This window comes from Bacillus sp. FSL R5-0422 (assembly GCF_038610765.1).
Classification (GTDB): Bacteria; Bacillota; Bacilli; order Bacillales; family Bacillaceae; genus Bacillus; species Bacillus pumilus_O.
This window is the reverse complement of the sequence record NZ_CP152014.1, coordinates 1,094,149-1,150,623: the sequence shown is the minus strand read 5'-3', so window position 1 is coordinate 1,150,623 and position 56,475 is coordinate 1,094,149. Positions and strand designations below refer to the sequence as shown.

The following is a 56,475-nucleotide window of genomic DNA, read 5'->3' as shown; positions in this document are numbered from 1 at the left end:
ATAGTGCCTGCTTTAGGTCTGCCTTCAGGTCATCTACGTGCTCAATACCAACGGAGAAACGGAGCAGTTTGTTACACACACCGTTTGCAATGCGAATTTCCTCAGGAATATCCATGTGCGTTTGCGTCGCAGGATACGTGATAAAACTTTCAATTCCGCCAAGACTTTCAGCAAAACAAATCGTTTTCAGCTGCTTTAAAAATGGATTGACCCAGTCTTCTTCGGCTACACGGAATGACAGCATTCCTCCCTTGCCTGGGTAAAGGACATCTTGAATTTCTGGCTGTTTCTTTAAAAACTCGGCTAGCTCCTGCGCATTTGCCTCGTGCTGGCGCATTCTAAGAGCCAGTGTTTTCATCCCTCTCATTAATAGCCATGAGTCAAATGGTGATAGAACCGCTCCAATCGCGTTTTGATGCTGGAACATGTCTTCAGACAACTGCTCTCCTTTTGTGACGACAAGCCCTGCAAGAACGTCATTATGTCCGCCTAAATATTTGGTTGCGCTATGAATCACAATGTCCGCTCCAAGCGTAATCGGCTTTTGCAAAACAGGTGTGTAAAAGGTGTTATCGACAATGACCAAAGCGCCATGTTCTTTTGCAATCTTCGCTATTTTTTGAATATCCGCTTCTTGCATAAGTGGATTTGTCGGCGTCTCAATAAAGACTGCTTTTGTGTTTGTTGTGATTTTAGAGCGTAAACAGTCTTCATCTGAAAAATCATCGTAAAGAAAACGTAAGCCGTACTTTTTCCATTCGTTTTCAAACAAACGGTATGTACCGCCATATAGGTCTGATGAGACGATGAGTTCATCACCACTTTCAAATAGCGCCATGATCGTTTGGATCGCAGCCATTCCCGAACTGAAGGCAAATCCGGCCGTCCCTTCTTCGAGTGAAGCAATCGCATCCTCTACAAGCTGCCTTGTTGGGTTTTTCGTTCGAATGTAATCAAATCCGGTTGATTCCCCTATGCCTCTATGTCTGTATGCTGTTGAAAGATAAACGGGGGGACTGACCGTACCAGTCGCCTCTTCGCTACGGTTTCCAATTTGCGCTAATGTCGTTTCCACATGTTCTGTCATTTGACACCATCCTAAGTAAAAATCTGATTTCAAAACAGAAAACCCCTTCTTCATAAGAAGAAGGGGTTTTAATCGCTTCCTCTTATCTTCCAAGCAAAAAAGCTGCTTGCTGGATTTAGCACCTTGGTACATCACATGAAGTGATGCATACCGGTTGCTGAGGTTTCAAAGGGCCAGTCCCTCCACCTCTCACGATAAGAATGTGTTGTCTGTCTGTTCTAATTCTTAATACTGTAACGCATTAAATCTCATTTTTCAAGAGGAATCTGAACAATTAATTGAAATTTTCTGTATTTTATAACAGATTCGGTGTTAACTGAATTGAATGCATGTTAGCATATAGGAACAACGCTATTTTTCATGTTACAATGAATGGAAACGTTTCACTTTGTGATGAAATCGGTTAGCTGGAGGAATGGATTATGGTGAAGAAAACAGGCATTATTCAAGAAGAAACCTTACATTCAAAAGAACTTGGGGCGGATATGACCCTTTTGATCTATTTGCCAGTCAATTACTCCCCCCTTTATACATATCATGTCATCATTGCCCAAGATGGTCATGATTATTTCCGTTTAGGCAAAATAGGCAGACAGGCAGAAGAATTGATGCAAAACAAAGAAATGGAACGCTCTATTATCATTGGTGTCCCTTATGAAAATGTCACCGAAAGAAGGAATACGTATCATCCAGATGGCACAAAATTTGAGGCGTATAAACGCTTTTTAGCAAATGAACTTGTCCCTTATATTGATATGCACTATCCAACCTATCAAATTGGCTCAGGACGCACGTTTATTGGTGATTCTCTGGGTGCTACGATTTCTCTTATGACAGCGATTGATTATCCTTCTTTATTTGGCGGGCTCATTTTGCAGTCACCTTACGTTGATGATTCAGTCTTAGAAGCTGTTAAACAGTCGACAGCCCTTTCTCATTATGCGATTATCCATCAAATTGGACTGGAAGAAACGGCTGTGAAAACGACAGATGGTCAAGTGCTCGATTTTATTCAGCCGAACGACGATTTAAAGGCACTTCTTGAACAGTCAGGTGCAGATTATTTATTTGAGACATTCGAAGGGGATCATAAATGGACGTTTTGGCAACCGCTCATTGCGTCTTCGTTAAAAAGAATGCTCCCATATTCGTTAATCAACTGAATTTTGTTATAATAAACAATAATAAATACTTTCTTAATCAGGAGGGAACAAGATGAAATACGGAGTTGTTTTATTTCCATCAAAAAAATTGCAAGATATTGCGAACTCTTACCGGAAGCGTTATGATCCGAACTATGCACTCATACCGCCTCATTTAACACTTAGAACACCTTTTGAATTAACGGATCTAGAAGCGGCTGATGTCGTCTCAACGCTAAGAGAGTATGCAAAAAATGCTTCTCCTATTACATTACGTATTAAAAAATTCAGTTCATTCGCTCCTGTAAACAACGTTATTTATATGAAAGTAGAACCGAACGAAGAAATCATGGCGCTCAATGAAAGGTTGTATGCAGATCCACTTGAAGGTACACCTGAATATGCCTTTGTTCCTCATGTGACAGTGGCTCAAAAACTCTCAGATGATGAGCATTCAGACGTTCTTGGTACATTAAAGCTGAGAAAGATTGACCATGAAGAAACAGTGGATCGCTTCCACCTTTTATATCAACTAGAGAACGGATCTTGGACCGTCTATGAAACATTTATTTTAGGAGAAGAGGGTTAAGGAGATTTGAAAACAGTCATCGCAACAGCACAAACACAACGAGAAGATGCATATTACGTTCGAAAAGAAGTATTCGTCAAAGAACAAGAAGTCCCATTAGAGATTGAAATAGATGAATTAGAAGACGAGGCCATTCATTTTGTCATTTATAATGATGAAATGAAGCCTCAAGCAGCCGCTAGATTGCGCATCATTGAAGGACCAAAGGCAAAGCTAGAACGAATTTGTGTGTTAAAAGAGGCACGCGCTTTCGGCCTTGGCCACAAACTATTAGAAGCGCTAGAAACAGAAGCCATTGCGAATGGAGCGAAGGAAGCGGTTATGCACGCACAAGTCCAAGCCCTTCCTTTCTACGAAAAGAAAGGTTACAAAGCCATTTCTGAACCGTTTGAAGAAGCAGGAATCACACATGTCAAAATGACAAAAACTCTGTCTGTTTGACCATTAGAAAAAGCCAGCGCATCCATGATGCCCTGGCTTTTTCTTTATCATCGTTCGTCAATGGAAGAAAGCGCAATCATTTATATATACGTATTAATATGAACGCCTTTGCCTTCCTCCATAAACATATCTCGTACAAAGCGTTCCCGCTTTTTTTGCTGTACTTTCGTTTCTGCTTCTGCCACTAAGTCCTCTTTTTTCTCCAGCTCTCTGTATATCTTGTCATGAAAGGTGCGCGTAACCTTAGTTACTTTCGCGTAGTCTTCTTTATCCTGAGGAGCAGGACGATTGATATATTGAAAATACAGATCCGGCTGAATCGGGGCTATATATCCCATCAAGAACGCCTCCTTTGCTTCTCTTCTACTCTACTATTCCCTAATTATGACTGTTTGAAACACGTCTCATTTGATATGATTAGATGTGTTTCTTTTTAAGATTGATTAACTATTGGAGGACTAGCTTTGAAATGCGCACGACGACATGATCGAACGATCTCATTACATACGTATTCGAGAGAACATTATCAATTCCTCCATGACGAGGGAAAAAAAGGGCACTTATTCTGCCCATATTGCGGACAACCCATCTTTTTCAGATTAAATATACATGAAGAACCTGCCTTTATTCATAAACATATGTCTCAGCAAGAGATGTGTGAACAAGCAGAAGAACAAGAAGTTCAGAAAAAACACGCAGAACAAAAGGAAAGTGCTTCTTATAAAGAACGTGGGGGCTTCCGTTTTCCAACAGGCAAACAAATCATCTCGCAAACGAATGATTCATATGAGTGGCAGGAACCAAGGTCGATTCAATTTAGCGATGCGTTACATTTAGAAGAGAATGAACAAGCACATACCATCGATCTCTTTCCACATATCACCTTTAGCACACCGCAGCTTCAAGCTGTCACACATAAAGACGGTCCAATGCTTGTACTGGCTGGCGCTGGTAGCGGGAAAACAAGAGTCCTGACAGCAAGAGCGGCTTATCTCATGTCACATCATCACATTCCTGCTCACCACATCTTACTCGTGACGTTCACCACAAAAGCCAGCAGTGAAATGAAAGAAAGACTGCGCAAGCAATATCAGCTGCACCCATCACAAGCAAGCCAAGTGGTGACAGGTACCTTCCATAGTCTTTTTTATAAAATGCTGCTTCACGATGACGCAAACAAATGGAACGGCCAGCACCTGATCAAGTTTGATTGGCAGAAAGAGCAGTACATTCGGAAAGCCATCATGAATGAAGGACTTAATGAAAAAGACTACCCTACCGATCAAGTCCTGCAATCAATCGGCTATTGGAAAAATGCTTTTTTACCAGGTGATCTTCCTGATTTGAAGGATGAAAAAGAAAAACACATGTGGACGATCTATCAATCTTATGAACAGCAAAAACGAGACAATCAGCAATTTGACTTTGATGACATGGCGATTGCCTGCTTGCACATGCTGACAGAACAGCCTAAACTGCTGAAACGGTATCAAGACCGGTTTCACTATATATTGGTGGATGAATTTCAAGATATAAATCCAGTTCAATATCAATTGATTCAGCTATTAGCTGGAGAATCTGAGCAGCTATTTTGTGTTGGTGATGATGATCAAGCCATTTATGCCTTTAGGGGCAGTAATCCTGCTTTCATTCTTGAATTCAAACGGGACTACCCTTCGGCTCAGATTGTCCATTTACATGCCAATTACCGCTCGCATCATACGATTGTCGCAAGTGCCGATGCCATTATTAAGAAAAATCAGCATCGTTATGAGAAAACATTAAAAGCCGTCCGATCGGAGACAATCCCTCCTACGCTCTTTTATCCATATGACGAGGAAGAGGAAGCGACCATGATCGTGGCAGATATTCAGGAGAAAATTAAAAACGGCGCAAAGCCGAATGATATCTGCGTGCTCTTTCGCACCAATACGGGAGGCCGTGCGATTTATGAGCGTCTGCATCAATCTGCGATTCCGTATGAGACGGAGGCTGGTGTCAAAGCCTTCTACAGCAGACGAATTGTTCGAGTTCTTCTCGCCTTTCTCTCTTTAAGTCAGGATGCTGATGATGTGGCCGCTATGAAACAGCTGCTTCCGGTATTCTTTTTAAAGCAGCAGACCTTAAACACAATGAAGGCACTGACCATTACGGAAGATTGTTCAATGGTCGACGCACTCGGAAAACTAACAGATATTCAGCCGTTTCAACAGAAAAAGTTACAATCCATTGTCCCTCTGTTCCGCACGTTACGAAATTTAAAGCCGTCTGACGCTGTGGCATTTATTGAACAAAAGATGGGACTAGGTGATTACTTAAAAAAACGAGTGAATGATACGAATGTGCTTGAAAAAGGGACGGATGACGTACGAGATGTGAAAACTGCTGCCAAACGCTTTGAAACGATAGAAGCCTTTCTCGCACATGCCGAACATATGAAGTCTGCCGAAAAGGAAAAAACAGACGAACCTGGTGTTCAGCTCATGACGATCCACCGTGCAAAAGGACTGGAATTCCAAACGGTGTACATCACTTGTGTGGTCGACGGAGCACTTCCACATGATTTCTCACTCGATGAACTCAGAAACGGTTCTGAAGAAGCCTTGGAAGAAGAGCGACGTTTATTATACGTGGCTATGACAAGAGCTGAACAATCTCTTTATCTATCGGTTCCATCGTTTAGACGTGGGAAAACCGCTCATCGCTCGCGTTTTTTATATCCCCTTCTAAAGAAAAACCGAGCATTATTCACAGAAAAACAACAGGCCCCCCTTTAAGCGGAGAGCCTGTTGTTTATTTTTTGTTGTTCATCATTTTAGCGATGGTATTGAAATCAAGCTTTTCTTTTCCACTTGTAATCGATTGAACGATTTTGTCTTCCATTTCTTTCGGTACACGTTTATTTGCAAGCTGTGCTACTTTTTTAATGACGCCTCGAACCGTTGCTTCATCTTTAAAGTTCGCATTTTGCAAAGAACCTGCCAGTTTAAAGACATCGTTCATATTCACACCCGTTTTATTTTCAACGCTTTTAAAGAATTTATTATCCATTCATATGCCTCCTCTTTGTGGAGTAATCACCTTACTATATGAAAATAGGCGAGATATGTGCCTATCCTAAAGCCTTGTTTGCCCAAAGAGAAAGGAAAGCAAAAGGCTCCCCCATTGCTTCCCTCACCTTCTTACTGTTTAGTTAAAGAAAGAAGCACCAACGATGATTAGAAGGATGAAAAGCACAACGACAAGAACAAATGTTGATCCATATCCGCCGCCGTAACCTCCGCCGTAGCCGCCGCAAGAACCGCCACCGTAACCGTAACAACTCATATATAAGCACCTCCTCTTCTCCCTTACAAAATATGAAAAATACAACAAATGGTTTGGACGATCACATAAAAAAGTGCGGAATTTTTATTTCTGCTGTTTAAAGACGTAATCTGCCTCTCCATGACGCACCATGAATGCTTCTGTTTCTTTTGCAAAAGCATCCATCTTCACGCCAAATGCTTTTAAATGCTCTTCAAGATCCTGCGCTTTATCCGCTAGATCCATTTCAACCTTTTCGTGCGCTTGCTCTTTCCCATCATGGGGTTTAGTGAACAAGGAACCGATTAATTGTTCGAATGCATCCATTCTGGTCACCCCTTCTCTCTTACATATGCATCACTCAAAAAAAGGGCAACAAAAAAACCGGATAAATCCGGCTTTTGTTTTCTCTTCTATTGAGGTTTCTTTTTCTTTCCACAGCCGCAGCCTGCTTTTTTGATTTTCTTCGTATAAACAGATTGTTGATTTGACTGCGCTGGATAACCTTGAAGCATATGTGACGGCGTTTCAGTTGGTTTCATCGCAACCCTTCCTTTCCTATTCCATGATAGTATATGCATGTTTTGAAAGCGTGTCTGATGAGAATGCCTGTTTATTTCACCAGTTTTGAGACAATTGCTTCAATAATGCCTGCTGCTGCGGCAATGGCTAATAGTAAATTAAGCCACATGCTGATGACAGGAAATAGTATGTATATCAGAAGTAATGCAGCAGTGCACCACATACCAGTACACCAATAACAGCTTAACAGCTCTCCTATCCAAGACCGCAGCCCTTTCCCTTTAATGATGATATATGTCTCTACTTCACCTTGTTCATTGACCTCTTCTTGTTCTTCATGAAATAAACGGCGGAAAGGCGCAGTAATGGTATCAAACACAATGAGCCTCGTCAGTCTAAAGGATGCGAGGGCAAACACGAGAAATGACAAAGTACCGCTCAGGAGCCTCCACCTCCTTCTTTCTTCTTTTTTGCGTCCTTTCTTTATATATGCAAAAAGAAAGACCGCCATGATGAATCGAGCGGAAATAAAATTGGGTTGTACTTTTTCACACTTTCCGATTCCACCTTGAGCCTCTGCTGCATTAAATAATGTATAGATAAGAAAGGAGTGAAAGTATTGTCTATTGAAGAAAGTGCTGATTTATTATACACACAACTGTTAAACGAATTAATCAGCAATTATGATGATTTCATTGAGATCAAAGATTCCGAAAATGTCACGATTCATAAAACAGATGTAACAGCCGCACTCTCCCTTCAAGCGACCGTAACGACAATCATTACTCTTTTAATCCAACTTCTTGTACCAGACGATGAATTGGCTACAGAAATCACAGATCAGCTTTTAGCCACACAACAAGTGACAGTCCAAAAGAAGACTGTGATCCAAATCATCAATTGCTATAACGTCACGATTACATTATCAGACGCATCTATTATGAACTCTGTCCAAATCCTCACTCAAACATTGAATGTGCTATTAGTTGAAGCCGGCATTCTTTGACCCTTTCTTTTTCTAACATTATGTATGAAAGAGGTGAAATAATCGTGGCTGAAGAGAACGAAAAAAAGGAATTTCAAATCAATACCGAGGTTGATCCATTAACGAGTCTTCTTGTGAGTGATATTTTAAACAAAAACAATATCACAGATGATCAGAAAGCAAACATTTCAGATGATCAAAGAAGAATGATTTTGAAATTAGTTGAGGACTTACAAAAGAAAGCAGATGACTTCGTACAGCAGCAGCAGGAGAAAAAAAGGCAGGCTGAGGCAGCAAAACATGTCGAAGAAGTAGCGCCTGAACCGCAAGTACGTCCAAAACGAAATTCACTTCGAGATCGTATTCAGCAGCGCCGTGATGCGCAGCGAAACAACGATTAAATAAAAATGGGTTGCGTGATAGGGTAAATGCCCGAGACAAAACGACGCATGCCAGCATTTAATAAAGTAAACGGAAGGAGGAATAGAAATGGATTCTAAACCATATTCTTGGGTCGCTCTAGATCGTAACTGTACACACCACGGCGATTACAACTATGAAAGAAAAGCTGTTTGTGACGGCAACTATTATGATGATGAAGACGTCTTGCAAGATTTTGATCAAGTGAGTGTGACAAAGCAGACATCTGAGGAAGTCATTATTGTTAGAGACTCTTGTGACATTAATGTCTCTTCTGTTGATGCACAAGTTGCAGCATCTATCCAAGTAGCAGTTCAAACAGCGATCATTACCATTACAAACATCTCAATCGCAGACGGTGATTTAGCTGACCGCGTTACACAAGATCTCTTACAAGCCGCTACTCACAAACAAACAAACCGCCAGAAACTTGTCATCGAAAACTCTAGAAACGTTACAGTATCAACTATCGATGCGGATATCTCGATCGCGATTCAAACACTTACTCAAACACTTGTTGCGACAATCGTTGCAATCGGTATCCTCTAATGTCCAAAAGCAGAGCGAAAAGCTCTGCTTTTCCTTTTATAAAAATACAACAAATATAAATGGTCATTTACCCACACCAACTAGAGGGCGCATACATATGTTGTTAAGGACTAAAGTCAAATACCTTGTTAAAGGAGCTGAAATCCATGAGCTGCGGAAAACACCATGGCCGACATGATGAAAACTGTGTATGCGATGCGGTTGATAAGATTTTAGCAGAGCAGGAAGCTGTAGAAGATAAATGTCCTACAAGCTGCTACAGTAATTTATTAAGCCCGACAGTTTCTGGAAAAGATACCATTCCGTTTTTACTTTTTGATAAAAAGGGCGGATTGTTTTCTACTTTCGGAAACATTGGAGGATTTGTTGACGATTGCCAATGCTTCGAATCCATTTTCTTCCGGGTTGAAAAATTAAACGACTGCTGTGCTACGTTATCTGTATTAAGACCTGTTGATGTACACGGACATACGCTGAGCGTTTGTCACCCTTGTGACCCTGACTTCTTTGGTTTAGAGAAAACAGACTTTTGTATCGAGGTTGATCTAAACTGCTTCTGCGCAATCCAGTGTTTAAATCCAGAACTAGTAGACAGAGTCATGCCAACGAAAGATAAAAAGCATCATCACCACGGCTAAACCGATCGTCCGTTGACCTAACTTGTCATGAGTCAAAGCATCCCCTTCCTTACGAATGACAGTCAATCGTGCGGAGCAGTCAGCATAAGAGCTGCCGCTTCCGCATTGATTGAAAGTAAGAAGTATCAACCGGCAAAACAATAAGCTTGTAGATGATGACAGTGCTCAAACACTCAAACAAATTTCCTAGTATAGGAGGGTTGAATATGAGCCGCAAACATTCATGGAATTGTGTAGCAGAGGCTGTTGAAAATATTAACGACTTGCAAAATGCCGTTGAAGAAGAATGCCCGACCAGCTGTTACAGCAATCTCCTTTCTCCATCTCATTCATTAGGTGACACTGTCCCGTTTGTTCTCTTTACATCTAAATCAAAACCATTCGTCGCATTCGGTAACGTCGGAGAAGTAGATGCAGGTCCTTGCTTCAGCACTACATTTTTCAGAGTCGAACACATCTCTGACCACTGCGCAACACTCAGCTTGCTTATCGCATTTGACAAAGACCGTCATATTTTAGATTTTACAGATAAAGATTCCGTATGTGATGTGTTCCGATTAGAAAAATCGAAGTATTGCATTGAAGTAGATCTAGACTGCTTCTGCGCAATCGAGTGCTTAAATCCACGACTCATCAACCGTAACTGCTAACAAAAAAAGTCCCTCTATGGGACTTTTTTTATTTGTTAAAAACCAAGCGGATGAATCGAGGAAATGTCATCTATTGCTAATTCAACTGGATTTCCCCCGCCCGCTGTTCGAATGAGCACTGTATCTTCTTTTCGATCCATAATAATCCCTCTATATGTTTTACCATCAGCTTCAATCAAGCAAAGGGCTCTTGGCATATTATGAGGCAGGCTTGTGAGAAAATCGACTTTTTCGTCAATGCTCATCTGACTTAAAGGCTTTTTCACTCGTTTGCTTCTAGGTTCTTCTTTTGTTTCATGAAATACACCTTCTGGCGGCTTTTCCTCTTCTCGCTGGGGTTTTTGTTCTTGTATAAGCTCTGGTTCTTTTGTGATGTCTTTTTTTTGAGTAAGCTCTGGTTCTTTGAAGATATCTTCGTCTTGGGTAAGATCTGCTTCTCTCACCATGTTTTGCTCTTGCTGACGCGCAGGCGGCTCGACTTCTTTTTTCTTTTCGATTTCTTGAGCAACGGGTTCCTCGTGCGTACTTTCTTCCATCTTGTCTTTTTTACTCTTAGACATTTCTTGTGGTTTTTCTGATTTCTTTCGTTTTCTTACGATATTTTGCATGGCTGGCATTGATTCATCATAGCTCGGCTGAACAATATACATAAGCGGCTTCTGGTTCTCATCACCTTTATTTGACATACTAATCCCTCCTGAATGATTCATTCCTTATATATATGAGCGGACGCCTTAAATCAGAAGAAAAATAAAAAAACAGCATACCCTCATTCGGTATGCTGCAAATCATTTATTTGTTTAGCGAGCAATGATATGGAAGCCAGAATCAACATGCAAATTCTCACCTGTCATGCCGCGTGATAGATCGCTGAATAAGAATAGAGCTGTATCGCCAACTTCTTCAGGAGTCGTTGTACGGCGAAGCGGTGCACGCTCTTCAATATCCTTCAGAATGGTATTGAAGCCACTGATGCCTTTTGCAGACAGCGTACGAATGGGGCCAGCAGAAATACTATTCACACGGATACCTTCTGCGCCTAAATCAGCTGCTAAGTATTTCACACTTGCTTCAAGTGCTGCTTTTGCTACACCCATTACGTTGTAGTTAGAAACCACACGCTCTCCACCTAGGTATGTAAGCGTGACGATGCTCCCGCCTTCTGTCATCAATGGACGTGCTGCTTTTGCTACAGCCGTTAAAGAGTATGCACTAATGTTGTGCGCCAAAAGGAACCCTTCACGATTTGTATTTAAGTATTCACCGACAAGCTCTTCTTTGTTTGCAAATGCAATCGCATGCGCAACGCCATGAATGACTTGTACTTTTTCTTTAATTGTAGCGAAACATTTTTCAATTTCTTCATCACTTGTCACGTCACATGGAAGAATGATTGAATCATCGCGCTCAAGTGTGCTTGCAAGTTCTTTTACAGATTCAGCAAGACGATCTCCAACATAAGTAAAAATCAAACGAGCTCCAGCTTCGTGAAGTGAGCGAGCAATTCCCCAAGCGATGCTTCGTTTGTTGGCAACACCCATTACCACGATATTACGGCCTTCTAAAGAAAAGTTCATATGTAATAAAGCCTCCTATTTTTTCAAGACATAGTATTAGTACCTGATCATAATATTATCACAGATCACGAGAGAATGACAATTTCCGCTGAAAGAAAGTTTCTTTTTCATCAAAAAACCGTCCTCTCAAGTGAAGACGGTTCGATTCTTTTATCGTTTGAGCCGGTTTTGCTGATATGCAAAATGGTTGGTAGGTCCGTGTCCAGCTCCAATATTCAAAGGAAACTTGATGGCTTCATGGACAAAGGTTTCTGCTGTGTCAAAAGCCTCCCTCATGGAGTATCCTTTCGCAATTTCAGCTGTTAATGCCGCTGCAAACGTGCAGCCTGTGCCATGCGTATGCGGAGTATCAATATGTTCGTTTGTGACTTCTATAAAGCCCTTTCCATCATACAACAGGTCTGTAATCTTCCCGCCAGATGGACCGTGACCGCCTTTGATCACGACATGTTTCGTACCAAGCTCATATAAACGCTCCGCTGCTAGATAGCGATCTTCTTTTGTCTGAATATGCATGCCTGTCAGTACTTCTGCTTCAGGTAGATTCGGCGTTACGGCATAGCTGACAGGCAGCAAGTGTGTTTTCAACGCTGATACCGCATCTTCATTTAATAAAGAAGCACCTCCTTTTGCTATCATCACTGGATCGACAATGAGCTTCATGTCATATTGAACCGTTTTATCAGCAACTATCTTGATCATGTCTGCGCTCCACAGCATCCCTGTTTTGACGGCATCTGGCAGTAAATCCTCTGCCACTGCATCAATTTGACTTTCTAACGCCTCGTTTGACAGCGGATATACCCCGTGAACACCTAATGTGTTTTGTGCAGTAATCGCTGTGATCGCAGACATTCCGAACACACCGAGCTCCTGAAAGGTTTTTAAATCAGCTTGAATGCCTGCTCCGCCGCCAGAATCAGAACCTGCAATTGTGAATGCTTTTTTGATCGTCATTTCTTCACACCTCTCATTAACCAATCCATTGATGATAAATGGTTCTTGCTTTGGCAATATCATTTGTGCCATGGACAAGTGCTCTACCGTCTTTAAACAAGACAAGCTTATATTCACCCTTTTGACAGGAAAGCAAATACGGATTTTCAAGGACATCCATCCCTGCTTTCTTTAATCGAAAAGCCACTTCTTTTAATGACGGCGGAGTTTCGGCTGCACTTCGGATTTGGACCGTATTGCGGCCGCATAGTACATCTGCCTTTGCTCTCTTGTCATAGGAAAGAAAAGGATATGTTTTCATTCCGCAACTTGGACATTGTTTTTTCTTTAAGGAGCTGGCTGATCGAATGTCAGAACGCTCATTGCTCCATAAATCAAAGGATCTTAAAATCGGCGTCACTTGATGACCGGTTAAATACTTCAGGGCATCTGCCACTTGATATGATGCGACCTGCTGCACAACTGGACTAATGATACCGGCTGTATCACATGTCATGCCTTGTGCAGGTAAATGTTCAAGCAGGCAGTGTAAACACGGTGTTTCCCCAGGAATGACAGTAAATTGAATACCATAGCTGGCAACGCAAGCTCCGTAAAGGAATGGAATTTGATGTTTGACAGCCGCATCATTAGCGATCATTCTCACCTCAAAATTATCCGCTGCATCGACAATAATTGAAGCGCCGACGACTAGTTCATCAATCTGTTCAGCGGTCACATCGACGACGATTCCTTTGACCTGCACGTCACTATTTATCTGTTTGAGTCTTTTTTCAGCCGCTACGGCCTTTGGCAGCCGATCCTGCACATCTTGCTCTGTGTAAAGCTGTTGACGCTGAAGGTTACTCCATTCAATATAATCTCGATCCAAAATGGTGACAGATCCAACGCCAGCACGAACGAGCATTTCCGCACTAGCTGTTCCAAGCGCTCCTGCGCCAATAATGACGGCCTTGGAGTCATTTAACCGCTTTTGTCCCTCTGTGCCAATTGGCTGAAAGAGCTCTTGGCGTGAATAACGTGTGCTCAAAATGCCGGCATTCCTTCCTGCGGACTGCTTGCTGTCCCGTAGTTTTTCAATGGAATCCGGCCTGCCTCAAAGCCTAGCCTTCCTGATTCAATCGCCAGTTTCATGGCTTTAGCCATCTTCACAGGGTCTTTTGCACCTGAGACAGCTGTGTTCAATAATACAGCATCAGCCCCTAGCTCCATCGCATAAGCCGCATCCTTTGGAGAGCCTACACCAGCATCAATAATCACCGGTACTTTCGCCTGCTCGATAATGAATGAGAGATTCAGAGGGTTTAGTAAGCCTTGCCCTGAACCAATCGGTGAAGCACCTGGCATAATAGCATGGACACCAAGCTCTTCTAATTTTCTTGCCAATACCACATCATCCGATGTATATGGCAGCACGATAAATCCTTCTTCGAGTAGCATTTCAGATGCTTTTAACGTTTCGACTGGATCTGGCAGAAGAGACCTTGAGCAGCCAATAACTTCTACCTTGATCATGTCACACAGTCCAGAAGCCTTTGCTAAACGAGCAATACGAACTGCCTCTTCCGCTGTACTTGCACCAGCTGTATTCGGAAGCAGCGTATATTTAGATAAATCAAGCTGCTCCAAAAAATTGGGCTGAGATGCTTCGAAAATGTTCATTCTTCTCACAGCAAAGGTTAATATTTCTGCTTCTGATACGTTCACGGCTTCTTTTTGAACTTCAAATGATGGATATTTCCCTGTACCAAGTAATAATCTAGATGTGAATGTTTTTCCGCCAATGTGTAGCATGTTGTCATCCTCCTCCTACAAAGTGAACGATTTCGATCGTGTCATTAGGTTGAATTTTCACTTGTTGAAACGCTTCTTTATCAATAATTTCTTGGTTCTTTTCTACAATCACTACTCGATTTTCAAGCTGATAGTCTGTTAGCAGATCATAGATCGTTCCATTCTCTTGATCGAAATCAACGATTCTGCCATTCAATTGAATTTTCATACAAATAGTGCCTCCTTTCGGCCAATACGAAATGCGTGAAGCCATTCCTTTTTGACCGGTTTACCTATTATCAGGTCGCGAATGATCTCTCCAGTAATCGGGGCAAGTAAAATACCATTTCTGTAATGCCCTGCGGCAAAAAGGATGCGCTGATCTTCTGGATGTCTACCAATGTAGGGATGCCGGTCATTTGTCGCCGGACGAAGGCCAGCCCAGCACTGATCAATCGGCATCTCCTTGATTGAGGGCATCAGCTGAGAAGCTTTTTGAATGACAGCTTCAATGCCCCCAAGCGTCGGAACAGTTTGCCACTCGTTTGGCTTCATCGTTGCGCCAACGACCAGTTTGCCGCTATCTCGTTGAACGATGTAACAATGATCATGGTAAATGGTGTGTTCGAGTGCTGGACCCTGATTCCATACAGACACACATTCTCCTTTTACTGGATAAAGAGAATGAGATAATCCAAGCTCTTCAAAAAAACGGCCAGACCACACACCACTCGCAACAGTCAGGTCATCACATGTGAATGTTCCCACTGTTGTTCTAATCGCTAATGCTTCTTTCTCCCGCTTCACTTCAATCACGGGTGTACACTCTTTCACTTCTGCACCGTACATGACCGCTGCTTTCCAAAATGCCCGGCATACGGCATAAGGTTCAACATGAACATCTTCTTTAATCAAACCTGCTCCTAAGATGTTCTCTGCCATTTGAGGCATGCATTTTTTTACGCTGCCTGCGTCTATCCACTCAAATGTAGACAAATGCTGCATCCGGCAAAGTGCTTGTTTCTCCTCTTCTGTAAAAGCTACCTTCATGATACCGCCCACTGATGTTCGAATATCAATGCCAGATTCATGCCGTAGATCGACTTTTAACTTCTCGTACAATGCTTGGCTTGCTCTGCCTACTTGAAAAAAAGTATCCTCATAACCATCTCCTTCAGCATGTGCACCAAGCATTCCAGCAGCCGCACTTGTCGTTTGCTTCCCTACTTCACTCGCTTCAAATAAGACGACCTGCTTTCCTGCTTTTGCAAGGTGATAGGCAATGGACATCCCTATGATTCCACCACCAATGATTGCCACATCATAATGCTTCTTCATAAGGATTCTCCTTTACTTGTTTAGAAAATGCTTGTGCCATTTTGCGCGGCTGATGATGAGTAAAAATTCCAGACATCACCGCTATCCCTTTCACATTCACGTGTCTCAATTCTGGAACGCGCTCAGGTGTCACTCCACCGATCGCTACAACTGGAATAGATAGTAGAGATGTCAGTTCTTTCACAAGCTGTACGCCTCTTGCCTGAAGTCCTGGTTTACAAGTGGTGTCATATACGTGCCCAAATATGACATACTCTGCTCCATTTTTCTCAGCTGCTTTCCCTTCTTCAATCGAATGAACTGAGACGCCCGCATGAAGGTGTGGGAATTTTTCCCGCAGCTCTTTTGGCGAAAAGCTATGACCTGGGAGATGTACACGGTGAATATTAGTGAGTAGCGCAACGTCTACTCTGTCGTTGATAATGAGCTTTTCTTTCGGAACACCTTCTAAAAGGAGGCATTTCACGAGATCAACAAGCTCACTTGCTGTTTTAGACCGTTCCCGGATATGAATAAAATCGACTTCAGATGCAATGGCTATTATTTGTTTGATCAGCTCTTCTGCAGGAAGCGAATCATTTGTCACTGCGTGGAGTTCCATTTGCACCAACCCCATCTAAGCATGCTGTTTGCCACATTTCTTTTTGATACGCCATCTCCCAGAAATGGTATTCGTAATAGCTAGAAATCACAAAATTTTCTTTCATATTGGCCCGCACATGTTCTGGTGCTTTTTCGGCTAGTTCATCAAAGCGGTTGACCTGTTCAAAGACGAGCTCCTTAAACCAATCCCCTCCATATGTCAAAATCCATTCTTGATAAATCGGATGGTCAGGTGTAGTTTGTTTCAGCTTTTCACCCACCTCATAATAAAGCCAGTAGCACGGCAATAACGCAGCCAATATCTCTTCGAATCGTCCGCTTTTCACAGATCGGTACATGTGAGAGGTATACGCATAAGCAGTGGGAGAAGGCTTAAAGTTCTTGATGGCTTCATCTGATATCTTTAAAAGCTCTGTAAATTTTCTATGCAGCGATAGCTCCGCTTCATACGTTCCCTGCGCATGATACGCCATTCTGCCCGTCGTATGTAAGTCCTCACTAATCGCCGCTCCATATGCTTGCACCTTTGCAAAATGAGTTAAATAATATGAATCCTGCATCACGTAATACGTGAAACGATCGAGTGACAACGTGCCATCTCCAATTCCTTTCACAAAGGGGTGTGTGAAGCTTCCATTCCACCATGTTGCCGCTGCTTCTTTACATTCAGTTGAAAACGTCATATTTCTCTCCTCCTGTTTTTCCATATAAAAAAGCCACTTTCCGCATGGAAAGTGGCTTGGAATTTGTCAAAAGCATAGTCAAAAACCGCACCACTTCCCTACGCAGGTATGAACCTGTTCAGGTAATGAGGGTCTAAAAGTCAATACTTTTATCTCAGCCCTTTTAAAGGACTCCCCTAGTGGATCAAATATATGATGTTGTACTTCTATCTTAATCAGGAATTGTTCATTGGTCAAGGGTTCATTGTTACTCTAATTGGGCTCTTAGTCCTGCCACATATTCACGAGAGCCCGATACAAGCACACGGTCTCCGCTTCTAAGCGTCGTATCTCCGTGTGGGACTAAACTGTCAATCCCTCTGAAAATACGGACAAAGACCAAATCGCCAGTAAACGGAAATTCCCTCAGCATGACATTGTGATAGCGATGATTGTTCATTTGAATTTGATACAAGGAAGTATCCTCATTTGTTAATAATCGAATCGCATCAGGTGCTTCAATCAAGGCTCTAAGCACCGTTTTAGATGATAGGAAATTAGAAAACGTATCAATTCCTGCTTCCTTCAATTCCAGCTCTGCCTCAGCTTTGTTCACACTCGCAATGACTTGTTTCGCTCCTTCTTCCTTTGCAAATAAAGCAATTTCCTTATTTTTCGTCTCACTGCCAGTTGCGACGACGAGGACATCCTCCTGGCCAACGCCTGCCTTTCGCAGCGTCTCATCGTCGTACTCTTCAATCGATTCGACTTCAAAGATGGAGTCAGCAAGCAGCGCTTCTTTATTTTCTTGAAAGACATGCAAAATTCGAATATCATATTCATCCTGATGTAAATCGAGTGTAACAGGTAAAGTCAGCTGATTTGCACCAATAAAGGTCACACGTTTTTTAAGGCTCGCAGCTTGTTCTTTTTTAAATAGCGCTTTAAACCAAACTGGCGTTAAAATACTCGTGAGTATCGCAACTAAAATGAGCGCGCCGGACATTTTATGGTCAATGACTCCGAGACGCTCCCCGATCGTCGCAGCTGCAATGACGAGTGATAACGTCGATGTTAATAAAAAACCAGAGCCGATCACTTTTTTCATGTCATACCATTTTTTCAAATAAAGAATCGGGATGAGCTTACTAATCAGTAAGGCAATAAATAGCAGCGGGATCATGATCATAATGGTTGGGTCTTTGAATAGTGCCCATATATTCAAATCCACTCCGACCATCACAAAGAAGATAGGGATCAAAAATCCGTAGCCAAATGAATCCAGTTGCTGAACAAGCTCTTTATTCGGCGAGAGAAGGGACACGAGTACGCCCGCTAAAAACGCTCCAAGAATATTTTCAGCACCGAGTGATTCAGATAAGGCAACTAAGACTATAATGAGAGTAAAGATCGCCCTTGTCCCTATTTGCACGGTCCCTTTTGACATGGACTGAAAAATTGACTTTGTCTTAAATACGCGGCCAAATAAATAAAGAAGGATGCCCGCAGCAAATAATAAGAGCAGAAGCCACATATTCCCTGTACCATCGCCATAAATGGAGGAGAATACAGCAAGTAAAATCATCGTCACCAAATCTGCAATGACAGCGACAAGCAAGATGATTTGACCGATATTTGTCTGCATCAGCTTTTCCTCTTTTAAAGTAGGAACCACAACCCCTAATGAGATCGTCGATATAATGAGCGTCATTAAAAAGGCATTTTGAATAAACCCTGCAAGGACAAACGCATAGGACAGAATAAAAGAAATACTAAATACGCCAAGAAAAACAATAGTGGCTGCTTTAAACGTATTTGGTTCTTTTAGACCATTTGGTAGTTCTCGTGGTTTCTTCTTTGACTCGAAAGAAGAAAAATCTATTTCAAGTCCACTTAAAAACATCAGAAAAATAAAACCGAGCATGGATAACGTATCTAACCATGCATCATGCTCAACTACCAGTTGAAGACCGCTTTTTCCAATGATGAGCCCCATGATGATTTCAGCAACAACGACCGGAATGGTCAGCTTAAATCGGTGCAATAAAAGTGGGGTGAAAAAGGCAACAATAATGACGACAACGAGTGATGAAACAGATGTATGCTCCATTGGCTAAAGCCTCCTAACATTGATGTTTAATCTTTTAAGGTTTACGTTAAAGCATTGATTCTAACAATTGCCTAAATGAAAAGAAAGCCATTCGTTATATGTTCTAAAATTCAAACTTCTTTAACCCCGATGAATGGATGAGAAAGATCAGGAGGAAATCTTATGAAATTTGATATCATTGGTGATATCCACGGCTGCTACGAAGAGCTGCTTACCCTCATACACAAACTAGGATACGAACTCAAACATGGATTACCCGTCCATCCTGATAAGAGAACGCTAGCACTTGTTGGTGATTTAACAGATCGAGGCCCTCAGTCAGTAGATGTCATGCGCTTTGTCATTCATGCCTACTCACACGGCGCGATCCGCTACGTACCTGGCAACCATTGCTTTAAGCTTTATCGATATTTGAAAGGAAATCCTGTGAAATTACTTCATGGCATCGAAACCACTGTAAATGAAATAAAACAACTGCCGCTTCATGAACAAACGACATTGTCACATGAATTTAAGCAGTTGTTTGAAAAGGCTCCGCTTTATGATGTACTTATTCCTAATGAACTGGTGATTGCTCACGCAGCGATGAAAGAAAAGGACATTGGTAGAAAGCCGAACAAACAGATGCGATCCTATCTATTATTTGGCGCAGTCACAGGAGAAACGTGGCCGGATGGACGACCTGTGCGGAAAGATTGGGCAAAGGAATATCGCGGAAAACCATGGATTGTCTACGGACATACACCAGTGAAAGAACCTCGATTCGTTGGCAGAACCGTCAACATTGATACAGGCTGTGTATTCGGCCACCGGCTGTCTGCCCTTAAATATCCTGAGCTTGAAACAGTTTCTGTTCCTTCCTCTATGCCTTATGACGATTCAAGGTTTCAGCATTTCACATCATAAAAAAACCCGGTCCTGCGCTTGCAGGTAGCCGGGTTTCTCTATTTAAAGCAGCAATGATTTCATGTCTTCAGGAAGCGGAGCCGAGAATGTCATTTCCTCCCCAGTCATCGGATGAGGAAAGACAAGAGTCTCACTATGCAGTGCCTGCCGGTTCATCCGCTCATTCATTCCGCCATATAACGTATCTCCGATGAGCGGGTAACCAAGATACTGCATGTGAACACGAATTTGATGGGTTCTCCCCGTTTCAAGTGCGAGCGCCACATCTGACATGTTCAACTCAGCGTCCACTGCTCGTACTGTAAAATGCGTCACAGCTTCCTGTCCAGTATCATCGACCATTCGCTCAATGATACTATCTCCTTTTCGGGCAATTTTTGCTCGAATGGTGCCATACTTTTCTTTGATCATACCATGTGTAAACGCTCTGTATGTTCGTTTGACCGCTCCGCTTTTCTGCGCTTTTGATAAAAGGCTGTGGGCAAAGCGATGCTTGGCCACAAGCATGACGCCAGATGTATCACGATCAAGACGATTCACCAAATGAACTGTCAGCCGAACAGACTGCTCTGCATAATGGTGCAGCAACCCATTTGCAATACTGTGCTCTGGGTGCTCACGGGAAGGAATGGACGGGATATATGGCCTTTTATTCAGCACAAGGACATGCTCATCCTCGAATAAAATATCAAGCGGAATCGGAGCAGGCTTTAGCCCTTCACTTACTTTTTCCTCTGGGAATAAAATGGTGAGCCTGTCTCCATTATGCAGCTTGTATCTCACAGTCACATGCTCTCCATTAATGAGGAGATCACCGCCATCAAATTTAATATCTGTCAGCATTCTTTTCGAAATGCCAAGATCTATTAAATAATCCTTTAAAAGCAGCCCCTCTTCTTTGGCTGTCATGGTTTTGTTTAAAGTAAAATATTCCAGCGAGAACGACCTCTTTCTTATTCTCCTTTTCCGATAAAGGAATCTTGCACCCTTTTCCAAAACGGAAATGGTCTAAATCGGGCAAAACGGACATTCTCGTCTGCTACCCGGCATTGAATGGATTTGACGTCCTTATGAAGCAGCGTCAAATGATCAATGGTTACCTGAAAATCGACATCATTCCTCGGTTTAATGACACAAGTATGATGGTCCGGTAAAATCAGCGGCGAACCGACCGTTCGAAACACTCTGTTGTTGATGGAAGCCATTTCTGCCAACTGAATGGCTCTAATGGAAGGGTGAATAATAGCGCCCCCAAGTGCTTTATTATAGGCTGTACTGCCAGACGGTGTAGACAGACAAAGACCGTCACCTCTGAATGTTTCAAACAGCTGCCCCCTAATTTCAACATCTGCCACTAGTGTCCCTTCCATACTCTTAATCGTACATTCATTCATAGCCAAATATTTCTCTTCTCTACCGCCGTCGTTGTATCTGACAATGACTTCTAAGATCGGATATTCCACAATGTGATAAGGCGTTTTCGCAATAGCTAAGACGAGTTTTTCAATTTCACTTGGCACCCAGTCAGCATAAAAACCAAGATGACCTGTATGAACACCCACAAAAGCTGTTTCATTCAGACGGTCACTATAACGGTGAAATGCATAAAGTAGGGTGCCGTCTCCACCAACCGTAATGACAAGATCTGGTTCCTCTTCATTGAGTTCCATCCCAAAATCTAATAAGTAGGTCTGAATTTTATTTTTGAGTGTGTCAGATACAGAATTCCCTTTTGAAGAAACTGCAAATTTCATGAATTCTTCTCCTTTTCCACCTTGCTGCTATGAGAGGGCAGCTTCATATTTGATCAAGCACAGGCTCAGCTATCGTTTTTCTTCTTCCGGGAAAATGCTACTTGTGCTTCTTGAATTTCCCCTCTAATTTCAGACATCTCATCATCAAGAAGAGACGCTGCCTCAGAAGCTCTTTGAAGGCGCAGCTTGACTTTCTCCGGGATATTCCCGCTATATTTATAATTCAGAGAATGCTCAATCGTCGCCCAAAAATTCATCGCAAGTGTACGAATTTGGATTTCGACAAGGAGCTGCTTCTCTCCGTTGATCGTTTGCAGCGGATATAACACAACAAGGTGGTACGAACGGTATCCGCTTTCTTTATGCTCTGCAATATAGTCGCGTTTATCAACAACCACGAAGTCTTTTCGTGACTGGAGCATTTTTTTCACGACTTGTATGTCTTCTACAAACTGGCACATAATGCGAAGCCCAGCAATATCCTGCATCGTTTCAATTTCATGCATTGGAATATCTTTACGCTTTGCCTTTTCTAATATGCTGGCAACGGGTTTCACTCGGCCTGTGACAAATTCTACTGGTGAATGGTCATCCTCGAATTCATACAGCTTTCGAATGCCTTTTAGTTTCACTTTTAATTCTTCGACTGCTTGTTTATACGGTGCGAGGAATTGATCCCATTGTTTTTTGTCCATGAAACTTCCCCCAATTCCATATACCTAATTATTTCAGAGGAATGTGCTCTTCACTTTCTCTTCCATATCTCCGTAATTGGCATTGTCTTTAATATTGTCGATTAAATAATGTAATTCTTGATGAAGCTGAATGAGTTCTAACGAATGTCCTTCCGCTGCCAAATAGACAGGGATGTCAAGTGTCATTGCTTCTTTTAATGGAGCCCATGTATCTTCCCCTAAGATAAGATATGAAAAGGACTCCTCATTTTCAAGTATGTAAACGAACGCAAAGTGATCAGAATCAACAAGCATTTGTCCTGATGCTTTTGCTTTTTGGATTTGCTCTTCTGACTTGGTCGTCAAAATCAGCCTGTCTTCTTTTAAAGTTGCTTCTGCGATTTCAATTCGGTTTTGCATCATGATCTCCTTTACAACAAAGTACAGCTTTATTTTATCATATCAACTTCAATATTGATAAACCGAACTTTTGGAGAAAACCCTATTTTCTTCTTATAAATGACTCTTTCACGTCATTACCCTTTGATTTTGGCACATGTGGAAAGAGAAACAATAGATAAAAACAGTCTTTTACATGATGAACATACTTCATGTACAATAATCATATTTCCTCTAAATGAAAGGTTGATGTCAAAATGGCACAGGAAATTGAAATAGAACTAAAGCAATTATTAACGAAAGAAGAATTTGAACAGTTGAAACAACATTTTCAATTGAAGGATTCTGATTTTCATACGCAAACCAACTATTACTTTGATACACCCCAATTTGATATAAAATCTCAATTCGCTGCATTAAGAATGAGAGAAAAAAACGGTCAGTGGGTTCTCACGTTAAAGGAACCACACGAAATAGGCTTGCTCGAAACCCACCAAACGATCGCTCCTCCTTCAAACCTTGATGTTTTTCAGTTGCCAAAAGGTGAAGTGGCTGACAGGCTAGACCATTTGAACATTCAAAAGGATCAAATTGTGTATTTTGGTTCACTTGAAACGTCGAGAGCTGAAAAAATGATCAAAGAAGGCTTAATTGTTTTGGATCACAGCCGATATTTAACAGTAGAGGACTACGAACTTGAATTTGAAGTGAGCGACCTAGAAATCGGACAAACCGCATTCTCCGCATTGCTCCAACAATTTCAAATCCCTGTTCGAAACACGAAAAACAAAGTCGTACGTTTTTATGAAGAGAAAATGAAAACACAGAATAGATGAATTCCTTGAAGGAGGAACATGATGAACGTCAATCAACTTCAATCCTTTATGCAGCTCCAAGCGCTTAAAACGTTACAATCAGACCCTGGACAAACGCAAATGCAGGGCGGCCAAGAATCGAATGCACAGGCCTCATTTCAGTCACTGTTGCAAGATTTTTTAGGCGGATCAGAATTATCACGCCTCCCGCTATCCATTTCTGCATTTATGGGAACGGACCCATCAACGGCTCCGAACACGCAATATGCGCGTACAAATCCATACTTATCTGCTATCGCTGGCGGTGAAGAGCTTCAAGCTCAACCTTCATTTGCGAATGACGCTCAATTAAATACAGCGAATGGGATTGGAAATGTCTTAAACAACAGCTACACGCCGCCCCTTCAAAAGGCTGTTTCAAGCGGCTCATCTTCAAAAGAAATTAATCAAATTGTGTCACAAATGGCTCAAAAACATGGTGTTCCAGAAAAGCTGATTCATGCGGTGATCAAGCAAGAATCTGGCTATCGTACGAATGCAGTGAGCCATGCAGGCGCACTTGGCCTTATGCAGCTTATGCCATCTACAGCTAAGTCACTTGGCGTGAATAATGCCTTTGATGCGGCCCAAAACATTGAAGGCGGGACGAAGTATATAAAACAAATGCTTCAAAAATATAATGGAAATGTCTCACTCGCCTTAGCTGCTTACAATGCAGGCGCAGGAAATGTGGATAAATACGGCGGCATTCCACCATTTAAAGAAACACAAAATTATGTAAAGAAAATCACAGCACAATATTTCGCTTAAACCGAAGAGAATAACCTCTTCGGTTTTTTGTATGTCGCTTTTCACCCTTTTTTGACTGAATGTGTTATGATATGGTCAATTGATCACGGAACCCGCCTCTCCCCTTATTTACAATAGACCAAAGCGGTTTGTTTGTGGAATTGAGTTGAGGTTGTTAAAATAAGTATACAAGAATAGAAACAATAAAATAGAACAAACTGATTATCACTTTTGAAATAAATGAATTTGCAATAGGGTGTGTCATCCTATTAACTACGAGTAAAAGGAGTAGTCAACATGGTACAATCGTTTAACGCACCTTACGAAGCGGTTGGAGAGGAACTTCTATCGCAACTTGTTGATACTTTTTATGAAAATGTAAAGTGTCATCCTTTGCTTCATCCTATTTTCCCGGATGACTTAAAAGAAACAGCAAGAAAACAAAAACAGTTTTTAACGCAATATTTAGGCGGACCCCCACTTTATACAGAGGAGCATGGCCACCCTATGCTACGGGCGAGACATCTCCCTTTTCCGATTACTGAGGAGCGGGCTGACGCATGGCTTGAATGCATGGAGGATGCAATGGATCAAGTAGGATTAACCGGCGATATTCGTGACTTTTTATTTGAGCGGCTTTCTTTAACGGCTCGTCATATGGTCAATCAAACACCTGAAAAGGATGGACGATCTTGAGCTGCAATACGCATGATCAATATTTCTCACACTGTCACGGACATCCTCAAAAGCCGATTGAAATCTATGTATTCATTGACCCTCTAAGTCCAGACTGCTGGTTATTAGAGCCATCTATCAAAAAATTAAAAATGAAGTACGGCCGTTTTTTCACATTACGAACAGTGACAAGTTCTAGTATTAATGCATTGAATCGAAAACGAAAAAAGCATTTACTAACTGAAGCATGGGGGAAATTTGCGACCAAAACTCAGACCAAAAAAGAACAAATGCTGTCTGAACAAATTGTAACTTCACCTTATCTCGCCTCGCTTGCATTAAAAGCGGCTGAACTTCAAGGCAGAAAATGCGGAATGAAATTTCTGCGTCTCATTCAAGAATCACTTTTTTGCCATCAGCAAGATGTCACAAGTGAACACGTACTACTAGAAAATGCGAAAAGCGCTGGACTAGACATCGAGGAATTTCAGCGCGATATTCATTCTCAAAGTGCCGTCAAAGCATTAAAATGTGATATGAAAATTGCCGCTGAAATGGACGTGTCTGAACTACCGACCTTTGCCTTTTTTAATACAGTAAACGGAGATGAAGGATTAAAAATTTCAGGTGCGTACTCTTATGATGTATACGAGGAAATCCTTTTTGAAATGATTGGTGAAAAACCAACCCCTTCAGAACGACCTCCAATTGAATGGTTTATTGCTTACTTTCAATTTGCATCTGCTAAAGAAATTGCGGTCGTTTATGACCTGACACTTGAAGAAGTTGAACGAGAAATGAAAAAGCTGGCTTTCGCTAAAAAAGTCGAACGTGTACAAGTGCATCAAGAAATGTTTTGGCGCTATAAAGAAGATGATCATCATTCAGATCTTGATGTCTATCGTTGTGAGAATGAACATGGGTGCTGACCCATGTTTTTTCTTTACCTCTGAAAAGGAACGTTTGTTCTTTTTGAAACCACGAAGAAACCGCGCCGGGATAAGCGCGGTTTCACTATGTCTTAACGACAACAAAGGGGATGGGAGAAATTTTTCACGGTCAAACAAAGGGGTAATGTTTGTATGTGATTAATTTCACATCTGTAGTATATCAAATTTTGTCGACTTATGACAACAGATATACTATATGTTCATATTTTTGTCACAAAACATAAGAGGGTTGTCACTTTCATATAGTGAAAGTAACGAAAAAATGGAGGGATCTGCATGCGTAGCACAACCATTGGACTTGTTTCCATTGGCTTCTGTTTCTTTTTAAACATATTAGGCTTAATGAAAATGCTTCCTCTTTATCTCACATCACCACTCTTATTTGCTGCAATCCTTTTTACACTTTATCGAATGAACCACAGGAAGACCTTTAAGGGATTTAAAGGTTGATGATAAGGAGCGGCCTCTACATACGAAGAGGTCTATTTTTATGATAAAAAAACTCCTGTCAAAAGATGAGTTTGCACTCACACGTCTGACAGAAGTCTTTTCATTACTCACCCGTTTTAGAGATGAGCTCTTCCATTTCTTTTAATTTTTCTTCGAACAATTGACATGCTGCTTCAATTGGTTCTTTGGAAGCCATATCAACACCTGCTTTTTTCAGCACATTAATTGGGTAATCAGAGCTTCCTGCTTTAAGGAAGTCTGTGTAGCGCTCCACCGCAGGTTTTCCTTCTTCTAAGATTTGCTTGCTTAATGCCTGTGCAGCACTATAGCCTGTTGCATATTGATAGACATAATAGTTGTAGTAGAAGTGAGGGATTCTCGTCCATTCTAATCCAATTTCTTTATCCACAACCATGCCGTCTCCAAAATACTTCTTATTCAGGTCGTAATAAAGGTTCGTCATGAATTCTGGCGTTAAAGCCTCTCCTTCTTGTGCTTTCACATGAATCAGATGCTCAAACTCAGCAAACATCGTCTGTCTGAACACTGTTCCTCTAAATCCTTCTAACAAATGATTTAGCACATACAAACGCTGCTTTTTATCATCTAGATGATTCAACAAATATTCACCCAGTAACGCCTCGTTTGTCGTGGAAGCTACTTCAGCTACAAAGATACTGTAGTTTCCATACGGATATGGTTGGTGCTTTCTTGTATAGTAGCTGTGGACAGAGTGCCCAAATTCATGAGCCAGTGTAAATAAATTATCAATATTATTTTGCCAGTTCATGAGGATATATGGATTTGTGCCATAGCTTCCAGATGAATACGCACCGCTACGTTTCCCTTTATTCTCATAAACGTCTACCCAGCGATTATTGAGCCCCTCTTTTAATACAGAGACATATTCTTCTCCTAATGGCGCTAACCCTTTTAGCATATAATCCTTTGCTTCATCGTAGGTAAGCTTCATTCCAGCATCTTTTACAAGTGGCGTATACAAGTCATAATTGTGCACTTCATCAAGCTTTAACACCTTTTTACGTAATTCAATGTAACGGTGTAGTAACGGTAAATATTGATGAACGGTATCAATGAGATTGTCATATACTTCTTCTGGAATACTGTTTCGAGACAGTGCTGATTCTCTTGCCGATTTATAATTTCGAACTTTTGCATAAAAATTATCCTTTTTAATCGAGCCACTCAGTGTCGAAGCAAGCGTGTTTTTATACTGATCGTACGTTTTATACACAGCTTTAAAGGCATTTTTTCTCACTTCACGGTCATCACTATTTAAAAATGTGATAAAGTTGCCGTGGGTAATTTTCTTTTCTTCCCCATTTTCATCCTTTACAGAAGGGAACGAAATATCAGCATTGTTAAACATACTAAAAGTAGTAGATGAAGTTGAGAGAGGTTCAGATGCCTCAGCTAATAAAGCCTCTTGCTCCTCACTTAGGATATGCGGACGTTCTTTATTAATTTCTTCAAGAGCATGAGAATACAGTTTTAATTCTTCTTTTTCCAAGATAAACTGCTGCAATTTATCTTCTTGAATCGATAAAATCTCTGGAACAATATAAGCAGAGGTACTAGAGAGCTGTGTAAATAAATTCGATGCTTTATCGTTCAGCGCTTGAAATGATGAGTTCGTTGTATCCTCATCGTATTTCATGTGCGCATATGTATAAAGCTTACCAAGCTTTTCAGAAAGCTGATCCTGAAAGGTTAGGGCTTCATACAGTACATCAGCAGAATGAGCGAGCTTGCCTTTAAATTGGGCGAGCTTAGGAATTTCTTTTTTGACCGCTTCAAATTCCTTATTCCATGCATCGACGCTTTCAAAAATATCTTCAAGTCGCCATTTGTTTTCTTCTTTTACTTCGCTTCTGTCCGGTAAATGGTTGTTATTGCTTTCTGAAGTCATATGAATCCCCCTTGCATAAGTTGTGTTGAACCAACCTTTCGGAAAGTGAAAGAAATTGGTGTTGTATTTATCTTCTTTGTTTTGAACTATATTTGTCAAATCATATGCAGAAATAAATACCAAACAGACTAAAAAAATGAGAAAAAAGCGTTTCTTTCTATTCAATCGCAGCACCACCTTTTTCTTATCATGATCAAAGTGGGCATGAAACATGCTAATGAAATAAGAAAGCATCTCGTTTGAACGCTTCATCTACTGTTTGTATCGGCTTTTGATTTGATGCTACTTCATAATTACCCTCTTTCGTCATGCGCAAAAACCCTTGTCTGACAAGCGCATGAACATATGATGTGATGACCTCTTTTATTTCTTCTATTGAAACATCGCCATAACGAAGCTTTACTCCTTTCATCTCGATACACCGCTTGATTTCTTTCATCAGCAGTTGAATCGTCACTGGACTGCTTCCTTTTTTTCTTATCATCCAATCGTATAGACACCCCTGCCAGACATAAACAGGGCTTGTAAAGATGTACGCTTCGCGTAGTGGGATAAATAATTCAGCCGGCAAAAAAGGGAAAGCTGTTTGATGATGCTCATAAAAAACATCTCTTAATCGTTTGCTTTCATTTGATAAAATACGAGGAGGTCGCTGCCTAAATTGCTGTATACATCTTAGCCATTGTGTAGAGACTTGGCGCTTGCTTGAGGGCTGCGATAAGATATCTGAAAATTGGCGATATGCTGTTGACGATCTGACAGTCATAGCGGCACATATTTTTGTTGGTTGAAATACAAGGAATTGAGCAAGATGGATGAATCGATTCTGTAGCGGACAGTAAAAAATCAGACTCCCTTTCTGTGATTCTCTCAACATTCCCCAATGAATCGAGGAGAAGGAAAAGAGCTGGGCAGATTTTCGCTTTAAACGATTTGCTCCTATGATCCATATAGGGAAGTGGCCTGCTTGACGGAGTCCTGCTGTCCTTTTACGGAGCTCTTGCCGTGAAATATTTGAGCATTGATATTCGATTGCATAGCTTGTTCCTCCAATAGAGACGGCCACGTCAGGACGTTGATGAACCTTTGACACATACTTTTCAAGCACCGGTTTATGCCCAAGCCGCTGAAGCCAATTCATAATGGCTTCTTTTCCCGCCTGATGATAAGCCGTTTCTCCTGAGGCTAGTGGACATGCAGTGAGCTGTTTATGTGCAAAATGATAGACACGTTGTTCACCAAGCTTTAATTGCACTTCTTCCCTGCATTCTGGGCAGTAAAACTTGCACGTCGCCCTGACATGCTCCAGCCGGTTTTTAGATAAAAGATGTGTAATACGAATAAGCTTTCCATTATCCATAATCGCTGTATTCATTCAGCTCGCCCCTTAGTCTTTGATGACCGTATTATAGCTTTTTCGTCTAAAAGAGAGCGAATCGGCAAAATGATCTTTTGTTGTGTGAAAATATAATTTTACTGATGTTTTCTTGAGGAAAACGAAAAACCCCCTTGATAAAAAGGGGGGAAATACAATCTTTATAGTAATGGCGATAATAATCTTGCTGTTGATTCAAAGAGTCTGACCCTTAACGGTCTCTTTGCAAATTCTTCTGGGACAATCTCATGCGACTGCTCTAAATCACCTAAGAAGTCGTTCACTAGCTTCTCAGTGCTTTTCGTTTTATAGAGGAAGGCATTCACTTCAAAATTCAAATGAAAGCTTCTCATATCCATGTTGGCCGTTCCTATTGAAGCCAACTCGCTATCCACAATGATAAATTTACTATGCATAAAGCCTTGATCATATTCATACACCTTTGCACCTGCTTCTAAAAGCTCAGGGAAGTATGAACGGGACGCATGGAAGACGATCCGTTTATCTGGATTTTTCGGTGCAATAATCCGTACGTCTACTCCGCTTAATGCAGCAATTTTCAGTGCAGACAAAATATCATCATCCGGCACAAAATATGGCGAAGCGATCCAAATAGACTTTTTGGCAGAGATAATCATGGAGAAAAAGAGATTTTTAATGACTTCCCATTGTTTATCAGGACCACCAGCGATCATTTGTACACCTTCTGTTGTGCTTTCAAGATGACTGAAATCTTTAAAGTAGTCCACACCTGCACATCTTTCATTCGTCATATAGTACCAATCCTGCATGAAAATCTGCTGCAAATCACGAACAGCTTCACCTTTAATCATCAAATGGGTGTCACGCCAAAATCCATATTGTCTGCTTCTGCCCAGATATTCGTCTCCAATGTTCAGCCCACCAACAAACCCAACTTCTCCATCAATCACGACAATTTTTCGGTGATTTCGGAAATTGATTTTATTATTTAACAGAGGTAGTCTCACAGGTAAAAATGGAACGATCTGAACGCCAGCCTTTTCGAGGTCAGCAATATATTGACGAGAGAGCTTTAAACTCCCTACATCATCATATAAAAAGCGGACAATCACGCCATTTTTGGCTTTATCAATGAGAATATCCTTTAATTCTTGTCCAAGGTCATCGTGGCGGAGAATATAATATTCCAGATGAATGTGATGTGTTGCTTTTTTGATTTCTTCAAATATGTGAGAGAATGTTTCTTCTCCGTTCGTCAGGACTTTAGAGGACGTGCGGTACGTAATAGGGGTATGTCCAAGTCTGTGGGCCAGCTTAAATAAGAGCTGCTGATGATCGCCCATATGCGTCATTTTCTCAATTGCTTCTCTATGAATATGTTCATCTTCCTGGATTAACTGTTCGTCTAGAATCGCTTTCTTTTCAAACAGCCGGCGCTTTTTGATATTGCGTCCAAAGAAAATGTAGAACAAAAAACCGAATAACGGAAAGCTGCCGAGCAGGACAAGCCACGTTATCGTTTGAGATGGATTTCGGTTTTCCAAGAATATGACAAACCCGATGAAGATAATCGATAAAGTGAATAGAACACTGACAGAACTTAATACACTTACCGCTAAATCACCGGCAATTAATTGAATGACTAAATAAGCACCTATCGTAATGATAAGAAAAAATAGAACTTTGACTAAATTTCTCATTTCATTTTCTCCTTGCCGTTCTCTTTATTTACCTATTCATTCAGATAAAAAAGCCGATTCCTCTATAGAAATCGACTTTTGTTGGTTACGAGAAGTGCTGTTGAATCGTTTCAAGGGCATTTCCTTCGATAATCAGCTGACCGTATTCTTTCAGTCTGTAAATGCTGACCACTGATTCATGAGCATATTCAAGCAAAATGCTGAGCTTATTCTCCACTTGCTCATCTGACAAATCCTCGTGGAAGTCAACATATAGATAATAACGGTTTTCAAACGAATATAAACTTGTGGTAAAATCCTGCATATTTAATTGAGAAAGTGCAATCAAATCTTCAAAGTCATCCATTTTCAACACAAATTGAAGTTGAAGTTTTTTGTCCTTCTCATTATGGTCTTCTTGATCCTGCTCTTCTTTTTGAAAATCATCAAGCAGTGCGTCTAGACTTTCTTCATCTGTTTGATCTTTTTTATCTTCTGGAATCGGCAATTCGAGCTTTTGTCCATCTTTAGAAAGTTGGGCTTTCGTCACGACAATTTCAAGACCTTTGTCAAGTGCCTGCACTTGAATCCAAAGTGGTCCCTCAACTGCAAATTCTTCTTCTTCGTGCACTTCGTCCATTACTTCCCAAAACAGCTCTTCACTGCGTTCGCGATTATACCAAATCTCTTCACGGTCGAATCCGCGGTCTTCAATATCACCGTAGGAAATATAAAATTTTACTGTATGTTCATTAATTCTTTCGATTTCCATTTTGCCAACCTTCCCTTCTATATAAGATGTTGAAGGGACATACAAGCTCCCAATTAATAGTACTTTACTACACTTTACCCGTTCCGTCTACATGTTAACCTTTTAAAGAATTGAGGTATTGCTTCGTACTGTCTATTTTATGATAAAACATGAATAAAAGAAATAAAAACGCATTTTTTGCAGAGAAAACTTACAGAAACATATATTTGAATTGTCTTCATATATTGGTTGTACGAGCTCTATTAGACATGAGGTGAAATGGATGGAAACAGAGTGGCTCATATCCTTACTGATGATTATTGGCATCGATCTGATTTTAGGCGGTGATAACGCGTTGATCATTGCGATGGCTAGCCGCAGCTTGTCAAATGACAAACGCAATAAAGCCATATGGATCGGCACACTTTTGGCCGTGCTGATGAGAATTACAATGACAGGTGCCGCAGTTTATTTATTGACCATCCCTTATTTGCAATTTATCGGCGGACTTTTTCTCCTTTATATAGGATACAATTTGTTAATTGAACAAAAAAAAGAATCGATTCGTATTAAAAGCAGCGGCTCCCTTTGGCGTGCGGTACAGACCATTGTGATTGCCGACCTCTTTATGTCACTTGATAATGTGATTGCTGTTGCAGGAGCGGCAAAGGGCAACATGTTGCTGACTGCCTTTGGGCTGATGATTTCAGTACCGATTATTATTTGGGGAAGTAAGCTGATTCATGCGGCTTTAACCAAATTCCCGTTTCTTTTATACGGAGGAAGTGCTCTTTTGGCTTTTACTGGCGGTGAAATGATTGTTCGTGATGTGAAATTGAATGAATTTATGGCACAGCACGCAACTCTTGAATTGATGCTCCCTTTTTTAACAGTCATCATGGTCATTTTAGCCAGCCTGTTTTACGAACAAACGGCTGAAAACAAATAAAAAAAGCTGCCAAATGATCGGCAGCTTTTCGTTTTTTCTATTAGTTAGCAAGTCGCTGAGCTTCTCTGAGTTGGAATGTACGAACCGTTCTTGGAAGGAAACGTCTAATTTCATCTTCATTGTAGCCAACTTGTAGTCTTTTTTCATCCAAGATGATTGGACGTCTTAAAAGACCTGGATGCTCATTGATTAGTTTATACAATTGTTGAAGAGGCATTGTCTCAACATTCACATTTAGCTTTTGGAATACTTTTGAACGTGTTGAGATAATTTCATCTGTACCGTCTTCAGTCATTCGAAGAATTTCTTTAATTTCATCGATTGAAAGAGGCTCTGAAAAGATGTTTCTCTCTTGATACGGAATATTGTGTTCTTCTAACCACGCTCTTGCTTTTCTACATGATGTACAGCTTGGTGATGTGTATAATGTTACCATAAATCTTCACTCCTCAATTTGTAGAATGAATATTGATCTGTATTCTTAAATTAAAATTGTTCTAAATAAGTAATCTTTATAGTGATTATACTATAAAAAAGTAAGTGTGAACAGATTTTCTTGCAATTTTTGTGACAAAAACTAGACAATTTCATTCATTTTGTAGTGTTGCTTGATGTCTGAACATTCTCATTTAGTCGAGATGATCGAAAATATTTTTTTGTTTTCTATTTTCAATGACCTTTAATACATCATCAACATCCTCATACGACTGCCCATACCATTCTTCGTCTTTATACGTATGGATTCGTTCATAGGTCTTCCTCATAGCCTCCATCATTTCTTCCTCATTATCTATAAGAGGCGACCAATAAAGGATTTCCATGCGGTTCACTTCATTTGTTGCAAGTGACCTGCGTTTATAACCGATTGATTCTGCATGCTTGAAGTGCTCTCTTTGGTAAAACTTTAGGCGTTTTGCAGTATCTGCATCATCTTCATCTACAGGCTCAACCTCAAGCAAGATCGGTTTCTTTTTTTCCTTCAGCTTATGAATGAGCTTTGATCCGAGGCCTTCACCTCTTGCATCTCTGGAAACAAATAAATAATCAATAAAGATGAAATGATCAAATTCGGCGTACATCATCACATGATGAGGTCCTTCCTCCTTATGATAAACATCACTTCTTTCCTTTAATAAAGCTTCCATATGCTCTTTTGACTTCATTTCTTCTATCGGGAAGTATTCACTGAGCTTTTCATACCAATTCATGGATCCGCTCCTTATGATATCGTTAAGAATCACTTCCTTAGATATTCCCGATTTCCTGCTATTTAAACGCCTGTACTAGTAAGACGCAGAAAAGTCTCCTCTAGTTTCACTTTTTTTCAAACAACAGAAAAAAGTTTTATATCGAACGATTCATGAGTAATTGAAAACAGACAAACAGGATGAGTGCCAGCCCAGTTTGAAACATGATGAAATAAAGATACTTCCTGCGGCGTGCTTCCTCTTTCTGATTGCTTAATTTCCGGTGAAGCATATATTCCACGGAAAAAGACGCAATGCCAATGAACACCATAAATATGAGCATCCACTGCACTCCATTTGGCTTTCTCAAAAAAGACGTTGAAAAAAGCATGAATACAATGAGAAAGTGAAAGAATGAATAGCGAAACGTCTTCCATATCGACATCTGATTTCCTCCTAGAACCCGTTTGTTGTTAACTAGAAATTACCATCATCGCATTCTTTTGTAAAATAAAAAAAGAAGCACTGACGTAGCAGCGCTTCTTCTCTCTTATGATTGTTTTGCCTGAAGCTCTTTGAATTCTTCCTCTGTGCAGCTCACAAAGTGGCCTGGCTTCACTTCACGGAACTCAGTGTTCGTTCCTTTGTGAACAGATGGATCATACTTGATTCGTTTGCGATTACGCTCATAATCTGGATCTGGAAGCGGAATCGCAGATAGTAATGATTTTGTATATGGATGAAGCGGGTTTTCGTATAATTCATTCGCTGGTGCCAGCTCAACCAATTTCCCGAAATACATTACGCCAATACGATCGCTGATGTATTTTACCATAGACAGGTCATGGGCAATGAATAAATACGTTAATCCTTTTTCTTCTTGAAGCTCTTTCATTAAGTTGACGACCTGTGCTTGGATCGACACATCTAATGCAGAGATTGGTTCATCGGCAATAATGAAATCTGGTTCAACCGCTAATGCACGGGCAATCCCAATACGCTGCCTTTGACCACCAGAGAATTCATGCGGGTACCTGTTTGCATGCTCTTTGTTCAAGCCAACAGTTTCAAGCAATTGGTACACACGCTCTTTACGTGCTTGCTTTGTTTTTGCTAGGTCATGAATATCGATGCCTTCTGCAATGATGTCTTCAACTTTCATTCTTGGATTGAGTGAGGCATATGGATCCTGAAAGATCATTTGCATTTTTCGATTAAATTGCTTCAGATCAGCAGTCGATTTTTTATCATGAACATTCTGTCCATTAAAAATAACCTCACCATCTGTTGCATTGTACAAACGAATGATACTTCTTCCAGTAGTCGACTTACCGCAACCAGACTCACCTACTAGCCCCAAAGTTTCTCCTCTATAAATATCGAAGCTAACATCATCAACAGCTTTTACTTCATTTGGTTTGCCCACATTAAAATATTGCTTAAGATTATTCACCTGTAAAATAACATCTTTTTCACTCAATGTGATCCCCCCCTTTTTGCGCTTTAAATTGTCGCATTCTTTGCTTAATCGATTCAGGAGGTTCTACTTTGGGCGCATTAGGATGTAATAGCCATGTAGCTGCATAATGCGTTTCTGACACTTGATATAAAGGCGGCTGCTGTTCAAAATCGATTTTCATCGCATATTGATTTCTAGCAGCAAACGGGTCACCTTTTGGAGGATTTAGCAAGTCTGGCGGCGTACCAGGTATAGCAAATAATTTCTCCTCTTTTGCGTCCAGACTAGGCATAGAGCTTAATAATCCCCAAGTATAAGGATGCTGTGGGTTATAGAAAATCTCATCAACTGTACCAATCTCGACAATTTGACCACCATACATAACCGCTACACGATCAGCTACATTCGCAACGACCCCTAAATCATGCGTAATAAAGATAATCGATGTTTCAATTTTCTTTTGTAGATCCTTCATCAGTTCTAAAATTTGCGCTTGAATTGTAACATCTAACGCTGTTGTCGGCTCATCAGCAATTAATATTTTAGGATTACAAGCAAGAGCAATTGCCACCACAACCCTTTGTCTCATACCACCTGAAAATTGATGAGGATATTGCTTAAACCTTTGTTCAGGTTTTGGAATACCTACAAGGCTGAGTAGCTCAAGCGCTCTTTTTCTAGCTTCTTCTTTACTAGCATTTTGATGTTTTAAAATTGGTTCTATAATTTGTTTGCCAATTGTCATTGTAGGATTTAATGAGGTCATTGGATCTTGAAAGACCATTGCAATATCTTTCCCACGTATTTTTTGCATTTGTTTATCAGAAAGTTTTGCTAAGTTTTTGTCTTGAAACAAAATCTCGCCTTTTTTCACTTCAGAGTTAGATTTAGGAAGCAACCCCATGATTGATTTTGAAGTAACCGATTTTCCTGAACCAGATTCTCCAACAATGGCAAGCGTCTCACCTTTCTTTAATTCAAAATTCACACCTCTTATTGCCTTGACTTCACCAGCAAACGTGTGAAATGAGATATTTAAATCATTTACTTTTAGAATGGTTTCTTGTTTATTCATCATCATCACCGTCCCGTACTAATCTTTCATTTTTGGATCAAGTGCATCTCTCACACCGTCGGCAACAAGGTTAAAGACGATCATGATAACACTAATGATAATTGCTGGATAAACCATTTGATATGGGAAAGCAATCATTGATTTAAATCCGTCTTCAATTAGCGTCCCTAGTGAAGCTTGTGGCTCTTGGAGACCTAACCCAATAAAACTTAAGAATGCTTCGAAGAAAATTGCACTAGGAATGGTGAACATTGTATTAATAATCATCACACCTGTTAAGTTAGGCAACATGTGTTTAAAGATAATTTTAAAGTTGCTTAATCCCAAAGTTCTAGCGGCTAGTACATATTCCTGTTCTTTCAGCTTCATGACTTGGGCTCGTACAACCCTGGCCATACTGATCCACCCGGTAATACTTAGAGCAATAATAATTGGAATAATCCCTGGCTTTAAGACGAGAATCATTAATATGACAACGATCAAGTTGGGAATACCCATTAGAACCTCTAGAACACGTTGCATCGCATTATCAATTTTCCCGCCAAAATAACCAGAAATTGCACCATAAGCAACACCAATAATTAAATCGATCACAGCTGCAACAACAGCAATAAGCAGTGAGATTTGAGTTCCTTTCCACACACGTGTGAATAGATCTCTCCCAAGATTATCCGTACCAAACCAGTAGTAATGATCAATTCCTTTTTGTTCATAAGGGTTGACCACATCACCACTTTTCAGCGTTCTTTCCCCAGTAAATGGAAGGAAGCTAACGTGCTCTAATCCTTGGATTCGAGGAGGTAAGTTCGCTTCAGACGTTGTCTGAGTACTAAAATCTTTACCACTAATTAATGGTCCGACGATAGCCATGAATACAATTAAAAATAAAATCACTAAACTTACAACTGCGGCTTTATTCTTTTTGATTCTAAGCCATGCGTCTTGCCAATAATTCAGACTAGGTTTCTCAATTTTTTCAGCAGAAAATGTATCAACACCAGCGGGTTCAAATAGACTTTTATCAATATTTTCTTCTTGCTGTTTCATCATTTGTTACCCCCTGCTACACGAATTCTCGGATCGATAATTCCATATAGAATATCGACAATAAATACAACCACAACAAAAAGAACGGCGAATAAAATTGTTGTTCCCATAATAACTGGATAGTCATTTACAGTAATAGCTTTAACAAACTGCTCACCAATTCCAGGAATTGAGAAGATTTTCTCTATTACGAGAGATCCCGTCATTAAACTAACAGTTAGTGGACCAAGAACTGTAACAACAGGGATCAACGCATTTCTCATTGCATGCTTAAATGCTAATTCGAAATAGCCTGCTCCTTTGGCCTTTGCTAGTAAAATATAATCTGTCTCAAGAACTTCAACCATTTCTGTTCGCATAAAGCGTGCACAAATGGAGATAGGGAACATAGCTAATGCTATTGTGGGCAAAATTGTATACTCGAATCCATTCCAAAATTGAGTTGGTAGTAAACCTAATTTCACCGCAATAAAGTACTGAAGTAATCCCGCGAATACAAAACTCGGTATTGATTTACCGATAACTGCCAAGAAAGTAGCAGAATAATCTATCCATGTGTTCTGCCTTAAAGCTCCAACTACTCCCAAGAAGATACCAACAATCGTTCCTATAATAATCGCTTGAAGGCCTAGGACAGCAGATGGTCCTACTCGGTATGAAAGAAGTTCTGTTACGGAGGTATTGTTGAATTGGAATGAAACACCTAAATCTCCAGTGAATGTATTAATCAAGTAGTGAAAGTATTGAACTGGAATAGGCTGATCTAGCCCATATTTTGCATTAAGTACAGCTTGTTGTGCTTCTGACAATTTTTGAGCATTAACAAAAGGAGAACCCGGAATGAGTTTCATTAAGAAAAAAGTGATTGAAACAATGATGAAGAGGGTAACGACCATGAAGCCAACCCGTCTAATTAAGTATTTCAGCATACTTGCACCTCCTGATAAAACTGACTTTTCTGTATATTTCGACATATTTCTTTCAGTGAAAAAGAGAGTATATTCAGAGAATACACTCTCTTTTCTATAAGATTGTTAATTATCCTTCAATTTTCATCCATTTGTAGCTGAATTCTGGTCCCACCTTGTGAATGACAAATCCTTTAACTTTGTTACTAATCAGATAATTAGTTGCTCTCTGATAGATTGGTGAAAGTCCTGCGTCATCTTGTAGTAATACTTTTTCAGCTTCTTGTAAAGCTTTCCAGCGTTCTTCAGGTTTAGCAGCTAACTTACCAGATGCATCTTTTAAGAGTTGATCATATTTCTTATTAGAGTATCCCATGTGGTTGTTCCCACCACCTGTGATAAATAAGTCAGAGAATGTGATCGGGTCAAGATAATCTGGGCCCCATCCAGCCATCTGTAGATCGTAATCCTCTTTCTTATCACGATCAATACGAGTAGCAAAAGGAACACTTTGAATATTAATATCTAAGCCAGGTAAAGTTTTCTCAAGCTGATCTTTAATGAAAGCTCCGATTGTTTTAGCAGTCTCAGAATCATCACCTAAGTAATTAAGCGTTACTTTAGACGTTCCTAATTCTTTTAGACCTTTTTCGAAAAGTTTCTTAGCTTCATCTTTGTTTGTTTCTAAGTATTTAGGCATTCCATCGCGGAAGTCTTTTCCGTTTTCATCATGTACAAAGTCTTTTGGAATTTGATAGTATGCAGCAACTGAACCATTCTGCAATACATCTTTTACAAACGCTTCTTTGTCAATTGCTGTTGCAATTGCACGACGAACATTTTCATTCTTTAATGATTTATTTCCTTGGTTCATTTTCAACCAGAACACAGTAGGTTCTAGTAATCTTTTCATTCGCTTATCACCTTCGTACTGAGAGATGATTGCAGGAGTTGATAATTTAGGTGTAATATCAGCTTCTCCAGCTTCGAATGCGTTAACTGCTGCTTGTGGATCTTTAGATACTTTAAAAGTAAGTTTTGTCATAGAGACATTCTTTTTATCCCAATATTCTTCATTCTTTTTGTATTCCCAAGTTGTTGCTTGTGGTCCATCCCAAGCAGAAAGTTCATACGGTCCATTGTATACAAGGTTCTTTGCAGTTTTCGCATATTTATCACCTTGTTCTTTAACGAACTTTTCATTCACTGGATAGAAAGTTGGGAATGAAAGTAGAGATTGGAAGTAAGGAATTGGTTTTTCAAGTGTGATTTGCAATTCTTTATCGCTTACAGCTTTAATCCCTAGTTCATCAGGCTTTGCTTTTTTGTTGTAAACCTTATCAGCATTTTTGATTTTACCAACCATCATATATGGGCCATACTCAGACTTTTGATCTGGATCTAAAGCACGTTGCCAAGCATAAACGAAGTCTTGAGCTTTAACTGGATCACCATTAGACCATTTGGCATCTTTTAGTTTAATGTTATAAACTGTTTTATCTTTGTTAGCTACTGGTTCGCCATCTGCCATACCAGGTACTAATTCTTCTTTATCATTGAATCGATACAAACCCTCAAAAACGTTATTCATAGTTGTGAAACTAATTGTATCGCTTGCTTGGATTGTATCCATTGCAGGCATTTCCTGTGATTCTAAAATTGTAGCCTCTTGTTTTGAATCTTTGGATGCAGTGCCCTTGTCGCTACTTTGTTTACCTGAACATGCAGATACAAAAATAGTCAGCACCAATAAAAAAACTAAAAGCAGTGAAAATTTAGACTTTTTCATCTAGTTGTTGACCTCCCCTTCATAAATGAACTACAGGAACTATTATACTAGCAAATAAGTAATTGTGCATTCATTTTTTTAAGAAAATTTTCATATTTCGATGATTTTTTAATAAATTTATTAAAAAATTGAAACAAATTGGGTATTTCCCTTTAATTTTGTGATCTGAAATACCTAATCAGAAGTAATCCTGTCTATACAATTGGCAATCTTCATGATTCATTGTAAACTGATATCAAGAATTTTGTTAAAACAACTGCTTAATTCCTTGTTTCGTTTTTCTTATATAGTGAAAGTCTCGAATTAAATGTTTTTATTGCTATTTTAGTACAGTAAAGTTTTAATGCACAGGAGTGATTGTTATCAGATTTTTTATTCTTTTAATTAGTTCTAATTGCCTTGTATTTATTTTAAGTTTCATTTTTTATGGGCACCTCTCTCTCTTAAGTATGATTAACATCACTTTTTATTTAGCATCGATCACTTTGCTAATATGGTTATCGTTAATCACTTTAAAAAGTGGTTTTTTTGATCAAACAGCTCACAGTTTTCGAAAGGTTTTTGATTCATTAAACAAGCAAAAGGGCACTATTGACGATGATTTAAACAAACATTTATCATCATCTTTCCAAAGTAATTTTCCCTTCATGAAAATAATAGGTTTTAGCTTATTAATTGAAATGTTTATTCTGCTCTTCATTTATTATATATAGGCTTTGACTTTTGATTTTTGCTTCATTATAATGAATTCAATTATACTGTTGCGATGAAAAAGAAGAGTACATATATTCACCATTTATAGAGAGTCTGCGGTCGGTGCGAGCAGACAATGGCATATATGGAATGGGCTTTGGAGCAGCTAACCGAACACTTTTGAAAGTAAGTAGGCTTAGACGGAGCAGTCTCCGATATCAACGTCTTGAGTGATTTCCATGTGAAATAACAAGGGTGGTACCACGGTTCATTCGTCCCTTTTCTGTTGAAAAGTGACGGGTGGGCCTTTTTATATTGAGGAAAAGAGGTTTTAGTATGACAAAGAAGACAATTTTTTCAGGCATTCAGCCGAGCGGTTCGGTCACATTGGGGAACTATATCGGAGCGATGAAGCAATTTGTCGATTTGCAGCATGATTATCACGGCTATTTTTGTGTCGTCGACCAGCATGCGATTACAGTGAGTCAGGACAGGCTAGCTCTTCGCCAAAATATTAGAAGCTTAGCAGCTCTTTATTTAGCAGTTGGACTTGATCCAGAGAAGGCGACATTGTTTATCCAATCAGAGGTACCTGCTCACGCCCAGGCAGGATGGATGCTTCAATGTGTTGCTTATATTGGGGAATTAGAGAGAATGACCCAATTTAAGGACAAATCTGCTGGTAAGGAAGCGGTTGTTTCAGGACTATTAACGTATCCCCCATTAATGGCTGGTGATATCTTATTATATGGTACTGATTTAGTCCCTGTCGGAGAAGATCAAAAGCAGCATCTTGAATTGACTAGAACGCTTGCTGAACGTTTTAACCGCAAATACAATGACATTTTCACTGTACCTGAAGTGAAGATTCCAAAAGAAGGCGCTCGGATTATGTCGTTAGCAGATCCAACGAAAAAGATGAGCAAATCCGATCCGAACCAAAAATCCTTCATTACCTTATTAGATGAACCAAAGCAGCTTGAAAAGAAAATCAAAAGTGCTGTGACGGATTCAGAAGGCATCGTTAAGTACGACAAAGAGAACAAGCCCGGTATTGCGAACTTACTGACGATTTATTCTGTGTTAGGCAACATATCGATTGCAGAGCTTGAGCAAAAATATGAAGGCAAAGGGTATGGTGAATTTAAGGGAGATCTTGCGAACGTCGTCGTTGATGCTTTAAAACCAATTCAAGATCGATACTATGAACTCATTGAGTCAGATGAGCTTGACCGCATTCTTGACGAAGGTGCTGAAAAAGCAAATCGCGCAGCAAATAAAATGCTGAAAAAAATGGAGAATGCAATGGGTCTAGGTAGAAAACGCAAATAAAAAAAGCTTGCAGCACATTATGCTGCAAGCTTTTTCTAATTCACCTTTGATTCATTTTCCATTTCCCAAAGCTTTTCAAAAAACGGCTGTCCCTTAATCATTTTTTCACAGAATGCTAAATGATTCTCTGACCATCCATCAATGGTTTCATTGTAAAGCATGTTCCAAATCTCTTCGAATGACATTCGCTTAATTTGATTGTACATACGCGGGTTCCATTCCGTATACCAATACGCAATCTCCGCCCTGTTTTGAAGACCTTTTAATTGATCGAGCGCCATAAACATGAGCTGCTTCAACTGTCTTTCTTTTCTTGTTAGTCCGCTAATGTGCTGCGGCGGTAAAGACAAAATATGATACTCCTTCGACGACTCAAGACTGTCCTGAGAAAATTCATATTCCTCAGCCTTCACATCTTTCACCATTTCATACACCAACTGCTCCTGCCTTGGAATTAAGCGGCTTTTCCTCACAGGAATGGAATACCCAATCGTATCCACCGCAATAATCCGGATACCGTCCGTCACCACAAAGCAATATTCTAGTTTACGCCGTTCATGATTTTTTCGAATATATGATTTCTCAAATACAGATTCTAGCAGCGTCTTCGGTAGTTCTGAAAGATCATTCTCTATGTAATCATACAAAGGACTCTGCACCTTAAGTAAAGGTACTTGATCTAACAGCTCCACACTGTCCTCCTTACGCCACTCATGAAAATGACACACATTGTAGCCATTTTCTTCCCCTTCAAACCAATTCACCCATACGTCATGAAGAAATAACATAACCAATCCCTCACTTTATAAAAACTGTTGTCCACAGTATGGGCAAGGGATAGAGAAATTATTCCAACTTTATTAAACTTCAAGCTGGGCAACTGACGGTTTGTCTTTATTTTTTTTCGTGACAGTTAATAAGGCGGAAAAACCTTTCATCCGCATTGAGAATAAACTGATAGCGAGCAGTACTAAGCCAGAGATGGCTGTAATCCAAATGACACCAATATATTTTGAAAACATACCGGCGATGATTAATCCAAGAATGATACCGAAGTTAGAGAACATTTGTAAGATGGACATTGCACGTCCTCTATAAGCATTTGGAGTAAGCCCTAGAAATAAACTGCTAATCGGCACATTCAAGAAAGCATTCATTAAGCCGATACCAAACACCCAAAGGTAGACTGGTGGTAACCCAAACAGTGCTTCTAGAAACTCAACCGGTATGATGACCATCATCCAAATTCCCATAAAGATCGTCGTTGTCATTAAAATATAACCAGGTTTGATTTTTCCAAGCAAGTAAGGACCTAAAATGGAACCGATAACGGCTCCGATACCCGAAAATGCTTCAATCATCCCAAAATGAAAACCTGATACTTGAAACTCGTGCAGCAAAATAGAGTTGGATGTAGTATTAAAAATTCCTGCGATAAACATGACTTGTGTTAATAAAAGGATTAAAAAAGCAAGTGGTGCTGATTGAAATACGACCTTCAATCCTTGCTTGATCGCCGTCCACTGTTTTTCTTTAGACGTTGAAAGGCTCGCTTCCCCTTCCTTATTGTTCTTTTTCACAAGTACAGCCGTCAGCAAGATAAAACATGCGGATAGACTATAAGTAAAAATATCAATAATGAGTAGAGCTGTCGGTGAAAAGAAAAGAAGAAGTAGGCCTGCAATACCAGGACCCGCAATCTGCATAACAGAATAAATACTTTGAGAAACCCCCATCGCTTCTGTAATATTTTTTTCTCCCACTACAACCGGAATATACGAGGAGCGCGCTGGATAAAAAAAAGCACTTCCTATACCTGATAAAAAAACGAGGATAATGACATACACTGGATGGTGTAAACTAAAGATCATTCCTATTAATATGAAAGACCGAAATAAATCGGCTGCAATCATAATATGATGTTTTTTGAATCGGTCTGCCGCAACACCACCAAATAAGCCAAAGAAAAACATGGGTGAATATTGACAAAATAACACAAATCCAATTAATAACGGATCATTCGATGTAGTTCCAACTACATAAAGGATGACAATAGTTGTAAGACCGTCCCCAAAACGGGAAAATAATTGTCCCATACAAAACATAAGGAATTGTGGCTGCTTCAGGATAGCGATCAATAAAATCAACCTCTCAATCTTCTCGTCTGAACTATTTATTTACGTAAGAAAGTGCGTGTGATTGAACACGCACTTCTCAGAATGAATATAAAAATCAATTATTTTGTGATGATGATAATAACGTTTGTTTTCATATGACTCACCCCCTTTAATACTTCATTTTGTGCATAAAAGTATCGTGTTGTGAGCTTCTACGTTATATGAATTACTTTCAAAATCTCCATAAATATGTTTGACGATAAAACCAGCATCTTTTAGCATATTTGTGATTTCAGCTACACTATATAACCGCATTGTGATGACATGGTTGGTTGTTTTGTAATTCACTATCCTTGTTTGTTCTATTTTAATAGTGCTGTTTACTATATCTAACTGTCTTTTTTCTAAGGCATAGCCTGTCTTTTCGTCTCCAAACCAGATAAGTGGATGGAAATACTTAATAAGAAATTCTCGATTTGCAAGATGAAGAAGCAATGTTCCACCTTCATTTAAACATGAATACATGGACCTCAGCATTTTCATGTTCTCCTCATCTGACATATAGACAATCGATGTTTCCATATTAAGCACAACATCATACGTTCGAGGGGGATGAAAATCTCTTCCATCTTCTAAAAATGTTGTCACTTGGTGATTTGACTCTTTTTCAATATGCGCCAAAAAATCCTGATTAATATCCAGTCCATCTATTTGAAAACCTGCCTGCCAAAGTTTAAGCAGGTGTCTTCCATGTCCACAACAAAAATCTAAAATGTGCGGATGATCATAGTTTTGAAGAATTTTTCTTTGAATAAAGTCAACTTCCACATCCACATTTTGAGATAAAAGACGTGAGTAAATCTCTTTATACTGGAAACCAAAAAAGTTTGTACCATCATCTGAAATTGGTGTTTCCACATTAACAGACAATCAGGAGCCCCCCTCTCAATCTCTTATTCACTGTAAATCTATGGTACTATATCAAATTTCCTTTTTCAACCACTTTTGATATAAAAATACATTTTTTGTTACTTAAGTACGTCAAATTACTTTAATTTTTTAGGATCAAGGGCATCTCTTAGTCCATCACCTAAGAAGTTAAAGCATAAAACGGTCAGCAATATGAGTAAACCTGGGAAGAGTGGATACCACCACGCTTGCACCATAATCGAGAAGTTTTGTGCATCTTGTAGCATGTTGCCCCAGCTCGCGGTTGGCGGCTGTATGCCAAATCCTAGATAGCTCAGCGTTGATTCAGCCAAAATGACGGAACCTACTTTAAGGGTTGCTGACACAATAATAGGACCGATACAGTTCGGTAAAATATGTGAAAAGATGATGACATGGTTTTTCGTTCCAATGGTTCTTGCTGCGAGTACGAATTCTCTTGTTCGCAGTGATAAAAATTCACTGCGGATCAATCTCGCGGTTGTGGTCCAGCCGGTCAAAGCAAAGATGAAAATCAATTTATCAATGCCCGGTTTGAAAATGGTGACGAGCGTGATTAAGAGAAAAATGTCAGGGATCGACAACACAACATCCACACACCTCATTAACAAGGAATCAACAAATCCTTTGAAATACCCTGCTACCGCTCCGACCACAGTGCCAATGGTAATCGCACCGACCACCGAGACGAAACCGACTAATAAAGAGACTCTCGCGCCATAAAGCACCCTTGAGAAAATATCTCGGCCAAACTTGTCAGTTCCCATCAAATGCTCTGCACTTGGCGGCTGGAGCCGTTTTAATAAATCTTGCTGCTCTGGTGCGTAAGGGGCAATCACAGGAGCGAAGATGGCTGAAAAGATAATGATTAATAAGATCACGGAGCCGGCAACCGCCAATTTATTTTTGAAAAATTTCTCACAAAATAAACGCAGCATCGTCTCTGGCTTTGGCGGAAGTCCCTCTTTTAATTTGAGATCAACAGGAGGTGTTCCCATATTAGGCTGTGCCAATTGTGCTTCAGCTCCCTTCTAATATTCAATACGCGGATCAACGATCGCATAGAGAATATCCGCAATTAAATTTCCAACGACCACGAGCACTGCGGAAATAACAGTCATCGCCATAATGACCGGATAATCTCTCGAAAAGGCAGAATCAATAAACAGCTTCCCTAATCCTGGCCAAGTGAAGATTTGCTCCACCACGACTGCGCCGCCAATAAAGGATGGAATCATCAATCCGAAAATTGTAATGACAGGCATAAGACCGTTTCTTAACCCGTGCTTGAAAATGACTTTGTTTTCTCGAAAGCCTTTCGCTCTTGCGGTACGAATGTAATCCTGCCTCATGACATCAAGCATGCTCGATCTTGTGTACCGCGTGAGCCCTGCCATATCAGCGGTTGCTAAAACAAAGGCTGGTAAAATGATGTGATGGAGCCGGTCAAATAGATTAAAATCGGTGTTTAAGGTAGACACGCCGCCTGTCGGGAACCATCCTAAATTCACAGATAACACCATAATTAGAATGAGTCCAAACCAAAAATTCGGAATAGCCAGTCCGATAAAAGATGTAACTGTAATGCCGTAGTCTAGCTTTGTATATGGACGTTTTGCTGAAAGAACACCGAATGGGATGGCGATAATCAGGGCGACTAATGTAGAAAAAATCATGAGGATGAGGGTATTTGGCAGCCTAGCAAAAATCAAATCAGCCACGGGCGTTCCCTTTTTCACAATGGAGGTGCCAAAGTCACCTTGAAGCATATTGCCAAGCCATTTCATATACTGCACATATTCAGGATCGTTCAAGCCGTACTTATCAATAAAAGCTTCCCGGTCTGCCGCACTAATGGTTGGGTCCATCATAAGTGACATTGGATCGCCTGGTGCTGCTTTCATAATGGCGAAGGACAAAATGGTAATCCCAAATAAGATGGGAATGGAAAGCAGTGTCCTTCTAATGATATATGTAACCATATGCACAACTCCTTTTTCATCGGATCGCCATACTGTGATGAAAAAGGGCTAAAAGGATCTTTCTTTTAGCCCTCTGTCTTCATTACAATGTGATATCAGAACCCTTTCAATCTAACTGGTGCTCAGTGAATGTAATCATCGTGAGCACCAGCACGCCAGACTGACACGGGATGGAAGGGGTTATCTTCATGTTAAAGGAGAGAACTTTCCTCTTCTTTCACTAACAGCCTACTGTTCAATCCACCATTTCTCGATTTTGTAATACTCATCTTTCGGGTGGTATGAGTAGCCTTGGAGATTAGATGGCATCGCGCGATGTGAGTTGGCATAGTAAAGGAACGTATATGGTTGATCTTCTGCAATCAGTTCATAAATTTTTTCATATGCCTTTGAATATTCTTTTCGATCACTTAAATTCTTGGCATCCACTAACAGCTTATCGACCTCTTTATTTTTATACCAGATGTTATTCAAGCCTTTTTCTGACTGGCTTGAGTGGAAGATGCTGTATTGGTCAGGGAATGTCGCAAGGCTCCAGCCGAGCAGTAGCGCATCATAATCCCATTTAGGCGGTGTCGTCTGTTCAATAAGTGCGCTGAATTCCACAATTTGTGGCTTCGCTTCCACACCAATTTCCTTGAGCTGCTGCTGGACAACGACAGCAATGTCTTCACGAACTTTGTTTCCTTGGTTGGTCTTTATGACAAAGGAGAATTTTTTGCCATCCTTATCAAGATAACCATCTCCATCTGTATCCTCCCAGCCCTCTTCTTTCAGCATTTTTTTCGCTTTTTCTTGATCAAACTCAAACACTGGAACACGATCATTCTTTGGATAGTTCCATGACAGCGGACTCTCTGGAATGTTGGCTACTTTGCCGTCTCCATCCAACACTTGATCGACAATCGTTTGGCGGTCAATGGCATGTGTGAGCGCCTGTCGCACTTTTTTACTTTTAAAGAGTTCATTTTTCTGATTCCAGCCAATGTATGAATAATTGAGTCCGAGATCAGATTCAATTTTAATGTTGCTGATTTTTTCAGCTGTTTGCAGCTCAGATCCCGGCACAGCAAAGAAATCAATATCACCTGCTGAAAGCTGGGCAATTGCTGCATTCTGATCAGGAATGGTTTTAATCGTGACGGTATCGAGGTATGGGCGTCCGTCCCAATAATCGTCAAAGGCTTCTAGTTTCACGTAGTCGCCTTCTTTCCACTCGGCAAATTTAAATGGACCTGAACCAATTGGTTTTTTTCGGTTAAATTCATTTTCACCGAGATCCTTTACAGGCACATCACCTAAAATATGCTTAGGCAAAATGCCGTAGCTTCCTAGTGTGACATTATAGAAATAAGGATCTTTTTTATTGAGCTTGAATTCGATAGAGTAATCTCCTGTCTTTTTAACAGAATCTAATACTTCAAAGCCAGATCCGCGCTCCCCGTTGTAGTCCTTATTGATCGGAATGCTGTATGTAAACACAACATCATCAGCTGTCAGTTCCTCGCCATCATGAAACTTTACACCTTTTTTAATGGTCACATCAAACTGCTTCCCGTCATCAGATTCTTTAATATCTTCTGCGAGTGATAGCTGAGGGTTCAGCTTTCCATCAGTTTGAAGTAAAAAGCTGTAGATTCTTTCTTCAATATCAGAGCTCGCCACATCTGTTGAATAAAGCGAGTTAAATAGTGTTGGTTCTGCAATGGAGCCGATGACAAGATCTCCGCCCTGTACAGGTTTACCGGTGGATTTCTTTTCATTGTCTCCAGAGGTTTTATTTCCACTAGAGCAAGCCGCAAGCATGAGTGTGAAGATCAGCAATAAACTAATCAATATGGATTTTCTATTTCTATTCATATACAATTCCCCCTATCCTTTTTTAAAAATGACGACAGATGCCGCTTCATCCCCCCTCTCAAAGATGAAATCATGCAAGCCGATTAAGCGTCGTAAAGGTGACAGGCAACGAAGTGGTTTGGTTTTAATTCTTGAAATGCTGGTATTTCTTCTTGACAGATTTGTTTCGCATGCGGACATCTTGTGTGAAATACGCACCCTTTTGGCGGATTTGCAGGACTTGGTAAATCGCCTTGAAGCATGATCCGTTCTCTTTTGATCTGCCCCTTTTTACGGGTAACTGGGACTGAAGAAAGCAGTGCCTGTGTATATGGGTGGAGCGGTTCATCGTATAGGCTATGCTTATCGGCAAGCTCCATCATTTTGCCGAGATACATCACGCCGACTCGATCACTAATGTGCCTAACCACACTTAAGTCGTGAGAGATAAATAGATAGGTCAGGTCAAATTCCTCCTGAAGCTCCTCCATTAGATTAATCACCTGCGCCTGAATGGATACATCAAGTGCTGATACCGGCTCGTCTGCAATGATCATTTCGGGATTCATAGCAAGCGCACGAGCAATGCCGATTCGCTGCCTCTGTCCGCCAGAAAATTCATGGGGATAGCGATTTGCAAAGCTTGGATGAAGGCCCACCTTTGATAAAAGCTGTTCTACTTTTTCATTTCTTTCTTTTAAGGAATATAAGTGATGTGTTTTGTAGGGTTCTTTGATGATGCTTCGAAGTGTTTTTCTAGGGTTGAGTGATGCAAAGGGATCTTGAAAAACCATTTGAATGTTTTTTCGTGTTGATTGTCTTAGCTTTGATTCTGATACGCGGGAGATATCTTGCCCTTTAAAAAGGATTTGACCGTCAGTTGGTTCATATAAACGAATCATGGTCCGGCCTAATGTTGATTTACCGCATCCTGATTCCCCCACTATCCCTAACGTTTCACCTTTATAAATCTTCAAATCTATGCCGTCAACAGCTTTGACTGCACCGACTTTCTTCTGAAAGACGCCTGCTTTAATCGGAAAATATTTTTTAATCTGTCTCAGTTCAAGAATGGTTTCTTTCTCTATTAGATCTGTTGCATGTGGTTGATTTTGAGCAAGGGTCATGTTTGGGCTGCCTCCTCATATAAGAAGCATCTCACGCTTCTGCCATTTTCAAAAGTCCTCAGCTTAGGTAGCTCTCCTAGGCATCGCTCCTTCACTTGCGGGCATCTAGGAGCAAAGCGGCAGCCGGCTGGAAGCTGATCTGGTGCAGGGACATTCCCTCTTATCGCTGTTAGCGGCTGTATGTCTCCGTCAATGACAGGAATCGATTCAAGCAGCCCTTCTGTATAAGGATGAAGCGGCTGATCAAATAATTCTTCGACGGTCCCATTTTCAACAACCTGTCCGCAATACATGACAATGACTCGATCTGCCACTTCAGACACGACACCTAGATCATGCGTAATGAGGAGAATCGATGTACCAAATGTCGTGCATAGATCTTTCATCAATGTGAGCACCTGGGCTTGAATCGTAACATCTAGGGCAGTTGTCGGCTCGTCTGCAATGAGAAGCTTCGGATCACAGCTTAGCGCAATCGCAATCATCACTCTTTGCCGCATGCCGCCTGATAAACGGTGCGGATAATCTTTGATGATTTGTTCCGGCCTGGAAAAACCAACAAGCTTCAGCAGATCAATCGCTTTTTTCGTCGCTTCTTTTTTTGAAAGTTTTTTGTGATAGATGAGGATTTCTGTTATTTGTTCCCCGATGGTTAGGACGGGATTAAGTGAGGTCATGGGTTCCTGAAAGATCATCGATACGTCATTACCACGAATGTTGCATAATTCCTTTTCACCATATGTAACGAGATCCTTGCCATCAAGCTTGATGGAACCGTCCATAATTTTTCCACCAGTGCCGTTAATCAAGCCCATAATGGATAAGGACGTAATGCTTTTACCAGAGCCAGACTCACCGACTAATGCGACAGTTTCTCCTCTATTGATGCTGAAATCAACGCCGTCTACAGCAGGTATCGCTTCTTTTTTTCGAAAAAAATAGGTTTTTAAGTTCTGCACTTCAAGCAGCGTGGTCATGTATTCGCCCCTTTCACCATCAATCAATCAAGATCGATCTAAAAATTCCGCCTTTTTTGAATAAAAAGAATTATCAAAATTTATATTTGTATATTATTACATTGTTATGACGAAATCAAGAAGAATTTAGTAAATTTGTAATATGTCTCTTTTTATGTGAATCATTCACTTTGTGAGTCTATCGCCTTTAAAAAAGTTTCGGACGGCTCTGCAATCATAGACTCCTCGCTGATTCTGTGTTCATTGAAATACTTTTTCACGATATAAAATCCAGTGGCGTAACCAAGCATTTTGGGGTAGTTTCCTTTTCCATAAAGGAGGTTCTGTATCAGTCTTTCGTCGTCCTGCACTTTTTGATCAAGATGACTGGATACCCATTTCTGATACATACGCTGAAGCTGCGATTCGTCATAGAGAGTGGTCCATTTGGCTGTATAGCTTTCTCCGTATCTATGATACACAGCATATTCAGCGAGTCCCTCCATCATGATTGTATCAAGGAATGTAAAATCTTTTTCTTCTTTCGTGAGAAAATGTAACCTGCATACATGGTGATATTCATGAGTCAGCAATGTACCGATGCGTTCTTTCGGGGTATTTGGCGACAAAAACAGAAAGACCTTGTCGTCAAATGCCATGCCGGATTGATAATAAAATTGCTCTCTAATTTCTCTGCTGCTCTCATTGACTGGCAAAATAAAAACTGGAATGTCAGGGCCTTTCCACTGCTTTTGCAGCGCCCTGTATTCTTTCATAACGAGCTGGAAGTACCCTTTTTCTTTGAGCTGGTCGATCATGTCTTTGCATGATTTAAAAGACCGAATCATGCCGTGATGCTGCAGGTGGGAGAGAATAGAGGACCATTCTTTTTCCTCCGCCCCTTTAAAATAAGGAACAAAGCGCGATGCAAGCTCCTGAAATGATGAAGATTGATGAATGAGATATTGTGTATTGACTAGACCCATACTGCTAAACACCTCCATTTTCATCATATGCAAAAAAGCGGCAATCTGATTATAGATCGCCGCCTTCTTAGGAAATATTACGCTTCGTATTTTTTAAAGATAATTGTCGCATTATGTCCGCCAAAGCCAAGTGAGTTACTTAGAGCCACTTGTACTTCTTTTGAACGTGCTTCATTTGCCACATAATCAAGATCACATTCTTCATCCGGTGTTTCAAGGTTAATGGTTGGAGGAATGACGCTGTCTTTAATCGCAAGTACAGAGAAAATAGCTTCTACTCCGCCTGCTGCGCCAAGTAAGTGACCTGTCATCGATTTTGTCGAACTGATCGCAAGCTGATTTGCATGCTCTCCGAACACTTCTTTAATCGCCATTGTTTCAAATTTATCGTTGTACGGTGTGCTTGTTCCGTGGGCATTGATATAATCAATTTCTTCCACAGACAAACCAGCATCTCGAATTGCTTCTTTCATTGCGCGGACGCCGCCTTCTCCGTTTGGAGCCGGTGCTGTAATATGATACGCATCACCAGTTGATCCATATCCAACGATTTCTGCATAAATCGTCGCGCCACGTTTTAATGCATGCTCAAGTTCTTCAAGGACGACAATCCCTGCACCCTCACCCATAACAAATCCGTCACGGTTTTTGTCAAATGGACGGCTTGCTGTCTCTGGATCAGGATTTGTCGAAAGAGCTTTGTTCGCACAGAAGCCAGCAAACGACATTTTTGTTAACGGCGCTTCTGTTCCGCCTGTGATCATCGCATCTGCATCTCCGCGCTGAATGACTTTAAATGCATCACCAATTGAGTTTGTACCTGTTGCACATGCTGTTACAGTACAAGAGTTAACCCCTTTTGCGCCAAGTGCAATTGAAATTTGGCCTGTTGCCATATCTGGAATCATCATTGGAACGAAGAACGGGCTTACGCGTCTTGCTCCTTTATTTGAATACACTTCAAACTGCTCTTCAAATGTTTCAAGTCCGCCAATACCAGATCCAACCCATACACCAACACGTGGTGCGATTTCATCTGTGATTTCAAGACGTGAGTCTTCTAGCGCCTTTTGAGCAGCAACAACTGCATATTGCGTGAAGCGTGCCATTTTTCGTGCTTCTTTTTTCTCCATGTAATCTTCAATGTTAAAATCTTTTAATTCTGCAGCCACTTTTGCTGTATATTCACTTGAGTCGACACGTGTGATTGGTCCAACTCCTGATACACCTGCTAAAGCATTTTTCCATGTTGATTCTACATCGTTGCCAAGAGGTGTCAAAGCACCCAATCCTGTAACAACTACTCGTTTTTTATCCATTAATTTGTGCACCTCACTCTTTTATCGGCCCCATCGCATAGCGATTGCGCCCCACGTTAATCCGCCACCAAAGCCTACCATTACAATCACATCGCCGTCATGAATTTTTCCGGCTTCAATTTCTTCACATAGTGAAATTGGAATGGATGCTGCTGATGTGTTTCCATATTTATGGACTGTTTTCGACATTTTTTCAACTGGCAGCTCTAGGCGTTCGCGGGCTGCTTCCATAATGCGAATGTTTGCTTGATGCGGGATCAAGAAGTCAACGTCTTCTTTTGATAGTCCAGCTTTTTCGATAACGTTTACGCTTGACTCGCCCATTTGTCTTACAGCAAATTTAAATACTTCTCGTCCATTCATGATTGTATGATCTTTTTCATCTAAGTACAAGTGCTTACCGCCTCTTCCATCGGCTCCAAGCTCAAATGAGAGAATTCCTTTCCCTTCGCTGACCTCTCCTAACACAGCAGCCCCTGCTCCATCTCCAAACAGAACAGCAGTATTGCGGTCATCCCAGTCGGTAATGCGAGAAAGTTTTTCAACGCCAACGACGAGCACGTGCTTGAACGTACCTGATTCGATAAATTGTTTTCCAGTAACAAGCCCATACATAAAGCCAGCACACGCAGCGCTAATATCCATTGCACATGCTTTATGTGCACCGAGCTGCTCTTGAATCATACAAGCGACTGTCGGAAATGCTTGATCTGGCGTGACTGTCGCCACAAGAATCATATCGATATCTTCTGCAGCTACATTTGCGTCAGCTAATGCTTTTTTTGCAGCAGCAAGCGCCATATGTGATGTATTAACATCATCAGAAGCAATTCTTCTTTCTTCTATACCTGTTCTAGTACGAATCCATTCGTCAGAAGTTTCAACCATTTTTTCTAAATCAAGATTTGTTAACACTTTTTCAGGTATATAGCGGCCAAGGCCAATAATTCCAGCATTCATTGAATAAGACTCCTTTTACTCATACGAGCATGTGATATTGTGATCTTATATTAGTATCTGGTACTAATTTTACCTTATTTTTTTCTCCTTGGCAATACAAACGTCTATCCTTTCCTCTCACTTTTTTCATAGAGTATTGATATACCAGTAGTAGAAAGGAGCATTTGATATGGCGCAAAAAGATATTTTTTCGGCGATGATGTTTGGTCAGCCGCTTGAAAAGGAGAAAAGCAAGACAGAAACAAAGGAGGAACGCGTGGAATCAACCTCAAGTGAAGACTCCATTGACTACATGCATGTCATGAATCAAATTGGGAACATTATGAACTCTATCGATGAGCTGAAGCCTGTGTTTAAAGATGTTGGCCCTATGATTAGTGCCTTCAAGAAAAAATTATCATAAAAAAAAGCCACTATTCTGTGGCTTTTTCTGATTCTGCATCTGCTTTTCCAAGCTCATATGCCTCTTGCATAACAGATGTAAACAATGATAAAAGCGGCTGAAGAGCTTCAGGCTCAAGCTGAATACCTGCTTTATCTAATTCTTCTTTTGCCTGCGGAAAATACTTCATGGCAATTTGTAAAAACTCCATCGATTTTTCGTGTTGCATCGTCGTATCCTCACTTTTCATTTGGCAGTTTGCCCGTTTTTTTGTAAGTCGCAATATCACTTTCAATGTCTTTCAAAAAAGCACGGTCAATGGTGGAACTAAATTTCCCCATTTCGATCACTCCTTCTTTAAAGTCAAAGGAGTACTCACCTTGTTCATTTAGCTTGCCTTCATTAAATTTCTTCGCAATAATACTGTACGCTTTATCCACATGCTGAACGGTGCTTGTTAAGACGGTATGGCTACCGAGGTTGGATTGATCGGTGACATATCCGATCGCTGATAAATTATCGGCTTTGATTTGTTCGATGACAGGGATATTATAACCATCACCTGCTGGATATACAACATCTACGCCCTGTTTTTTCAATTTTTGATAGAGCTCCACGGCTTTGTCCGCATCATCCCAGTTTTCGACAAACTCGGCAAGTACTTGTACATGTTCATCTTGATATTTTGCACCTTTGATAAAGCCGTCTACTTCGCTTTGCCAATCATATGTAGCAAGAATACCAATCTTTTTTGACTTTGACATATGTGCTGCTGTCATGCCTCCAAAAAAGCCCATCGCTTCACCTTTAAATGTCACATTCGCAACATTATCCGCCTGAGGCTTGTTTCCATTTACCGTGATAAATTGCGTTTTCGGATAATCTTCACTAATGATATTGAAAATTTCGCTGTATTCACTGCCATGGCCAATAATCAAATTG

Annotated in this window: 65 protein-coding genes, 2 riboswitches and 1 other annotated feature (2 of these 68 cut by a window edge); of the genes, 19 read left to right on the top strand and 46 right to left on the bottom strand. The window is 40.4% G+C overall.

The annotated features are described in order from the left end of the window. On the bottom strand, positions 1–1,087 hold the 5' portion of the coding sequence (locus tag MKX52_RS05710) for a methionine biosynthesis PLP-dependent protein (RefSeq protein WP_251183683.1). 32 nt of this gene lie to the left of the window's left edge; the window shows 1,087 of its 1,119 coding nt (coding positions 1–1,087); its start codon is at positions 1,085–1,087; its stop codon lies beyond the left edge, outside the window. Between the two features lie 79 nt (positions 1,088–1,166). Further along, positions 1,167–1,288, bottom strand: a riboswitch (SAM riboswitch). Between the two features lie 221 nt (positions 1,289–1,509). On the opposite strand from MKX52_RS05710, the gene MKX52_RS05705 reads away from it, so the two are divergent. From MKX52_RS05705 to MKX52_RS05695, 3 genes are read left to right on the top strand one after another with little or no spacing between them, the layout of a single operon-like run. Further along, on the top strand, positions 1,510–2,250 hold the full coding sequence (locus MKX52_RS05705) for an esterase family protein (protein WP_342491640.1): 741 nt from the start codon (positions 1,510–1,512) through the stop codon (positions 2,248–2,250). Between the two features lie 52 nt (positions 2,251–2,302). Beyond that, entirely contained in the window at positions 2,303–2,818 is a 516-nt protein-coding gene (locus MKX52_RS05700; protein ID WP_342491639.1) for a YjcG family protein, read from the top strand. 6 nt (positions 2,819–2,824) lie between these two features. Beyond that, a complete protein-coding gene (locus tag MKX52_RS05695) occupies positions 2,825–3,259 on the top strand; it encodes a GNAT family N-acetyltransferase (RefSeq protein WP_012009607.1) in 435 nt (144 codons plus the stop codon). 80 nt (positions 3,260–3,339) lie between these two features. Here the strand turns inward: MKX52_RS05695 and MKX52_RS05690 are convergent, their stop codons facing one another. Next, complete coding sequence (locus MKX52_RS05690; protein ID WP_342491638.1) at positions 3,340–3,597, bottom strand: hypothetical protein; 258 nt, start codon at positions 3,595–3,597, stop codon at positions 3,340–3,342. Between the two features lie 126 nt (positions 3,598–3,723). Between MKX52_RS05690 and MKX52_RS05685 the strand changes: the two genes are divergently transcribed. Continuing rightward, a complete protein-coding gene (locus MKX52_RS05685; RefSeq protein ID WP_342491637.1) occupies positions 3,724–6,036 on the top strand; it encodes an ATP-dependent helicase in 2,313 nt (770 codons plus the stop codon). Between the two features lie 16 nt (positions 6,037–6,052). Here MKX52_RS05685 and MKX52_RS05680 read toward each other — a convergent pair whose 3' ends face one another. The 5 genes from MKX52_RS05680 to MKX52_RS05660 all read right to left on the bottom strand — a co-directional run bounded on the left by MKX52_RS05680 (position 6,053) and on the right by MKX52_RS05660 (position 7,529). After that, complete coding sequence (locus MKX52_RS05680; RefSeq protein WP_003212292.1) at positions 6,053–6,310, bottom strand: stage VI sporulation protein F; 258 nt, start codon at positions 6,308–6,310, stop codon at positions 6,053–6,055. A 138-nt stretch (positions 6,311–6,448) separates the two neighbouring features. Continuing rightward, positions 6,449–6,586, bottom strand: coding sequence for a YjcZ family sporulation protein (locus tag MKX52_RS05675; protein WP_003212017.1), 138 nt, complete (start codon positions 6,584–6,586; stop codon positions 6,449–6,451). A gap of 84 nt (positions 6,587–6,670) precedes the next feature. Continuing rightward, the gene (locus MKX52_RS05670) at positions 6,671–6,892 is read right to left on the bottom strand and encodes a hypothetical protein (RefSeq protein ID WP_088003120.1); all 222 of its coding nucleotides are present in this window, start codon (positions 6,890–6,892) and stop codon (positions 6,671–6,673) included. Positions 6,893–6,978: 86 nt separating this feature from the next. Further along, a complete protein-coding gene (locus MKX52_RS05665) occupies positions 6,979–7,107 on the bottom strand; it encodes a hypothetical protein (protein WP_260849903.1) in 129 nt (42 codons plus the stop codon). A gap of 71 nt (positions 7,108–7,178) precedes the next feature. Further along, the gene (locus MKX52_RS05660; protein WP_088003156.1) at positions 7,179–7,529 is read right to left on the bottom strand and encodes a DUF1360 domain-containing protein; all 351 of its coding nucleotides are present in this window, start codon (positions 7,527–7,529) and stop codon (positions 7,179–7,181) included. A 177-nt stretch (positions 7,530–7,706) separates the two neighbouring features. On the opposite strand from MKX52_RS05660, the gene MKX52_RS05655 reads away from it, so the two are divergent. The 5 genes from MKX52_RS05655 (at position 7,707) to MKX52_RS05635 (ending at position 10,329) form a co-directional block, all read left to right on the top strand. After that, entirely contained in the window at positions 7,707–8,093 is a 387-nt protein-coding gene (locus MKX52_RS05655; RefSeq protein WP_041815417.1) for a spore coat protein, read from the top strand. A gap of 44 nt (positions 8,094–8,137) precedes the next feature. After that, positions 8,138–8,473 carry a hypothetical protein gene (locus tag MKX52_RS05650; protein WP_041815414.1) on the top strand — a complete coding sequence of 112 codons (336 nt, stop codon included), beginning with the start codon at positions 8,138–8,140 and terminating at the stop codon, positions 8,471–8,473. Positions 8,474–8,561: 88 nt separating this feature from the next. Beyond that, entirely contained in the window at positions 8,562–9,041 is a 480-nt protein-coding gene (locus MKX52_RS05645) for a spore coat protein (protein ID WP_012009598.1), read from the top strand. Between the two features lie 146 nt (positions 9,042–9,187). Beyond that, complete coding sequence (locus MKX52_RS05640; RefSeq protein ID WP_012009597.1) at positions 9,188–9,679, top strand: CotY/CotZ family spore coat protein; 492 nt, start codon at positions 9,188–9,190, stop codon at positions 9,677–9,679. A gap of 206 nt (positions 9,680–9,885) precedes the next feature. After that, complete coding sequence (locus tag MKX52_RS05635) at positions 9,886–10,329, top strand: CotY/CotZ family spore coat protein (RefSeq protein WP_012009595.1); 444 nt, start codon at positions 9,886–9,888, stop codon at positions 10,327–10,329. A gap of 35 nt (positions 10,330–10,364) precedes the next feature. Here the strand turns inward: MKX52_RS05635 and MKX52_RS05630 are convergent, their stop codons facing one another. From MKX52_RS05630 to MKX52_RS05585, 10 genes are all read right to left on the bottom strand, one after another. Then, a complete protein-coding gene (locus tag MKX52_RS05630) occupies positions 10,365–11,015 on the bottom strand; it encodes a CotO family spore coat protein (protein ID WP_342491636.1) in 651 nt (216 codons plus the stop codon). Between the two features lie 114 nt (positions 11,016–11,129). Beyond that, a complete protein-coding gene (gene fabI / locus MKX52_RS05625; protein ID WP_003211867.1) occupies positions 11,130–11,906 on the bottom strand; it encodes an enoyl-ACP reductase FabI in 777 nt (258 codons plus the stop codon). Between the two features lie 150 nt (positions 11,907–12,056). Then, the gene (thiD, locus tag MKX52_RS05620; RefSeq protein ID WP_012009593.1) at positions 12,057–12,863 is read right to left on the bottom strand and encodes a bifunctional hydroxymethylpyrimidine kinase/phosphomethylpyrimidine kinase; all 807 of its coding nucleotides are present in this window, start codon (positions 12,861–12,863) and stop codon (positions 12,057–12,059) included. Positions 12,864–12,879: 16 nt separating this feature from the next. After that, positions 12,880–13,893: a thiazole biosynthesis adenylyltransferase ThiF gene (locus MKX52_RS05615; protein WP_342491635.1), complete on the bottom strand. Its 1,014-nt coding sequence runs from the start codon at positions 13,891–13,893 to the stop codon at positions 12,880–12,882. Then, positions 13,890–14,657, bottom strand: coding sequence for a thiazole synthase (locus MKX52_RS05610; protein ID WP_034322849.1), 768 nt, complete (start codon positions 14,655–14,657; stop codon positions 13,890–13,892). Before MKX52_RS05610 ends, MKX52_RS05615 begins: the two co-directional genes overlap by 4 nt. A 4-nt stretch (positions 14,658–14,661) precedes the next feature. Then, positions 14,662–14,865 (bottom strand): sulfur carrier protein ThiS, encoded by a 204-nt coding sequence (gene thiS, locus MKX52_RS05605; protein ID WP_012009590.1) that lies wholly within the window; start codon positions 14,863–14,865, stop codon positions 14,662–14,664. Beyond that, the gene (gene thiO, locus MKX52_RS05600; protein WP_342491634.1) at positions 14,862–15,974 is read right to left on the bottom strand and encodes a glycine oxidase ThiO; all 1,113 of its coding nucleotides are present in this window, start codon (positions 15,972–15,974) and stop codon (positions 14,862–14,864) included. The genes thiS and thiO overlap by 4 nt, the downstream gene beginning before the upstream one ends. Continuing rightward, on the bottom strand, positions 15,958–16,575 hold the full coding sequence (gene tenI, locus MKX52_RS05595) for a thiazole tautomerase TenI (RefSeq protein WP_342491633.1): 618 nt from the start codon (positions 16,573–16,575) through the stop codon (positions 15,958–15,960). Before tenI ends, thiO begins: the two co-directional genes overlap by 17 nt. Next, the gene (gene tenA / locus MKX52_RS05590) at positions 16,550–17,260 is read right to left on the bottom strand and encodes a thiaminase II (RefSeq protein WP_012009587.1); all 711 of its coding nucleotides are present in this window, start codon (positions 17,258–17,260) and stop codon (positions 16,550–16,552) included. Before tenA ends, tenI begins: the two co-directional genes overlap by 26 nt. Positions 17,261–17,338: 78 nt before the next feature. Continuing rightward, positions 17,339–17,448, bottom strand: a riboswitch (TPP riboswitch). A 59-nt stretch (positions 17,449–17,507) separates the two neighbouring features. After that, entirely contained in the window at positions 17,508–19,349 is a 1,842-nt protein-coding gene (locus MKX52_RS05585) for a monovalent cation:proton antiporter family protein (protein WP_342491632.1), read from the bottom strand. Positions 19,350–19,511: 162 nt separating this feature from the next. Here MKX52_RS05585 and prpE point away from each other — a divergent pair, with 162 nt between their 5' ends. Beyond that, the gene (prpE, locus tag MKX52_RS05580) at positions 19,512–20,255 is read left to right on the top strand and encodes a bis(5'-nucleosyl)-tetraphosphatase PrpE (RefSeq protein WP_144493989.1); all 744 of its coding nucleotides are present in this window, start codon (positions 19,512–19,514) and stop codon (positions 20,253–20,255) included. Between the two features lie 42 nt (positions 20,256–20,297). On the opposite strand, the gene MKX52_RS05575 is transcribed toward prpE, so the two are convergent. The 4 genes from MKX52_RS05575 to MKX52_RS05560 all read right to left on the bottom strand — a co-directional run bounded on the left by MKX52_RS05575 (position 20,298) and on the right by MKX52_RS05560 (position 23,103). Beyond that, a complete protein-coding gene (locus tag MKX52_RS05575; RefSeq protein WP_342491872.1) occupies positions 20,298–21,191 on the bottom strand; it encodes an RluA family pseudouridine synthase in 894 nt (297 codons plus the stop codon). A 17-nt stretch (positions 21,192–21,208) separates the two neighbouring features. Beyond that, positions 21,209–22,009: an NAD kinase gene (locus MKX52_RS05570; RefSeq protein ID WP_058014287.1), complete on the bottom strand. Its 801-nt coding sequence runs from the start codon at positions 22,007–22,009 to the stop codon at positions 21,209–21,211. A gap of 65 nt (positions 22,010–22,074) precedes the next feature. Continuing rightward, positions 22,075–22,704 carry a GTP pyrophosphokinase family protein gene (locus MKX52_RS05565; protein WP_012009582.1) on the bottom strand — a complete coding sequence of 210 codons (630 nt, stop codon included), beginning with the start codon at positions 22,702–22,704 and terminating at the stop codon, positions 22,075–22,077. Between the two features lie 33 nt (positions 22,705–22,737). After that, positions 22,738–23,103 (bottom strand): hypothetical protein, encoded by a 366-nt coding sequence (locus MKX52_RS05560; RefSeq protein WP_041815407.1) that lies wholly within the window; start codon positions 23,101–23,103, stop codon positions 22,738–22,740. 236 nt (positions 23,104–23,339) lie between these two features. Here MKX52_RS05560 and MKX52_RS05555 point away from each other — a divergent pair, with 236 nt between their 5' ends. The 5 genes from MKX52_RS05555 (at position 23,340) to MKX52_RS05535 (ending at position 26,761) form a co-directional block, all read left to right on the top strand. Then, positions 23,340–23,918 carry a CYTH domain-containing protein gene (locus tag MKX52_RS05555; RefSeq protein ID WP_342491631.1) on the top strand — a complete coding sequence of 193 codons (579 nt, stop codon included), beginning with the start codon at positions 23,340–23,342 and terminating at the stop codon, positions 23,916–23,918. Positions 23,919–23,939: 21 nt separating this feature from the next. Then, entirely contained in the window at positions 23,940–24,707 is a 768-nt protein-coding gene (locus MKX52_RS05550; RefSeq protein WP_119124696.1) for a lytic transglycosylase domain-containing protein, read from the top strand. A gap of 276 nt (positions 24,708–24,983) precedes the next feature. Then, the gene (locus tag MKX52_RS05545; RefSeq protein ID WP_008355333.1) at positions 24,984–25,382 is read left to right on the top strand and encodes a thiol management oxidoreductase; all 399 of its coding nucleotides are present in this window, start codon (positions 24,984–24,986) and stop codon (positions 25,380–25,382) included. Next, positions 25,379–26,290, top strand: a complete 912-nt coding sequence (locus tag MKX52_RS05540; RefSeq protein ID WP_012009578.1) for a ClpXP adapter SpxH family protein — start codon at positions 25,379–25,381, stop codon at positions 26,288–26,290. The genes MKX52_RS05545 and MKX52_RS05540 overlap by 4 nt, the downstream gene beginning before the upstream one ends. Positions 26,291–26,587: 297 nt before the next feature. After that, a complete protein-coding gene (locus MKX52_RS05535) occupies positions 26,588–26,761 on the top strand; it encodes a hypothetical protein (protein ID WP_088003084.1) in 174 nt (57 codons plus the stop codon). 103 nt (positions 26,762–26,864) lie between these two features. On the opposite strand, the gene pepF is transcribed toward MKX52_RS05535, so the two are convergent. The 4 genes from pepF to mecA all read right to left on the bottom strand — a co-directional run bounded on the left by pepF (position 26,865) and on the right by mecA (position 32,499). Beyond that, positions 26,865–28,691: an oligoendopeptidase F gene (gene pepF, locus MKX52_RS05530; protein ID WP_285855895.1), complete on the bottom strand. Its 1,827-nt coding sequence runs from the start codon at positions 28,689–28,691 to the stop codon at positions 26,865–26,867. 214 nt (positions 28,692–28,905) lie between these two features. Next, positions 28,906–30,066 carry a competence protein CoiA family protein gene (locus MKX52_RS05525; protein WP_216889270.1) on the bottom strand — a complete coding sequence of 387 codons (1,161 nt, stop codon included), beginning with the start codon at positions 30,064–30,066 and terminating at the stop codon, positions 28,906–28,908. A 161-nt stretch (positions 30,067–30,227) separates the two neighbouring features. Beyond that, positions 30,228–31,748 (bottom strand): cardiolipin synthase, encoded by a 1,521-nt coding sequence (gene cls / locus MKX52_RS05520; RefSeq protein ID WP_088003078.1) that lies wholly within the window; start codon positions 31,746–31,748, stop codon positions 30,228–30,230. A gap of 85 nt (positions 31,749–31,833) precedes the next feature. Then, the gene (mecA, locus tag MKX52_RS05515; protein WP_012009573.1) at positions 31,834–32,499 is read right to left on the bottom strand and encodes an adaptor protein MecA; all 666 of its coding nucleotides are present in this window, start codon (positions 32,497–32,499) and stop codon (positions 31,834–31,836) included. Between the two features lie 262 nt (positions 32,500–32,761). Here mecA and MKX52_RS05510 point away from each other — a divergent pair, with 262 nt between their 5' ends. Next, a complete protein-coding gene (locus MKX52_RS05510) occupies positions 32,762–33,427 on the top strand; it encodes a YjbE family putative metal transport protein (protein WP_012009572.1) in 666 nt (221 codons plus the stop codon). A 40-nt stretch (positions 33,428–33,467) separates the two neighbouring features. Here the strand turns inward: MKX52_RS05510 and spxA are convergent, their stop codons facing one another. The 8 genes from spxA to MKX52_RS05470 all read right to left on the bottom strand — a co-directional run bounded on the left by spxA (position 33,468) and on the right by MKX52_RS05470 (position 40,892). After that, positions 33,468–33,863, bottom strand: coding sequence for a transcriptional regulator SpxA (gene spxA / locus MKX52_RS05505; protein WP_003211421.1), 396 nt, complete (start codon positions 33,861–33,863; stop codon positions 33,468–33,470). 193 nt (positions 33,864–34,056) lie between these two features. Next, positions 34,057–34,635 carry a GNAT family N-acetyltransferase gene (locus MKX52_RS05500; RefSeq protein ID WP_012009571.1) on the bottom strand — a complete coding sequence of 193 codons (579 nt, stop codon included), beginning with the start codon at positions 34,633–34,635 and terminating at the stop codon, positions 34,057–34,059. Between the two features lie 136 nt (positions 34,636–34,771). Beyond that, positions 34,772–35,059 carry a hypothetical protein gene (locus tag MKX52_RS05495; RefSeq protein WP_151020705.1) on the bottom strand — a complete coding sequence of 96 codons (288 nt, stop codon included), beginning with the start codon at positions 35,057–35,059 and terminating at the stop codon, positions 34,772–34,774. 105 nt (positions 35,060–35,164) lie between these two features. Next, positions 35,165–36,094 (bottom strand): ATP-binding cassette domain-containing protein, encoded by a 930-nt coding sequence (locus tag MKX52_RS05490; protein ID WP_119124693.1) that lies wholly within the window; start codon positions 36,092–36,094, stop codon positions 35,165–35,167. Continuing rightward, positions 36,087–37,148, bottom strand: a complete 1,062-nt coding sequence (locus tag MKX52_RS05485) for an ABC transporter ATP-binding protein (protein WP_342491630.1) — start codon at positions 37,146–37,148, stop codon at positions 36,087–36,089. Before MKX52_RS05485 ends, MKX52_RS05490 begins: the two co-directional genes overlap by 8 nt. An 18-nt stretch (positions 37,149–37,166) precedes the next feature. Beyond that, a complete protein-coding gene (gene opp3C, locus MKX52_RS05480; protein WP_041816208.1) occupies positions 37,167–38,195 on the bottom strand; it encodes an oligopeptide ABC transporter permease in 1,029 nt (342 codons plus the stop codon). Continuing rightward, positions 38,195–39,124: an oligopeptide ABC transporter permease gene (gene opp3b / locus MKX52_RS05475; protein WP_088003069.1), complete on the bottom strand. Its 930-nt coding sequence runs from the start codon at positions 39,122–39,124 to the stop codon at positions 38,195–38,197. Before opp3b ends, opp3C begins: the two co-directional genes overlap by 1 nt. A 109-nt stretch (positions 39,125–39,233) precedes the next feature. Further along, entirely contained in the window at positions 39,234–40,892 is a 1,659-nt protein-coding gene (locus MKX52_RS05470) for a peptide ABC transporter substrate-binding protein (protein WP_342491629.1), read from the bottom strand. Positions 40,893–41,341: 449 nt separating this feature from the next. Here MKX52_RS05470 and MKX52_RS05465 point away from each other — a divergent pair, with 449 nt between their 5' ends. Together MKX52_RS05465 and trpS are read left to right on the top strand one after the other, a co-directional pair. Then, complete coding sequence (locus tag MKX52_RS05465; protein WP_224925152.1) at positions 41,342–41,605, top strand: DUF3899 domain-containing protein; 264 nt, start codon at positions 41,342–41,344, stop codon at positions 41,603–41,605. Between the two features lie 44 nt (positions 41,606–41,649). Beyond that, positions 41,650–41,868: a binding site (T-box leader), on the top strand. A 53-nt stretch (positions 41,869–41,921) separates the two neighbouring features. Beyond that, a complete protein-coding gene (gene trpS / locus MKX52_RS05460) occupies positions 41,922–42,917 on the top strand; it encodes a tryptophan--tRNA ligase (RefSeq protein WP_012009563.1) in 996 nt (331 codons plus the stop codon). Positions 42,918–42,952: 35 nt separating this feature from the next. On the opposite strand, the gene MKX52_RS05455 is transcribed toward trpS, so the two are convergent. The 11 genes from MKX52_RS05455 to MKX52_RS05405 form a co-directional block, all read right to left on the bottom strand. Continuing rightward, entirely contained in the window at positions 42,953–43,705 is a 753-nt protein-coding gene (locus MKX52_RS05455; RefSeq protein WP_012009562.1) for a YjbA family protein, read from the bottom strand. A 72-nt stretch (positions 43,706–43,777) separates the two neighbouring features. Beyond that, complete coding sequence (locus tag MKX52_RS05450; protein ID WP_225970062.1) at positions 43,778–45,064, bottom strand: MFS transporter; 1,287 nt, start codon at positions 45,062–45,064, stop codon at positions 43,778–43,780. 147 nt (positions 45,065–45,211) lie between these two features. Beyond that, entirely contained in the window at positions 45,212–45,964 is a 753-nt protein-coding gene (locus MKX52_RS05445; RefSeq protein WP_342491628.1) for a class I SAM-dependent methyltransferase, read from the bottom strand. Positions 45,965–46,080: 116 nt separating this feature from the next. Next, positions 46,081–46,980 carry an oligopeptide ABC transporter permease gene (gene opp4C / locus MKX52_RS05440; protein ID WP_251184202.1) on the bottom strand — a complete coding sequence of 300 codons (900 nt, stop codon included), beginning with the start codon at positions 46,978–46,980 and terminating at the stop codon, positions 46,081–46,083. Between the two features lie 33 nt (positions 46,981–47,013). Continuing rightward, entirely contained in the window at positions 47,014–47,964 is a 951-nt protein-coding gene (locus MKX52_RS05435; RefSeq protein WP_012009558.1) for an ABC transporter permease, read from the bottom strand. A 228-nt stretch (positions 47,965–48,192) separates the two neighbouring features. Next, positions 48,193–49,824 carry a peptide-binding protein gene (locus tag MKX52_RS05430; RefSeq protein ID WP_342491627.1) on the bottom strand — a complete coding sequence of 544 codons (1,632 nt, stop codon included), beginning with the start codon at positions 49,822–49,824 and terminating at the stop codon, positions 48,193–48,195. Positions 49,825–49,907: 83 nt separating this feature from the next. Then, positions 49,908–50,930, bottom strand: a complete 1,023-nt coding sequence (locus MKX52_RS05425) for a dipeptide ABC transporter ATP-binding protein (protein WP_144522755.1) — start codon at positions 50,928–50,930, stop codon at positions 49,908–49,910. Next, complete coding sequence (locus MKX52_RS05420; RefSeq protein WP_342491626.1) at positions 50,927–51,907, bottom strand: ABC transporter ATP-binding protein; 981 nt, start codon at positions 51,905–51,907, stop codon at positions 50,927–50,929. Before MKX52_RS05420 ends, MKX52_RS05425 begins: the two co-directional genes overlap by 4 nt. A 161-nt stretch (positions 51,908–52,068) precedes the next feature. Next, the gene (locus MKX52_RS05415; protein WP_119124687.1) at positions 52,069–52,872 is read right to left on the bottom strand and encodes a DUF2268 domain-containing protein; all 804 of its coding nucleotides are present in this window, start codon (positions 52,870–52,872) and stop codon (positions 52,069–52,071) included. A gap of 77 nt (positions 52,873–52,949) precedes the next feature. Beyond that, complete coding sequence (gene fabF, locus MKX52_RS05410; protein ID WP_012009553.1) at positions 52,950–54,191, bottom strand: beta-ketoacyl-ACP synthase II; 1,242 nt, start codon at positions 54,189–54,191, stop codon at positions 52,950–52,952. 21 nt (positions 54,192–54,212) lie between these two features. Then, positions 54,213–55,151, bottom strand: coding sequence for a beta-ketoacyl-ACP synthase III (locus MKX52_RS05405; protein ID WP_106041570.1), 939 nt, complete (start codon positions 55,149–55,151; stop codon positions 54,213–54,215). A 169-nt stretch (positions 55,152–55,320) separates the two neighbouring features. Between MKX52_RS05405 and MKX52_RS05400 the strand changes: the two genes are divergently transcribed. Next, positions 55,321–55,554 carry a hypothetical protein gene (locus MKX52_RS05400; RefSeq protein WP_088002067.1) on the top strand — a complete coding sequence of 78 codons (234 nt, stop codon included), beginning with the start codon at positions 55,321–55,323 and terminating at the stop codon, positions 55,552–55,554. 10 nt (positions 55,555–55,564) lie between these two features. On the opposite strand, the gene MKX52_RS05395 is transcribed toward MKX52_RS05400, so the two are convergent. Continuing rightward, positions 55,565–55,762 carry a ComZ family protein gene (locus MKX52_RS05395; RefSeq protein WP_003211983.1) on the bottom strand — a complete coding sequence of 66 codons (198 nt, stop codon included), beginning with the start codon at positions 55,760–55,762 and terminating at the stop codon, positions 55,565–55,567. Positions 55,763–55,772: 10 nt separating this feature from the next. Continuing rightward, positions 55,773–56,475 carry the 3' portion of a BMP family ABC transporter substrate-binding protein gene (locus tag MKX52_RS05390; RefSeq protein ID WP_211063171.1) on the bottom strand. Its footprint extends 260 nt past the window's final position, so 703 of the gene's 963 nt are visible here — the last part of the coding sequence; its start codon lies beyond the right edge, outside the window — the gene reads right to left on this strand; it ends in the stop codon at positions 55,773–55,775.

Excerpts from the sequence above, each read along its gene's own strand:
- MKX52_RS05705 (WP_342491640.1), top strand. The coding sequence starts at position 1,510 with ATGGTGAAGAAAACAGGCATTATTCAAGAAGAAACCTTACATTCAAAA.
- MKX52_RS05700 (WP_342491639.1), top strand. The coding sequence starts at position 2,303 with ATGAAATACGGAGTTGTTTTATTTCCATCAAAAAAATTGCAAGATATT.
- MKX52_RS05690 (WP_342491638.1), bottom strand. The coding sequence starts at position 3,597 with ATGGGATATATAGCCCCGATTCAGCCGGATCTGTATTTTCAATATATC.
- MKX52_RS05680 (WP_003212292.1), bottom strand. The coding sequence starts at position 6,310 with ATGGATAATAAATTCTTTAAAAGCGTTGAAAATAAAACGGGTGTGAAT.
- MKX52_RS05675 (WP_003212017.1), bottom strand. The coding sequence starts at position 6,586 with ATGAGTTGTTACGGTTACGGTGGCGGTTCTTGCGGCGGCTACGGCGGA.
- MKX52_RS05670 (WP_088003120.1), bottom strand. The coding sequence starts at position 6,892 with ATGGATGCATTCGAACAATTAATCGGTTCCTTGTTCACTAAACCCCAT.
- MKX52_RS05665 (WP_260849903.1), bottom strand. The coding sequence starts at position 7,107 with ATGAAACCAACTGAAACGCCGTCACATATGCTTCAAGGTTATCCAGCG.
- MKX52_RS05645 (WP_012009598.1), top strand. The coding sequence starts at position 8,562 with ATGGATTCTAAACCATATTCTTGGGTCGCTCTAGATCGTAACTGTACA.
- MKX52_RS05640 (WP_012009597.1), top strand. The coding sequence starts at position 9,188 with ATGAGCTGCGGAAAACACCATGGCCGACATGATGAAAACTGTGTATGC.
- MKX52_RS05635 (WP_012009595.1), top strand. The coding sequence starts at position 9,886 with ATGAGCCGCAAACATTCATGGAATTGTGTAGCAGAGGCTGTTGAAAAT.
- MKX52_RS05630 (WP_342491636.1), bottom strand. The coding sequence starts at position 11,015 with ATGTCAAATAAAGGTGATGAGAACCAGAAGCCGCTTATGTATATTGTT.
- fabI (WP_003211867.1), bottom strand. The coding sequence starts at position 11,906 with ATGAACTTTTCTTTAGAAGGCCGTAATATCGTGGTAATGGGTGTTGCC.
- thiD (WP_012009593.1), bottom strand. The coding sequence starts at position 12,863 with ATGACGATCAAAAAAGCATTCACAATTGCAGGTTCTGATTCTGGCGGC.
- MKX52_RS05610 (WP_034322849.1), bottom strand. The coding sequence starts at position 14,657 with ATGCTACACATTGGCGGAAAAACATTCACATCTAGATTATTACTTGGT.
- thiS (WP_012009590.1), bottom strand. The coding sequence starts at position 14,865 with ATGAAAATTCAATTGAATGGCAGAATCGTTGATTTCGATCAAGAGAAT.
- thiO (WP_342491634.1), bottom strand. The coding sequence starts at position 15,974 with ATGAAGAAGCATTATGATGTGGCAATCATTGGTGGTGGAATCATAGGG.
- tenI (WP_342491633.1), bottom strand. The coding sequence starts at position 16,575 with ATGGAACTCCACGCAGTGACAAATGATTCGCTTCCTGCAGAAGAGCTG.
- tenA (WP_012009587.1), bottom strand. The coding sequence starts at position 17,260 with ATGACGTTTTCAACTGAATGTAAAGAAGCAGCGGCAACATGGTGGAAT.
- MKX52_RS05585 (WP_342491632.1), bottom strand. The coding sequence starts at position 19,349 with ATGGAGCATACATCTGTTTCATCACTCGTTGTCGTCATTATTGTTGCC.
- prpE (WP_144493989.1), top strand. The coding sequence starts at position 19,512 with ATGAAATTTGATATCATTGGTGATATCCACGGCTGCTACGAAGAGCTG.
- MKX52_RS05570 (WP_058014287.1), bottom strand. The coding sequence starts at position 22,009 with ATGAAATTTGCAGTTTCTTCAAAAGGGAATTCTGTATCTGACACACTC.
- MKX52_RS05565 (WP_012009582.1), bottom strand. The coding sequence starts at position 22,704 with ATGGACAAAAAACAATGGGATCAATTCCTCGCACCGTATAAACAAGCA.
- MKX52_RS05560 (WP_041815407.1), bottom strand. The coding sequence starts at position 23,103 with ATGCAAAACCGAATTGAAATCGCAGAAGCAACTTTAAAAGAAGACAGG.
- MKX52_RS05555 (WP_342491631.1), top strand. The coding sequence starts at position 23,340 with ATGGCACAGGAAATTGAAATAGAACTAAAGCAATTATTAACGAAAGAA.
- MKX52_RS05550 (WP_119124696.1), top strand. The coding sequence starts at position 23,940 with ATGAACGTCAATCAACTTCAATCCTTTATGCAGCTCCAAGCGCTTAAA.
- MKX52_RS05545 (WP_008355333.1), top strand. The coding sequence starts at position 24,984 with ATGGTACAATCGTTTAACGCACCTTACGAAGCGGTTGGAGAGGAACTT.
- MKX52_RS05535 (WP_088003084.1), top strand. The coding sequence starts at position 26,588 with ATGCGTAGCACAACCATTGGACTTGTTTCCATTGGCTTCTGTTTCTTT.
- pepF (WP_285855895.1), bottom strand. The coding sequence starts at position 28,691 with ATGACTTCAGAAAGCAATAACAACCATTTACCGGACAGAAGCGAAGTA.
- MKX52_RS05525 (WP_216889270.1), bottom strand. The coding sequence starts at position 30,066 with ATGAATACAGCGATTATGGATAATGGAAAGCTTATTCGTATTACACAT.
- cls (WP_088003078.1), bottom strand. The coding sequence starts at position 31,748 with ATGAGAAATTTAGTCAAAGTTCTATTTTTTCTTATCATTACGATAGGT.
- mecA (WP_012009573.1), bottom strand. The coding sequence starts at position 32,499 with ATGGAAATCGAAAGAATTAATGAACATACAGTAAAATTTTATATTTCC.
- MKX52_RS05510 (WP_012009572.1), top strand. The coding sequence starts at position 32,762 with ATGGAAACAGAGTGGCTCATATCCTTACTGATGATTATTGGCATCGAT.
- spxA (WP_003211421.1), bottom strand. The coding sequence starts at position 33,863 with ATGGTAACATTATACACATCACCAAGCTGTACATCATGTAGAAAAGCA.
- MKX52_RS05500 (WP_012009571.1), bottom strand. The coding sequence starts at position 34,635 with ATGAATTGGTATGAAAAGCTCAGTGAATACTTCCCGATAGAAGAAATG.
- MKX52_RS05495 (WP_151020705.1), bottom strand. The coding sequence starts at position 35,059 with ATGTCGATATGGAAGACGTTTCGCTATTCATTCTTTCACTTTCTCATT.
- MKX52_RS05485 (WP_342491630.1), bottom strand. The coding sequence starts at position 37,148 with ATGAATAAACAAGAAACCATTCTAAAAGTAAATGATTTAAATATCTCA.
- opp3C (WP_041816208.1), bottom strand. The coding sequence starts at position 38,195 with ATGAAACAGCAAGAAGAAAATATTGATAAAAGTCTATTTGAACCCGCT.
- opp3b (WP_088003069.1), bottom strand. The coding sequence starts at position 39,124 with ATGCTGAAATACTTAATTAGACGGGTTGGCTTCATGGTCGTTACCCTC.
- MKX52_RS05470 (WP_342491629.1), bottom strand. The coding sequence starts at position 40,892 with ATGAAAAAGTCTAAATTTTCACTGCTTTTAGTTTTTTTATTGGTGCTG.
- MKX52_RS05465 (WP_224925152.1), top strand. The coding sequence starts at position 41,342 with ATGATTAACATCACTTTTTATTTAGCATCGATCACTTTGCTAATATGG.
- trpS (WP_012009563.1), top strand. The coding sequence starts at position 41,922 with ATGACAAAGAAGACAATTTTTTCAGGCATTCAGCCGAGCGGTTCGGTC.
- MKX52_RS05455 (WP_012009562.1), bottom strand. The coding sequence starts at position 43,705 with ATGTTATTTCTTCATGACGTATGGGTGAATTGGTTTGAAGGGGAAGAA.
- opp4C (WP_251184202.1), bottom strand. The coding sequence starts at position 46,980 with ATGGGAACACCTCCTGTTGATCTCAAATTAAAAGAGGGACTTCCGCCA.
- MKX52_RS05435 (WP_012009558.1), bottom strand. The coding sequence starts at position 47,964 with ATGGTTACATATATCATTAGAAGGACACTGCTTTCCATTCCCATCTTA.
- MKX52_RS05430 (WP_342491627.1), bottom strand. The coding sequence starts at position 49,824 with ATGAATAGAAATAGAAAATCCATATTGATTAGTTTATTGCTGATCTTC.
- MKX52_RS05425 (WP_144522755.1), bottom strand. The coding sequence starts at position 50,930 with ATGACCCTTGCTCAAAATCAACCACATGCAACAGATCTAATAGAGAAA.
- MKX52_RS05420 (WP_342491626.1), bottom strand. The coding sequence starts at position 51,907 with ATGACCACGCTGCTTGAAGTGCAGAACTTAAAAACCTATTTTTTTCGA.
- MKX52_RS05415 (WP_119124687.1), bottom strand. The coding sequence starts at position 52,872 with ATGGGTCTAGTCAATACACAATATCTCATTCATCAATCTTCATCATTT.
- fabF (WP_012009553.1), bottom strand. The coding sequence starts at position 54,191 with ATGGATAAAAAACGAGTAGTTGTTACAGGATTGGGTGCTTTGACACCT.
- MKX52_RS05405 (WP_106041570.1), bottom strand. The coding sequence starts at position 55,151 with ATGAATGCTGGAATTATTGGCCTTGGCCGCTATATACCTGAAAAAGTG.
- MKX52_RS05400 (WP_088002067.1), top strand. The coding sequence starts at position 55,321 with ATGGCGCAAAAAGATATTTTTTCGGCGATGATGTTTGGTCAGCCGCTT.
- MKX52_RS05395 (WP_003211983.1), bottom strand. The coding sequence starts at position 55,762 with ATGCAACACGAAAAATCGATGGAGTTTTTACAAATTGCCATGAAGTAT.